At 73.4% G+C, this 53,322-nt stretch carries 47 protein-coding genes; 21 read left to right on the forward strand and 26 right to left on the reverse strand.

The genetic code is table 11. From position 1 onward, the window contains the following. Positions 1-760: hypothetical protein (locus tag AC07AL_RS19735; RefSeq protein WP_478317843.1), on the forward strand; the 760-nt coding region annotated here is incomplete at its 5' end. A gap of 88 nt (positions 761-848) precedes the next feature. Here the strand turns inward: AC07AL_RS19735 and AC07AL_RS19740 are convergent. Beyond that, positions 849-1,877: a transglycosylase SLT domain-containing protein gene (locus tag AC07AL_RS19740; RefSeq protein WP_363579549.1), complete on the reverse strand. Its 1,029-nt coding sequence runs from the start codon at positions 1,875-1,877 to the stop codon at positions 849-851. Between the two features lie 49 nt (positions 1,878-1,926). Further along, complete coding sequence (locus AC07AL_RS19745; protein WP_478317844.1) at positions 1,927-2,733, reverse strand: helical backbone metal receptor; 807 nt, start codon at positions 2,731-2,733, stop codon at positions 1,927-1,929. A 186-nt stretch (positions 2,734-2,919) separates the two neighbouring features. Here AC07AL_RS19745 and AC07AL_RS19750 point away from each other — a divergent pair, with 186 nt between their 5' ends. The 3 genes from AC07AL_RS19750 to AC07AL_RS19760 are packed head-to-tail and all read left to right on the forward strand — an operon-like array spanning position 2,920 to position 6,014. Further along, the gene (locus tag AC07AL_RS19750; RefSeq protein ID WP_400984204.1) at positions 2,920-4,032 is read left to right on the forward strand and encodes an ABC transporter substrate-binding protein; all 1,113 of its coding nucleotides are present in this window, start codon (positions 2,920-2,922) and stop codon (positions 4,030-4,032) included. A gap of 3 nt (positions 4,033-4,035) precedes the next feature. After that, the gene (locus AC07AL_RS19755) at positions 4,036-5,124 is read left to right on the forward strand and encodes a FecCD family ABC transporter permease (RefSeq protein ID WP_363579543.1); all 1,089 of its coding nucleotides are present in this window, start codon (positions 4,036-4,038) and stop codon (positions 5,122-5,124) included. After that, a complete protein-coding gene (locus AC07AL_RS19760; protein WP_363579542.1) occupies positions 5,121-6,014 on the forward strand; it encodes an ABC transporter ATP-binding protein in 894 nt (297 codons plus the stop codon). Before AC07AL_RS19755 ends, AC07AL_RS19760 begins: the two co-directional genes overlap by 4 nt. Here the strand turns inward: AC07AL_RS19760 and AC07AL_RS19765 are convergent. The 4 genes from AC07AL_RS19765 to AC07AL_RS19780 all read right to left on the reverse strand — a co-directional run bounded on the left by AC07AL_RS19765 (position 5,999) and on the right by AC07AL_RS19780 (position 10,775). Further along, positions 5,999-7,021, reverse strand: coding sequence for an L-tyrosine/L-tryptophan isonitrile synthase family protein (locus AC07AL_RS19765; RefSeq protein WP_478317845.1), 1,023 nt, complete (start codon positions 7,019-7,021; stop codon positions 5,999-6,001). The genes AC07AL_RS19760 and AC07AL_RS19765 overlap by 16 nt on opposite strands. Before the next feature lie 99 nt (positions 7,022-7,120). Further along, positions 7,121-8,491: a cytochrome P450 family protein gene (locus AC07AL_RS19770; RefSeq protein WP_478317846.1), complete on the reverse strand. Its 1,371-nt coding sequence runs from the start codon at positions 8,489-8,491 to the stop codon at positions 7,121-7,123. 103 nt (positions 8,492-8,594) lie between these two features. Beyond that, positions 8,595-9,968 carry an MFS transporter gene (locus AC07AL_RS19775; protein ID WP_478317847.1) on the reverse strand — a complete coding sequence of 458 codons (1,374 nt, stop codon included), beginning with the start codon at positions 9,966-9,968 and terminating at the stop codon, positions 8,595-8,597. Between the two features lie 243 nt (positions 9,969-10,211). Continuing rightward, a complete protein-coding gene (locus tag AC07AL_RS19780; protein WP_363579536.1) occupies positions 10,212-10,775 on the reverse strand; it encodes a sigma-70 family RNA polymerase sigma factor in 564 nt (187 codons plus the stop codon). A 55-nt stretch (positions 10,776-10,830) separates the two neighbouring features. Between AC07AL_RS19780 and AC07AL_RS19785 the strand changes: the two genes are divergently transcribed. Then, positions 10,831-11,115: a zf-HC2 domain-containing protein gene (locus AC07AL_RS19785; protein WP_478317848.1), complete on the forward strand. Its 285-nt coding sequence runs from the start codon at positions 10,831-10,833 to the stop codon at positions 11,113-11,115. A gap of 300 nt (positions 11,116-11,415) precedes the next feature. Here AC07AL_RS19785 and AC07AL_RS19790 read toward each other — a convergent pair whose 3' ends face one another. Beyond that, positions 11,416-12,336 carry a hypothetical protein gene (locus AC07AL_RS19790; protein ID WP_478317849.1) on the reverse strand — a complete coding sequence of 307 codons (921 nt, stop codon included), beginning with the start codon at positions 12,334-12,336 and terminating at the stop codon, positions 11,416-11,418. Positions 12,337-12,579: 243 nt separating this feature from the next. On the opposite strand from AC07AL_RS19790, the gene AC07AL_RS19795 reads away from it, so the two are divergent. Further along, complete coding sequence (locus AC07AL_RS19795; protein ID WP_478317850.1) at positions 12,580-13,830, forward strand: cytochrome P450; 1,251 nt, start codon at positions 12,580-12,582, stop codon at positions 13,828-13,830. Positions 13,831-13,941: 111 nt separating this feature from the next. Here the strand turns inward: AC07AL_RS19795 and AC07AL_RS19800 are convergent, their stop codons facing one another. Then, positions 13,942-14,400 (reverse strand): Lrp/AsnC family transcriptional regulator, encoded by a 459-nt coding sequence (locus AC07AL_RS19800; RefSeq protein ID WP_400843622.1) that lies wholly within the window; start codon positions 14,398-14,400, stop codon positions 13,942-13,944. Between the two features lie 167 nt (positions 14,401-14,567). On the opposite strand from AC07AL_RS19800, the gene AC07AL_RS19805 reads away from it, so the two are divergent. Genes AC07AL_RS19805 through AC07AL_RS19815 form a run of 3 tightly spaced genes read left to right on the forward strand, consistent with a single transcriptional unit; the run spans position 14,568 to position 17,427 of the window. Then, positions 14,568-15,197: a LysE family translocator gene (locus tag AC07AL_RS19805; RefSeq protein ID WP_363579528.1), complete on the forward strand. Its 630-nt coding sequence runs from the start codon at positions 14,568-14,570 to the stop codon at positions 15,195-15,197. Between the two features lie 22 nt (positions 15,198-15,219). After that, positions 15,220-16,731, forward strand: a complete 1,512-nt coding sequence (locus AC07AL_RS19810) for a CoA transferase (RefSeq protein WP_363579526.1) — start codon at positions 15,220-15,222, stop codon at positions 16,729-16,731. 60 nt (positions 16,732-16,791) lie between these two features. Further along, on the forward strand, positions 16,792-17,427 hold the full coding sequence (locus tag AC07AL_RS19815) for a DUF6461 domain-containing protein (protein WP_363579524.1): 636 nt from the start codon (positions 16,792-16,794) through the stop codon (positions 17,425-17,427). A gap of 63 nt (positions 17,428-17,490) precedes the next feature. On the opposite strand, the gene AC07AL_RS19820 is transcribed toward AC07AL_RS19815, so the two are convergent. Beyond that, positions 17,491-18,090: an HdeD family acid-resistance protein gene (locus AC07AL_RS19820; RefSeq protein WP_363579522.1), complete on the reverse strand. Its 600-nt coding sequence runs from the start codon at positions 18,088-18,090 to the stop codon at positions 17,491-17,493. Positions 18,091-18,344: 254 nt separating this feature from the next. Here AC07AL_RS19820 and AC07AL_RS19825 point away from each other — a divergent pair, with 254 nt between their 5' ends. Next, positions 18,345-20,177, forward strand: a complete 1,833-nt coding sequence (locus tag AC07AL_RS19825; RefSeq protein ID WP_400843616.1) for an NAD-binding protein — start codon at positions 18,345-18,347, stop codon at positions 20,175-20,177. 136 nt (positions 20,178-20,313) lie between these two features. Here the strand turns inward: AC07AL_RS19825 and AC07AL_RS19830 are convergent, their stop codons facing one another. From AC07AL_RS19830 to AC07AL_RS19850, 5 genes are all read right to left on the reverse strand, one after another. Beyond that, positions 20,314-21,099 carry an enoyl-CoA hydratase gene (locus tag AC07AL_RS19830; protein ID WP_371520303.1) on the reverse strand — a complete coding sequence of 262 codons (786 nt, stop codon included), beginning with the start codon at positions 21,097-21,099 and terminating at the stop codon, positions 20,314-20,316. A 171-nt stretch (positions 21,100-21,270) separates the two neighbouring features. Next, on the reverse strand, positions 21,271-23,997 hold the full coding sequence (aceE, locus tag AC07AL_RS19835; RefSeq protein WP_478317851.1) for a pyruvate dehydrogenase (acetyl-transferring), homodimeric type: 2,727 nt from the start codon (positions 23,995-23,997) through the stop codon (positions 21,271-21,273). A gap of 195 nt (positions 23,998-24,192) precedes the next feature. After that, positions 24,193-24,855 (reverse strand): GntR family transcriptional regulator, encoded by a 663-nt coding sequence (locus tag AC07AL_RS19840; protein ID WP_363579516.1) that lies wholly within the window; start codon positions 24,853-24,855, stop codon positions 24,193-24,195. Between the two features lie 74 nt (positions 24,856-24,929). Next, positions 24,930-25,976: an enoyl-CoA hydratase/isomerase family protein gene (locus tag AC07AL_RS19845; protein ID WP_478317852.1), complete on the reverse strand. Its 1,047-nt coding sequence runs from the start codon at positions 25,974-25,976 to the stop codon at positions 24,930-24,932. 148 nt (positions 25,977-26,124) lie between these two features. Then, entirely contained in the window at positions 26,125-26,736 is a 612-nt protein-coding gene (locus AC07AL_RS19850) for a TetR/AcrR family transcriptional regulator (RefSeq protein ID WP_400984225.1), read from the reverse strand. Between the two features lie 97 nt (positions 26,737-26,833). On the opposite strand from AC07AL_RS19850, the gene AC07AL_RS19855 reads away from it, so the two are divergent. After that, the gene (locus AC07AL_RS19855) at positions 26,834-27,607 is read left to right on the forward strand and encodes an SDR family oxidoreductase (RefSeq protein WP_363579510.1); all 774 of its coding nucleotides are present in this window, start codon (positions 26,834-26,836) and stop codon (positions 27,605-27,607) included. A gap of 137 nt (positions 27,608-27,744) precedes the next feature. On the opposite strand, the gene fahA is transcribed toward AC07AL_RS19855, so the two are convergent. From fahA to AC07AL_RS19890, 7 genes are all read right to left on the reverse strand, one after another. After that, positions 27,745-28,968, reverse strand: coding sequence for a fumarylacetoacetase (gene fahA / locus AC07AL_RS19860; RefSeq protein ID WP_363579508.1), 1,224 nt, complete (start codon positions 28,966-28,968; stop codon positions 27,745-27,747). After that, positions 28,965-29,846 carry a hypothetical protein gene (locus tag AC07AL_RS19865; RefSeq protein ID WP_400804771.1) on the reverse strand — a complete coding sequence of 294 codons (882 nt, stop codon included), beginning with the start codon at positions 29,844-29,846 and terminating at the stop codon, positions 28,965-28,967. The genes fahA and AC07AL_RS19865 overlap by 4 nt, the downstream gene beginning before the upstream one ends. Beyond that, a complete protein-coding gene (locus tag AC07AL_RS19870; RefSeq protein WP_478317853.1) occupies positions 29,843-31,057 on the reverse strand; it encodes a cupin domain-containing protein in 1,215 nt (404 codons plus the stop codon). The genes AC07AL_RS19865 and AC07AL_RS19870 overlap by 4 nt, the downstream gene beginning before the upstream one ends. A gap of 76 nt (positions 31,058-31,133) precedes the next feature. Next, positions 31,134-32,348 carry a 4-hydroxyphenylpyruvate dioxygenase gene (gene hppD / locus AC07AL_RS19875; RefSeq protein ID WP_363579502.1) on the reverse strand — a complete coding sequence of 405 codons (1,215 nt, stop codon included), beginning with the start codon at positions 32,346-32,348 and terminating at the stop codon, positions 31,134-31,136. A gap of 206 nt (positions 32,349-32,554) precedes the next feature. Continuing rightward, positions 32,555-33,901: a phosphoribosyltransferase family protein gene (locus AC07AL_RS19880; RefSeq protein WP_363579500.1), complete on the reverse strand. Its 1,347-nt coding sequence runs from the start codon at positions 33,899-33,901 to the stop codon at positions 32,555-32,557. Between the two features lie 156 nt (positions 33,902-34,057). After that, positions 34,058-35,758, reverse strand: coding sequence for an acyl-CoA dehydrogenase family protein (locus tag AC07AL_RS19885; RefSeq protein WP_400804775.1), 1,701 nt, complete (start codon positions 35,756-35,758; stop codon positions 34,058-34,060). Between the two features lie 127 nt (positions 35,759-35,885). Then, a complete protein-coding gene (locus tag AC07AL_RS19890) occupies positions 35,886-36,458 on the reverse strand; it encodes a PadR family transcriptional regulator (RefSeq protein WP_363579496.1) in 573 nt (190 codons plus the stop codon). Between the two features lie 186 nt (positions 36,459-36,644). Between AC07AL_RS19890 and AC07AL_RS19895 the strand changes: the two genes are divergently transcribed. Next, positions 36,645-37,115 (forward strand): SPW repeat protein, encoded by a 471-nt coding sequence (locus AC07AL_RS19895; RefSeq protein WP_063349890.1) that lies wholly within the window; start codon positions 36,645-36,647, stop codon positions 37,113-37,115. A gap of 104 nt (positions 37,116-37,219) precedes the next feature. Here AC07AL_RS19895 and AC07AL_RS19900 read toward each other — a convergent pair whose 3' ends face one another. Both AC07AL_RS19900 and AC07AL_RS19905 read right to left on the reverse strand, forming a co-directional pair. After that, a complete protein-coding gene (locus AC07AL_RS19900; protein WP_363579494.1) occupies positions 37,220-38,626 on the reverse strand; it encodes a class II fumarate hydratase in 1,407 nt (468 codons plus the stop codon). Between the two features lie 189 nt (positions 38,627-38,815). Beyond that, positions 38,816-39,559 carry a carbon-nitrogen hydrolase family protein gene (locus tag AC07AL_RS19905; protein WP_400984228.1) on the reverse strand — a complete coding sequence of 248 codons (744 nt, stop codon included), beginning with the start codon at positions 39,557-39,559 and terminating at the stop codon, positions 38,816-38,818. A 487-nt stretch (positions 39,560-40,046) separates the two neighbouring features. On the opposite strand from AC07AL_RS19905, the gene AC07AL_RS19910 reads away from it, so the two are divergent. After that, complete coding sequence (locus tag AC07AL_RS19910) at positions 40,047-41,858, forward strand: cholesterol oxidase substrate-binding domain-containing protein (protein ID WP_478317854.1); 1,812 nt, start codon at positions 40,047-40,049, stop codon at positions 41,856-41,858. Positions 41,859-41,879: 21 nt separating this feature from the next. On the opposite strand, the gene AC07AL_RS19915 is transcribed toward AC07AL_RS19910, so the two are convergent. After that, the gene (locus AC07AL_RS19915; RefSeq protein WP_363367331.1) at positions 41,880-42,461 is read right to left on the reverse strand and encodes a helix-turn-helix domain-containing protein; all 582 of its coding nucleotides are present in this window, start codon (positions 42,459-42,461) and stop codon (positions 41,880-41,882) included. Between the two features lie 164 nt (positions 42,462-42,625). Between AC07AL_RS19915 and AC07AL_RS19920 the strand changes: the two genes are divergently transcribed. Next, positions 42,626-43,474, forward strand: coding sequence for an AzlC family ABC transporter permease (locus AC07AL_RS19920; RefSeq protein ID WP_478317855.1), 849 nt, complete (start codon positions 42,626-42,628; stop codon positions 43,472-43,474). Continuing rightward, entirely contained in the window at positions 43,474-43,782 is a 309-nt protein-coding gene (locus AC07AL_RS19925; protein WP_400805274.1) for an AzlD domain-containing protein, read from the forward strand. The genes AC07AL_RS19920 and AC07AL_RS19925 overlap by 1 nt, the downstream gene beginning before the upstream one ends. An 11-nt stretch (positions 43,783-43,793) precedes the next feature. Here AC07AL_RS19925 and AC07AL_RS19930 read toward each other — a convergent pair whose 3' ends face one another. After that, the gene (locus tag AC07AL_RS19930) at positions 43,794-44,333 is read right to left on the reverse strand and encodes an N-acetyltransferase family protein (RefSeq protein ID WP_478317856.1); all 540 of its coding nucleotides are present in this window, start codon (positions 44,331-44,333) and stop codon (positions 43,794-43,796) included. 117 nt (positions 44,334-44,450) lie between these two features. Between AC07AL_RS19930 and AC07AL_RS19935 the strand changes: the two genes are divergently transcribed. The 6 genes from AC07AL_RS19935 (at position 44,451) to AC07AL_RS19960 (ending at position 50,481) form a co-directional block, all read left to right on the forward strand. After that, a complete protein-coding gene (locus AC07AL_RS19935) occupies positions 44,451-45,629 on the forward strand; it encodes an acyl-CoA dehydrogenase family protein (protein ID WP_363579482.1) in 1,179 nt (392 codons plus the stop codon). Positions 45,630-45,692: 63 nt separating this feature from the next. After that, the gene (locus AC07AL_RS19940) at positions 45,693-46,073 is read left to right on the forward strand and encodes an ADP-ribosylation/crystallin J1 (RefSeq protein WP_363579480.1); all 381 of its coding nucleotides are present in this window, start codon (positions 45,693-45,695) and stop codon (positions 46,071-46,073) included. Between the two features lie 101 nt (positions 46,074-46,174). Further along, complete coding sequence (locus AC07AL_RS19945) at positions 46,175-46,948, forward strand: ATP-grasp domain-containing protein (RefSeq protein WP_478317859.1); 774 nt, start codon at positions 46,175-46,177, stop codon at positions 46,946-46,948. 128 nt (positions 46,949-47,076) lie between these two features. Then, a complete protein-coding gene (locus AC07AL_RS19950) occupies positions 47,077-47,967 on the forward strand; it encodes an alkaline phosphatase family protein (protein WP_363616554.1) in 891 nt (296 codons plus the stop codon). Positions 47,968-48,387: 420 nt separating this feature from the next. Then, positions 48,388-48,870, forward strand: coding sequence for a hypothetical protein (locus tag AC07AL_RS19955; RefSeq protein WP_363579474.1), 483 nt, complete (start codon positions 48,388-48,390; stop codon positions 48,868-48,870). Between the two features lie 318 nt (positions 48,871-49,188). Then, a complete protein-coding gene (locus AC07AL_RS19960; protein ID WP_363579473.1) occupies positions 49,189-50,481 on the forward strand; it encodes a multidrug effflux MFS transporter in 1,293 nt (430 codons plus the stop codon). Positions 50,482-50,592: 111 nt separating this feature from the next. Here AC07AL_RS19960 and AC07AL_RS19965 read toward each other — a convergent pair whose 3' ends face one another. Continuing rightward, the gene (locus tag AC07AL_RS19965) at positions 50,593-52,650 is read right to left on the reverse strand and encodes a glycosyl hydrolase family 18 protein (RefSeq protein ID WP_478317857.1); all 2,058 of its coding nucleotides are present in this window, start codon (positions 52,648-52,650) and stop codon (positions 50,593-50,595) included. Between the last annotated feature and the right edge of the window lie 672 nt (positions 52,651-53,322).

The following is a 53,322-nucleotide window of genomic DNA, read 5'->3' on the forward strand; positions in this document are numbered from 1 at the left end:
CGTGGAGCCGGTGGTCGAGGTCGAGGCCGTCGAGGAGGCGCCCGCCGTCGCCGTTGCGGAGCTGGTGGTCGAGGTCGAGGAAGCTGCGGAGCCTGAGACGGTTGCCGAGGTCGACGCGGTCGAGGTTCCCGTGGCCGAGGTTGAGCTGATCGCTGAGCCCGCCGCTGTCGTGGAGCCGGTGGCCGAGGTCGAGCCGGTTGCTGAGCCTGCCGCTGTTGCGGAGCCGGTGGTCGAGGCTGAGGCCGTCGAGGAGGCGCCCGCCGCTGTCGTCGTGGAGTCGGTTGAAGCGACCGAGGCCATTGAGGACGTGCAGCCGGTGGCTGAGGCCGAGGCCGTCGAGGAGGCGCCTGCTGTCGCCGTCGCGGAGCCGGTGGCCGAGGTCGAGCCGGTTGCTGAGCCCGCCGCCGTTGCTGAGCCCGCCGCCGTTGCTGAGCCCGCCGCCGTTGCGGAGCCCGCCGCCGTTGCGGAGCCGGTGGCCGAGGTCGTCGAGCCCGCGCCCGCCGTCGAGTCCGCGCCCGCCGTCGAGTCCGCGCCCGTCGCGGCCGGCCGGCCCGAGAAGCCGGACTTCACGCCCGGCCGGCCCGTGACCGCCTACTCGGCCGACGAGCTGCTCGCCGTCGTCCGGTGGGTGGACGGTGACGGTGTGAAGCGTACGGAGGAGGAACTGCTGCGGGCGGCGATGAAGGAGCTGGGCTTCGCCCGCCTCGGGCCGCGGATCAAGGAGGCGCTGGGCGCCGCCGTCACTACCGCGCGGGGCTGACGTACCAGCGGGGAACAACGGCGAAGGGCCCGGGACGCGAGACCGCGTTCCGGGCCCTTCCGCCGTCCCGCGCGGGTTCGGGGGTTTGTCAGCCGGTCTTGGTCCACGGCTGGCCGGTCATCAACGCCTTGACGTTGGCCACGTATCCCGGGTTGGGGATGACCAGGCTGCCGACGACCTGGCCGGTGGCCGGGTCGGTGACGGTGTTGTAGTGCACGTTGCCCGCCCCGGCGTTGTACGCGGAGATGACGAGGTCGAGCAGCGGCGTCTTGCCGGTGGCCGGGTCGGGGGAGAGGTCGTACTTGCCGTCGAAGGAGGAGTCGCCGTAGTAGGCGACCAGCCAGTCGAGCAGCTGGGTGCCGAGCTGGACGTTCCCGGGGAGGGTCTTCGCATCGGAGGTGGTGCCGAACTTGCTGTTCATCCAGCTGATCGTGTTCGGCATGATCTGCATGGTGCCGATCCCGCCGTCGCAGGCGAGGATGCCGGACTGCCAGCCGCTCTCCTGCCAGGCGATCGCCTTGACCAGGTTGACGGGCAGCGGCGGGAGCTTGTCGGTGCCGCCGCTGCTGAGGTTGAGCGTGCGGGCCTGGCCGGCGGCGGTGGCGAGGGCCGCGCCGACGGCCTCCTTGGGCTCGTCGGGCTGGGGCTTGCTGGGCTGGCAGCTGCTCTGCAGCGGCGGGACGTGCGGGGTCGGCGGAGCGGGCGGCGGCGGGGGAGCGACCGGGCCGGGCTTGGCGACGGGCACGGGGGCCACGACGGCGGGCTTGGCGACCGGGGGCGGTGTGGTGGGAGCGGCGGGCGGGCTGCTCGGGGCGCCGGGCTTGGTGGCGGTCGGGGCCGGGGTGGTCGGGGCGGGCTTGCTGGACTTGCTCGCGGACGGGTTCGGGCTGTGGGAGGCACTGGCCGTCGGGGAGGCGGTCGGCGTCGGGGTGGCGGTCGCGGACGGGCTCGCGCTCGGCGTCTCGGTCGGCGTCCCGGTGGCGGCGACCGCCGTGGTGTCCGGCGCGCTGTTCTGGTGGTTGTCGGCGTGCTTGGTGCCGCAGCCGGCCAGGACGGCCGTCGAGACTGCTGCGGCCGACACCATGACCAGTGCTCTCCGGGATGCGCTGACTGCCACTGTGGTTCCCCCCACTCGTCACCGGCGGTCCCGGTGAGTGGCGGTCATCCTACGATGTGCCGTTCGAGCCCCGTACGAACGGGTGGTCCAACGCGTGCGCGAGGACCGTCGGCGCCGTCACCAGGGACGGTCCGTACCAGGTCAGGTGGCGTCCGCTGACCAGCGCCGACGGGACGCCGGGGAACGCCTCGGGGCCGTCCTGTGTCGTGAAGCGGTACGGCTCGTCCGGGAGGACCACCAACTCAGGGCGGCAGGCGAGCAGTTCGGGCAGCGGGATGGCGGGGTAGCGCTCGGCGTGCCCGGCGTGGACGAGCCGGAGGCCGAGGCGGCGCAGCAGGTCCCCGGCGAAGGTGTCGCGGCCCAGGACCATCCACGGGCGGCGCCAGACCGGAACGATCGCCCGCGGGCCGTCCGGCGGGCGCCGGACCGGGGACCACGCTGCCTCGGCCCGGTCCAGCCAGTCCGGGCGCGGGAGCGCACAGGCGGCGGTGAGCAGCCGGTCGAGCGAGCGGAACGCGTCGTCCAGGGTGCGGATGTCGGTGACCCAGACCGGCAGGCCGGCCGCCCGCAGCGCGTCCAGGTCGGGGCGCCGGTTCTCCTCGTCGTTGGCGAGGACGAGGTCCGGGGCGAGGGCGAGGATGCCCGGCACGTCCGGGTTCTTGGTGCCGCCGATCCTGGTGACCGCCAGGTCGGCCGGATGGCTGCACCAGTCGGTGGCGCCGACCAGCAGCCCGGGTGCGGTGGCGGCGACCGCCTCGGTCAGCGACGGCACCAACGACACCACCCGGCGCGGCGGGCGCGGGCCGAACCGGACGGGCAGGTCGAGATCGTCCCGCAGGACGGTGGGATCGGCCATCCGGTCACCCTACGCCGGGGGTTCGCGGATGGGCGGCGGTCGGGCGGCGAACGGGCAGCGGCCGGCGGGTGAACGGGAGCCGGGCGGTGCGGAAATCCCCGGGAACCCCCCGGACGGTCCGGCCGACTACCTGGTCCGGGTTCGCAGGACGGGCCCCGAGCACGATCACCGACCAGGAGAATTGTCATGCGCCCTCGCGTTGTCTGCGGAATCGCGGCCGCCGTCGCCCTGTTCGCCACGGCCTGCGGAAGCGGCGCCGGAAACGGCGTCGGAAACGGCGGCGGGGGAGGCGGAGAGCGCGGCGCGGCCGGCGCCGCCCAGACCGCCCCGGCCGGCGGCTATCCCGTCAAGGTGGCCGACTGCGCGGACCGCGAGTCCACCATCGCCAAGGCCCCCGCCAAGATCGTCACCAGCAACGCCGCCGCCCTGGAGATACTGCTCCAACTCGGCGCGGGCGACCGGGTGATCGGCACCGGCTTCCCGCCCGGCAAGGGCACTCTCCCGCCGGCCCTGGCCGAACAGGGCGCCAAGGTGCCGGTGCTCGGCGACAAGACCATCCCCAAGGAGAAGCTGCTCGGCTCCGGCGCCGACCTGTACGTCGACACCTTCGGCGCGATGCCGATGATGGGCGGTGGCGCCACCGGGCCCAGCGAGGAGGAGTTCGCGGCGGCCGGCATCCAGCACGTCTACCTCCTCTCGACCGCCTGCGCCGGCACCCCCAAGGCCGCCAAGGCGCCGCGCACCGACCTGTCCGGGGTCGAGAACGACATCCGCCGCCTCGGCGCGGTCACCGGCACGGCCGCCCGTGCGGAGGAACTCGTCACCGGGATGGAGAAGCAGATCGGCGAGGTGCGCACCGCCCTCGCCGGCGTTGCGGAGGCGCAGCGGCCCGGCTACTTCGTCTTCGACTTCGACGCCGGCACCAAGCAGCCGGTGGCGGTCTGCGGTCGGCAGGTCGCCAACGCGGTGATCACCCAGGCCGGCGCCCGCAACGTGTTCGCCGACTGCGACGCCGACTTCAAGCCCGGCTCCTGGGAGGACGTCGTCGCCAAGAACCCGGACTGGATCCAGCTCGCCGTCCGCAACCGGGGCAGTGAGGAGGCCACCCGCAAGGCCTTCGACGACGCCGAGGCGTTCCTGCGTGGCTTTCCCGCGACCCAGGGCCTGAAGGCCGTCCAGGAGGGCCACTTCGTGCGGCTCGGCTCCGAGGTCACCACCATCGCGGGCGTGCGCAACGCCGATGCCGTCCGGCAGATCGCCGCCACCGTCCACCCCGACCTCGTCAAGAACGGGCAGTAGCCGGTGACGTCGGCCGTCTCCGCCGAACGGCGCGACGAGCCCCGCCCGGCCCGCACCCTGCGGGCCGGGCCGCTGGCCGTCGCGCTGATCGCCGCCTTGGTACTCGCGCTGACCGCCGCCGTGTCGTTCGGCGCAGTGGACATCCCGCCCGGCGAGGTCTGGTCGGTGGTCGCCCACCACCTCACCGGGCGGGCCCCCGAACCCGGCACCCGCGACCTCATCGTCTGGCAGCTGCGCGTCCCGCGCGCCCTGCTGGCGGCGATGGTCGGGGCCGGGCTCGGCCTGGTCGGCACGGCCGTGCAGGCCCTGGTCCGCAACCCGCTCGCCGACCCCTACCTGCTCGGCATCTCCTCCGGCGCCTCCCTCGGGGCGGTCGCCGCGATCGTCCTCGGCACCTCGCTCGGCCTCGACCTCGCCTTCGGCAGCGCGCTCGGCCTCACCGTCTCCCTGGCGGCCTTCGCCGGCGCGCTCGCCGCGTTCTCCCTGGTCTGGCTGGCGGCCCGGCGCGGCGGCGGCTTCTCCCCGCTGCGCCTGGTCCTCGCGGGCATCGCCATCGCCCAGTTCCTCGGCGGCATCACCAGCTACCTCGTCCTGCAGACCCGCGACGAGCAGCAGACCCGTGGCGTGCTGTTCTGGCTGATGGGCAGTCTCGGCGGCGCCGTCTGGGCCCAACTCGCCGTCCCCGCCGTCGCGGTGGCGCTCGGATTGGCCCTGCTCCAGGCCCGTGCCCGCGGGCTCAACGCGATGCTCATGGGCGACGAGACGGCCGCCGGGCTCGGCGTGGACGTCACCCGGCTGCGCCGGGAGGTCTTCGTCGTCACCAGCGTGCTGACCGGCGTGCTGGTCGCGGTCTCCGGCGCGATCGGCTTCGTCGGACTGATGGTGCCGCACGTCTGCCGTCTGCTCGTCGGCGGCGACCACCGGCGCCTGCTGCCGCTGTCCGCGCTCACCGGCGCGCTGCTGCTGGTCGTGGTCGACACCGTGGCCCGCACCGCGCTGGACGGCCAGGAACTGCCGATCGGCGTGGTCACCGCCGTCCTCGGCGCCCCCACCCTGCTCTACCTGCTGGACCGACGACTGGAGCGCACGTGAGGATCGCCGTCGAGGACCTGAGCGTCACCCTGTCCGGGCGGGCGGTGGTGGCCGGCGTCCACCTGGTCGCCGAGGAGGGGGAGATCGCCGGCCTGGTCGGGCCCAACGGCAGCGGAAAGTCCAGCCTGCTGCGCACCGTCTACCGGCACCTGCGGCCGAGCGCCGGGCGGGTGCTGCTGGCCGGGCGCGACCTGGCCGGGCTGCGCCCCGCGCAGTCCGCCCGGCACATCGCTGCGTTGCCGCAGGAGCGGGGCGGGGACTTCGAGTTGAGCGTCCGCGAAGTGGTCGCGATGGGCCGCACCCCCTACAAGCGGTCGTTCGCCGCCGACGACGCCGAGGACCACCGGATCACCGCCGACGCGCTGGCACGCGTCGGCATGGCGGATGCCGCCGACCGCCGCTTCGCCCAACTGTCCGGGGGCGAACGGCAACGGGTGCTGCTGGCCCGCGCGCTCGCCCAGCAGCCTGACGTCCTGGTGCTGGACGAGCCGACCAACCACCTGGACGTCCGCCACCAGGTCGAACTCCTCGCCCTGCTGCGGGACCAGCGCCGCACCACCCTGGTCGCGCTGCACGACCTCAACGCCGCCGCCTCCGTCTGCGACCGGCTGCACGTCCTGCACCGCGGCGCCCTGGTGGCCTCCGGGGCGCCGCGCGAGGTGCTGACCGCGGAGCTGCTGGCCGAGGTTTTCGGCGTTCGGGCCGCGGTGGTCGAACACCCGCTCACCGGCGACCCGTTGATCGCCTTCGACCACCGCACGCCGGCCGTCCCGACCGCCCCGGCCCCGGCCCCGGTGGAGGGTGCCGGGGCCGGGGCGGACGCTGGTGGGGCGGGGGTCGAGGGGGTGCAGGCTGCCGAGGTGGGGCCCGCGCGTCAGAACGCCTCGTAGTGGCTCGGCCGGCCGTCGAGTTCGACCAGCCGGCCGCGCTGCGCGGCGTCCTCGCTGCGCAGCAACTCCCAGTCCCCGTCGGCACGGTGGAGTACCGATGAGTGCCAGGGCGTCATCCAGGCGTCGGCGGCCTCCAGCAGCCGGATGCCGAACTTCGGTGCGCCCGCCGGTTGCGGGTGGATGGAGAGCCGGACCGACCGGGGGTGCTGCTCGGCGATCAACTCGCCCCAGGCGCGGCTGCGCTGGATCACCCCGTACGCGCGGCGGCGGCAGTCGCGTTGCAGGGCGGAGCGGGTGCCGGTGAAGCCGACGGTGTCGTCGGTCAGGAAGCGGGTGATGCCGCGGTAGAGCCGCAGGGTCTCCTCGTCCGTCAGCACCAGCTCGCGCAACTCCTCGACGCTCGGCGCGTACTGGGCGTGCACCCGGGCGCGTTTGTCGTCGTACGGCAGGTCGCCGAGGACGTCCCGCAGGTCGAAGGTGGCGAGGTGGGAGAGGTCCTCGCGTGCGATCATCGCCGTCAACTCGTCGGAGTACTCGTCGATGTGGTCGTCGGGGACGTGGACGAGGTCGCCGAAGATGTGGCCGTCCGAGCAGATCAGGATCCGCGCGCCGGGCTCGTAGTACCCGCCGATCTCCGCGCAGAGCCCGTCGAGGAAGGTGAGCGACAGTCGCTCGCCCTCGTCGGGCAGGTGGCTGAGCACCTTCGCGGGATTCGGCGACTTGCAGGGGAAACCGGGCAGGGTGAACAGGATCGGGTCGCCGGCGGTGATGAAGTCCGTCAACTGGGCTATCTGGAACGGGAAATGCTCGGGCTTGGCGTCCAGCCCCGGGTCGGAGGCGCGGCGGTGCGGCAGCAGCAGGCCGAGGATCCGGGCGGCGAGCCGCGCGGCGGACTGCGGGTCGGACTGCGGGTCGGCGCCGCCCCCGGTGTTCGCGGGCTCGGGCGCGGGTGTGGGCCCGGGTGCGGTGCGGTGGTGGCGGGTGGAAACGGTGCCGGCGGGCGGCATGGTGGTCCTCCGTGGAAGGTGGTGCGGGCGTGGAGCGGACGCCGGGTAGACGTCGGCGGGCGGCCTCGGGGTGTTCGTGCGGTGGCCGAGGGCCCCGGCTCAGACCCGCCGGTCGTAGCCGACGGGCAGCCGGTTGACCCCGCGCGCCAGGACGGCGGGGATCCAGGCGAGGGAGTCCAGGCCCTCGCCGGCGGCTGCGGACGGGCGCAGCCCGGGCAGCCGGGTGAGCAGGGTGGCGATGGCGGTCTGGAGTTCGGCCCGGGCCAGGGCGGCGCCGGGGCAGTAGTGGATGCCGTGGCCGAAGGCGAGATGGGCGTTGGGCGTGCGGTCGAGGTCGAGGCGGTCCGCGTCCGGGAACCGCGTCTCGTCCCGGTTGGCGGCACACAGCGAGACGATCACCGAGTCGCCGGCCGGGACGGTGGTCCCGAACAGGTCTCCATCCTCGGCGAGGAAACGCCAGGTGGTGAGCTCGAACGCGGCGTCGTGGCGCAGCAGTTCCTCCACCGCGCGGGCCAGCAGGTCGGGGTCGTGGGCGGGCCCCTCGGAGAGGGAGCCGCGCAGCCGGGCGAGCTGGTCCGGGTGGCGCAGCAGGGTGATCAGCATGGTGGTGATCTGGTTGGTGACCGGCTCCTGGCCCGCGACCAGCAGCTGGAACACCATGGAGTCGAGCTCCTCGCGGCTCAACTCGCCCGCGTCGTGGGCGGCGACGAGCCGGCCCAGCAGGTCGGCGCCGGCCGTGGCCGGGTCGTGTCGGTCGTGATCATCGGCGGGGTTCCCGGCGCGCTTGTGGGCGACGACGTCGGCGATGTACGTCTGGAGGCCGCGCAGCCGCGCCTCGTACGCCGGGCGGCCCGGGTCGTGCGGGCCGACGGGCTGCACGACCTTGCCCCAGTCGCGGTCGAATCGCCTCGCCAACTCGGATGGCAGGCCGATCACTTCGGCGAGCACCCGGAACGGGAAGTGTGCCGCGAAGCCGGCCACCAGGTCGGCGCCGCCGGCCTCGGGCAGTTCGTCGACCAGTGCGTCGGCCAGCTCCTGGAAGCGCGGGCGCAACGACTCCACCCGACGCGGCGCGAAGGCGTCCAGGACGAGCCTGCGCATCGTGGTGTGCTTGGGCGGGTCCTGGTGCAGCAGGTGGACCTGCAACTGGGAGTGCTGCGGCTCCGGCATGATCGACGCCAGCTTGCGCCAGTCCTCGTTGCCCAGCGCGTGGTTCTTGCCGAACCGGGGGTCGTTGAGGGCCTCGTGGGCGGCTTGGTAGCCGGTCACCAGCCAGGCGTGGATGCCGCTCGGGAACTCCACCCGGTGTACCGGCCCGGCCTCGCGCATCCGCCGGTAGAGCGGGTACGGGTCGCTCTTGTACGCGGGGCCGTACAGCGGTACGGGGTCAGGGAGTTGGTCGTACCCGTACGGGCAGCGCGGCTCGTCCGCCGGGTGGGCCGGCGCCGGATCGTGGACGGTGTCGGTCATCTGCGGTGTTCCTCCGGTCGTGCGGGCATGACGGGGTGCGGGCTCTGGGGGCGCGGGCTCTGGGGGTGCGGGCGCGGGCGCGGGGAGACGCGGTCCGGCGGTCTCAGGTCCGTGGACGGCGGTGCAGGGCGAGCAGGACCACGGCCGTCGCCGCGACCAGGGCGGCCATGGCGATGCCCGCCCGGGTGCCGGTGGTGGCGCGGTCGCCGGCCAGCGCGGCGGCGCCGGCCAGGGCCGGGCCGAGGGCGAAGCCCAGGCTGCGGGCCAGTTGGACGGCGGAGCCCGCGGTGGCGAGCTTCCCGGGGGGCGAGGCGGTCATCACCAGGGCCTGGGTGGGGCCGCCGTTGAGGCCCATCCCGACACCGGCCAGGGCGAGCCGCCAGGCGACGTCGGCGGCGGACCAGCCGGTGTCCAGCGGGACGAGCAGCGCCAGGCCGAGGGTGGTGACGGTGGCGCCGGCGAGTGCGGTCGGGCGGGCGCCCCAGCGGTCGGCCAGCCGCCCGCCGGCCCGGCCGGCCAGCACCATGCCGAGCGGGAAGGCCAGCATGGTGAGCGCGGTGGCGGTGGCGCTCTCGCCACCCGGGCCGCGCAGGTGCTGGGCGAGCAGGTAGTGGCAGGCCGCGAAGCCGGCGGCGAGGGCCAGCACCGACGCGTTGACCCCGACGGTTCCGGCGGCCCGCAGCACCTCGGCGACCGGCCTGCCCCCGGGGCGGCGCAGCCAGACCAGCACCAGAGGGGCGGCGGGCAGCGCCAGCAGCAGCCACAGCGGCGCCTCCGGGGCCAGGGTCAGCGCGAGCAGCACGGCGGCGACGGCCGCGCCTATCAGGGCGGCGTCGCCGAGTGATGCCCGGTCGGGCGGGCGCAGGCGGCCCCGCCGCGGGGCGTACCGGCGCACGATCAGCACGGCGGCCAGACAGACCGGCAGCTTGATCAGGAAGACCGCCCGCCAGCCGAAGTGGTCCAGCAGCAGGCCGCCGATGACCGGCCCGGTGACGGCGCCGAGCGGGCCGAGCGTCGCCGGGACGCTCATCGCCCGTCCGCGGGACTCGGGGCGGACGGAGGTGGCGGCCAGCACAGGCATCAGGACGAACAGCACCGCGCCGAAGGCGCCCTGGAGCAGCCGGGCGGCGATCAGCCAGCCCGCCCAGGGGGCGAGGGAGGCCAGCACGCTGCACGCGGCGAAGCAGCTGACGGCGAGCAGCAGCGCCGAGCGGGTGCCCACCTGGTCCAGCCAGCGCCCGGCGGGCAGGAGGAGCGCCACCAGAGGGAGTTGGTAGCCGAGGGTGGCCCACTGGGCGACCCCGGCGGACACGTGCAGGCTGGCCGAGATATCGGTGAGGGCCAGGTTGACCACGTTCATGTCGAGCATCGCGACGAACGAGAGCAGCCCGGCGGCCACGACCAGGATCCACCGGTCCGCTGCATCGAATTGACGGTCCGTCAGTGTGGCGGCGGCCAGTGGCTGTTGCGCTGCCATGGAGTCCCTCCGTTGCCCGGCTGCTGTCCCGGACACCGCCTCGGCGGCGGGGTCCGGTACAGCAGTCGGAGGCGCGGGGGCTCCAGTTCCGAACATGTGGGGGAATTTTCGGATGGGCCGACGGATGGGCGGGCGGGGGTGGCGGGCGACGGACAGATGGCAACCGACAACTAACAGATAACAGATTTCGAAATCTGTTATCTGTTAGTTGTCATCTGTTGCCGCCACCTGCCGTCCGTCCGCTCAGCAGGCCGCTGCGAGTTCCCCGCCCTCGGCCGCGCGGAGCCGGGCTATCAGCTCCTCCCGGGCGCGGGCGACTCGGGAGCGTACGGTGCCGATCGGGCAACCGGCGACCTCGGCCGCTTCGGCGTAGCTCAGGCCGACCACCTGGGTGAGCACGAAGGCCTCCCGCCGCTGGGCGGGCACCCGGTCGAGCAGGTCCCCGAGCGCGACGCCGTCCTCGAACCCGGCCGCCGGTTCGGCCCCCTGTCGCTCCGCCGCCTCCTGCCAGTCCGGCAGCGCCGCGCAGCGCGGTCGGGCGGCGGCCGTCCGGTACCGGTCGATCACCGTGCGCCGGGCGATCGACAGCAGCCAGGTGCGGGCCGAGGAGCGGCCGGCGAACGCGGGCAAGCCGCGCAGCGCGCGCAGGAAGGTCTCCTGTGCGAGGTCGTCGGCGGACTGGACGTCGGTGAGGTGGGCGACGAACCGCCAGACGTCCCGCTGGGTGGCACGGACGAAGGCCTCGACGTCCGGGGCCCGGCCCGCGCGGGCGGTCAGCGCGAGCGCGGTGAGCTGCTCGTCATCCACGGCGGCCTCCCACCCGGCCGGTCCCACCGCGAGGGCAGTGCGGGACGATGGTCGTATGAGATGCGCGCAGTTCCGTACCGCCCTGTCGGCCCGGCTCGACGGCGAACCGACCGGACTGCCGGATGGCCGGCTGGACGGGCACGTCGCGCGCTGCGCCGGCTGCCGAGCGTGGCTGGAGCGGGCCGAGCAACTGCGCGGCCGCGTCCGGGTGAGCGCCGCCGCCGGTCCGTCGGAGGAGTGGTCGGCCCGCTTGCTGGACGGGCTCGGCGTGAGGGGGCTCGGCGTGAGGGGGCTCGGGGGCGGTCAGGCCCCGGACGGGCCGGAGGCCGTGGAGCGGTAGGACGGTGGCGCCGGCCCAAGCCGGTGCGCCGTCGTAGTCAGGCATGCGAAGGTCCTGAGGGGAGGGCTGGGAGCGGCGCCACCCGAGGCGGCGCCGCCGGCGGTCCATGGGACTTCCGCGCTGCCCACGGCGCCTCCACGGAGGAGACGGTGGGCGGGCGCGGGTCCGGGCCCTGGCGGCACGGCGGCGAAGGCACGGCCGAGCGGCAGGGCGACCTGCCCGTCGAGCGAACCCCGTGGGCCCTGCGGTCCCCGGCGGCGGTGGGCTGCCGGGGGCGGAGGAGTGGGGGCGGCGGGCGCGTCAGCAGGCGAGGGCGAGCGCCGGCGGGCCGCGCCGGACCACGGCATGGGTGAGCAGCACCGACCGGGATGGCCGGGTCCGGCCGCCGGTGGGCCGGGGCGCAGTCGGCGGGCGGTAGCCGAAGGGGCGCGCGAACAGCGCCAGCAGCGGGAGCACCAGCACTCCCGCGACCACGGTGCCGAGCGCGCCGAGCAGGTCGAAGAGCCGGACCAGCGCGGCGTCACCGCGCCACAGCAGCAGCGCGCAGGCCAGCGCGGCGAGCGCGTGGGCGGCGATCATCCCGAGGGACATCCCGTGCGCCATCCCGTGTGCCATGCCGTGTGTCGTCCCGGAGGGCATCCCTGCCATCCCGGCCACGTCCAGCGCCGTCCCATCAGCCGAAGCCGAAGCGGACGTGGAGACCGACACGGAGACCGACGCGGACGTGGGTACCGATACCGATACCGGGGCGGAAACCACACCCGCCGCCGCCGTCCCGTGGTGCATGCCCGCCATGGCGTGCAGGCCGTTGGCGGCGGGCGGGACGTCCGGGTCGAGGCCCGCCATCCGGGCCAGCTCGACGGGGGAGAGCCCGCCGGGGATCCGCTCGGGGTTGCAGAGCAGCAGCGAGGCCCAGTCCGTGGTGGCGAGCCGGCCGAGACCGCCGCCTCCCCGGCCGAGCGCCGCGGCCTGTTCGAACAGCAGGTGCAGCGCGCTCTGCGCCGCGACCATCCAGGCGCTGATCGCGCCGAGCCCGCGCCGCCTGCCGGCGAGCAGCCAGGTCAGACCGAGGACGGCCCCGAACGCGCCGGCCAGCACCGGCGGTGAGACCCCGGCTCCGGCCATGGCGACGTGCGCCGCGGCGGCCAGCGCCACGCACAGCGCGGCGAAGACCACGGCGCGCAGCAGGCGGATCCGGTCGGTCATCACGATGGCACTCATCGTCGCACCCGTCCCGCCCGGCCCGGACCGCACCCTCCGGTATTGGCCGGTTCCACCCCGTGAGACCATGCCCGGCCCCGTGCCGCCGCGCGTCGAGACACCCGGTCCGGCCGCCGCACCAACCCGTTCGTACGACCATCGACGCGGTTTGACATCGCCCTCCGCTTGCTCACTAAATGTGCACACCCCGGCACCGATGGTGGCCGCCGGGCGGACCCCGAACGCGAAGCAGGAGGCCCGGCCATGGAGACCTCGACCGGCTTGGCGGCCCCCGCCGCCGACCTCGCCGACCCCCGCTTCTGGCAGCTGCCCGCCCCCGCCCGCGCGGTCGCCTTCGCCGAACTGCGCCGACTCCCCGCGCCGGTGTTCTTCGGAGATCCCGCCACCGGTCGGGGCTTCCACGCGCTGGTCCGCCACGCCGACGTGGTCGAGGCCAGCCGCACCCCCGCGGTGTTCCTCAGCGGCCCCGGCGTCACCACCCCGGAACCGCCCCGCTGGGTCCGGCTGGTGTTCGGCGACTCGATGGTCAACCTCGACGACCCCCGGCACGCCCAGCTGCGCAGGATCGTCTCGCGAGCCTTCACCCCCCGGCTGCTCGGCCAGGTAGAGGAGGACATCCGCCGCGTCGCCACCCGCCTGGTCGACGACGTCGAGCGGCGGCGGCCGGAGGACTTCGTCACCTCCGTGGCCGCCGAGCTCCCCTTCCAGGTGATCTGCACCATGATGGGGATCCCGGAACACCCGCGCCGAATGATCCTGGACCAGGTCAACCACGCTTCCGAGAACATCGGCGTGGCCCGCCCGCTGCGCCGCCGGATCCGGATGCCCGGGCGCGGGCTGCTGGCACTGGCCCGCATGCAGGGCATGGTCGCCTCGATCGGCCGTGAGCGCCGCCGCAGGCCCACCGAGGACCTGATCTCCGCCCTGGTCACCGCCGACGTGGACGGCCGTCGGCTCACCGGACGCGAACTCGGCGCGTTCTTCTCCCTGCTGCTGGTGGCCGGCGTGGAGACCACCCGCAACGCGCTCGCCCACGGCCTGCACCTGCTGACCGCGCACCCGGAGCAGCGCGCCCTGCTGCTCGCGGACCTCGACGGGGGGCTCGGCGGTGCGGTCGACGAGATCATCCGCCACGCCACGCCGATCATCCACTTCCGCCGGACCCTCGCCGTCGACCACGAGCTCGGCGGCCCCGGGGGCCCGCTGCTGCACGCGGGAGAGAAGGTCGCACTGTTCTTCGGCTCGGCCAACCGGGACGAGACGGTCTTCCCCGACCCGGACGCGTTCGACATCACCCGCACGCCCAACCCCCACCTCGGCTTCGGCGGCGGAGGGCCGCACTACTGCATCGGGGCGCACCTGGCACGGCAGGAGATGAAGGTGCTGTTCCGCGAGCTGTTCGCCCGGCTGCCCGAGGTGCGGTCGGTCGGCGAGCCGGACATCGTTCCGTCCAACTTCGACCACCGGGTCCGGTCGCTGCGCTTCACGTTCTGAACCGTCCGAGCCCTCCGAGCCCTCCGAACCCTCCAGCCCTCCGAGCCCTCCGAACCCTCCAGCCCTCCGAGCCCTCCGAACCCTCCAGCCCTCCGAGCCCCCGTTCGCGCCCTACCCGCCGATCGGCAGCCCCCGGTCGGCCTTCACCTGCTTCATCGTCAGATGGGAGTTGACCTGCGCGATCCCCGGCAGGCCGGAGAGCACGTCGGTGATGAAGCGCTCGTACGAGGCGATGTCGGCCACCGCGATGCGCAGCAGGTAGTCGGGTTCCCCGAAGAGGCGGTGCGCCTCCACCACTTCCGGCAGCTCCGCCACCCGGCGTTCGAACTCGGCGACCGTCACCTGATCCTCGTGACGCATGGTGATCGTGACGAAGGGTTGGAAGCCGCGTCCGACCGCCGTGCCGTCCAGGAGCGCGCGGTAGCCGCGAATCACGCCGTCCTGCTCCAGTTGTCGGACCCGGCGCAGGCAGGGGGAGGGGGTGAGGTCCACCCGGGCGGCCAGGTCGGCGTTGGTCAGGCGGCCGTCCTGCTGGAGCTCGCGGAGGATTCTGCGGTCGATTCGGTCCATGGCGCAATATTCTGCCAAAACGCGGGCCGGGCGAGCAGGAAGTGGCCATCGTGTGCCAGGGCTATCCGGCTACCTTCAGTGACCGAACGCACCGGACAGGTGCCGCGAGGATCACCGGACCAACGGCCGGGACCCGCCCGAACGAGCACGACAGGTCACCGCCACCCATGGACACCCACGCCCTCCTCCTCTTCCTCGGAGTCGACCTGCTGCTGGTCTGCACACCGGGGCCCGACTGGCTCTACATCGCCGCCCGGGGCCTCGGCCAGGGCCGGCGCGCCGCCTTCACCGCGGTCGGCGGCGTCTGCGCCGGCTACGCCGTCCACACCCTGCTCTCCAGCGCCGGCCTGGCCGCCGCGCTGCGTGCCGTCCCCGCCGCCCTGCCCGTCCTGCGCCTCACCGGCGCCGCGTACCTGCTGGTGCTGGCCGTCACCATGCTGCTCGCGCTGCGCAAGGGCGGGGGCGCCACGGCCCTCACCGAGCCCAAGCCGCAGCCCACCGCGACCGTGCTGCGCCAGAGCATGCTGACCGCCCTGCTCAACCCCAAGGGGCTGCTGCTCTACCTCTCCCTGGTGCCGCAGTTCGTCGAGCCGGGCGCCGCGCTGCCGGTCGGCGGGCAGGTGCTCGCCCTCGGCTCGCTCAACGTGCTGGCCTGCGCCGTCGTGTACGGGCTGGTCGCGCACGCCAGCGGACGCCTGGGCGGACGGCTCGGCGGCACCCCGCGCGCGGCGCGCCGGATGACCCTCGTCTCGGCGGTGCTGCTGATGCTGGTGGCGGGCGTCACGGCGAGCGCCTGAGAACGGGAGCACAATGCCGGGCATGACAGAGCGTCCGACCTTCCCCGGCACCCGGCCCGCCGATCAGCCCGCCTCCACCGATCAGGCCGTGCCCGCCGATCAGCCCGCCTCCACCGATCAGGCCGTGCCCACCGAACAGCCCGCCCCCGGCGGGGAACCCACGGACCGGCCCACCGCCGAACTCTGGACCGCCCTCGGCGGATCGGCCGACCTGCTGGGGCGGGTCTCCTTCCACGGCCCCGGCGACGTCCTGCCCTCCGGCCTGCCGGTGCGCCGGCTCGCCCGGGCCACCGTGGCCGCCTGCTCGCTGGCCGCCGCCGAACTCGCCGCCCACCGCGCCGGCGGCCCGGTCCCCGCTGTCCGGGTGGACCAGGGCGCCGTCGCCACCGCCTTCGTCAGCGAACGCCACCTGACCGTCGACGGTCGCACGCCCGTCAGCTTCGCCCCGCACTCCGGCTTCTGGCGCACCGCCGACGGCTGGGTCCGCACCCACGCCAACTACCCGCACCACCGCACCCGACTGCTCGCCGCCCTCGACCTGCCCGCCGACGCCGGGCCCGAACAACTCGCCGAGCTGCTGGGCGGACTGCCGGCGGGGCAGGTCCAGGAGCGGGCGTTCGAAGCGGGGGCGCTCGCCGTCGCCGTCGCGCCGGCGAGTGCCACCATGCACCCCCTGGTGGAGAGCCGGGTGACCGGCACCGCGCCCGTCCGCCCGCTCGGCGACGCCGGCCCGGAGCGGCCCGCCGCCGGGATCCGCGTCCTCGACCTCACCCGGGTCATCGCCGGACCGGTCGCCACCCGCACCCTCGCCCTGCTGGGCGCCGACGTCCTGCGCGTCGACCCGCCCCAGCTCCCCGAGGCCGACGACGCCCACGCCGACACCGGCTTCGGCAAGCGCTCCACCCGCCTCGACCTCGCCGATCCCGCTGACCGAGCCGTCTTCGACGGCCTGCTCGCCACCGCCGACGTCCTCGTCACCGGCTACCGCCCCGGCGCCCTCGACGAGCACGGCCTCGCCCCCGACGCACTGTCGGCCCGCCACCCCGGCCTGATCGTCGCGCAGCTCTGCGCCTGGGGCTGGACCGGCCCCTGGGCCGGCCGGCGCGGCTTCGACAGCCTCGTCCAGGCCGGCGTCGGCATCGCCGCCCACGAGGCCGGCCCCGACGGCCGCCCCGGCGTACTGCCCGCCCAGGCCCTCGACCACGGCACCGGCTACCTCGTCGCCGCCGCCGTCCTGCGCGCCCTCACCGAGCAGCGCACCGGTCGGCCCGGCGGCCGCCACCTGCGGTTCTCCCTCGCCGGTACGGCCTCGTGGCTGCTGCACGGCATCCCGCCCGAGGCGCCCGCCCCTGCTACCCCGGCGGACGGCGCTCCGGACACCGGGGCGTACGACCCGGCCCGGTGGCTCGCCGAGACCGACTCCGCCTACGGACGGCTGCGCCACGCCCTGCCGCCCATCGCCTACACCGGCGCGCCCACCGACTGGTCCCGCCCGCCGGGGCGCTGGGGGACGGACGCGCCGGTCTGGCTCTGAGGACGCCGCGCAACCGCCGCCCCGGCCGGCGGTGTCACAGGCAGCTGGCAGCATCGGCGCATGACTGCACACGCCACCGACTACACCTGGTTCGAGCAGCGCTACCCCATCCCCGGGGCGGCCCACTGCCTGACGCTGGTCGAGGGGATCACCGCCGACGAACTGCTGCGCCGCTTCGGCGCCCTGCCCGGTCGGGAGGTCACCGGCCTGGACGCCGTGGTCGCCGCCTGGGAGACCTTCGACGACGGGGAGGACGAGGAGGCGGAGGCCCGGATCGAGCCGGAGGATGACCGGCTGCTCGTCGCCGTCACCGAACTCGACGGGTGGGCCGTCGTCGTCGAGGTCTTCGGCTACCTCGGCAGCCTGCCCGACGTCATCCGCCGCCTCGCCGACGGCACCCGGCTGGTCTCGCACTTCCGGAACGCCGTCGCGGTGGACCACTTCAACTGGTGGGAGCAGGGCAGCTGCCGGCTCCAGTTCGAGCCGCTGTTCCCCACCCAGCGGCACGGTTCGGACGCCGACGCCCCCGGTGTCCCCGCGCTGCTGACGGCCTGCGGCTTCCAGCTCGACGGGGAGGGTCATGACCTGCACACCGAGGCCGCGTTCGCGCTGGCCGAGCGGCTGACGGACGTCCGGCTCACGCCGGAACGGCTGGAGGCCGCCACGTTCCGGATCGGCTACGCGCCGATGCGCTAGCTGCGGAGTGAGGCCCGTGAAGTCAGGCCCGTGAAGTCAGGCCCGTGAAGTCAGGTCGTGAAGTCAGACCCCCGCCGGGATCTGCTTGGCCCGGCCTCGCATCTGGAGGGCCGTCACGATCTCGATCAGCCCGAGGATCAGTAGCCAGCAGCCGGCCAGGACGGTCAACGCGGCGATCGAACCGACCGGCCAGACCAGCAGCAGCACACCGGCCACCGTGTTGGCCGCTCCTGCGAAGGCCTGCCAGCCACGGGCCGGCATCTCCGGGTCGGAGACCGCGGCGGCGAGCTGAGTGATGCCCCGGAACAGCCAGCCGATGCCGATCCAGATCGCCAGCAGGACCAGCGACTGCGCCGCGCTGCGGAAGCAGAGCAGCCCCAGCAGGACGCAGATCGCCCCGCTGATGAAGGCCAGCACCCGCAGTGCGGTGGACGCGTGGGTGCCGAACGCGGCGACCAACTGCACGATGCCGATGACCAGCAGGTAGAGGCCGAACAGCACGCCCACCACCAGCAGGGTCTCCCTCGGCCAGACGAAGACGACGATTCCGAGGGCCAGCGAGACGATTCCGGCGAGCAGCAGGACCTGCCAGGCGGCCTTGGCGAGCTGGCCGAGCGGACCCTGGACCGGGGAACCGTCGGGGGTGATGATCGGGGAAACCACGGTGGTGTACTCCTCGGGGCCGGGGACGGGCAGGGGTCGAACCCCAGACTGGCCGGGCCACCGCCGACCGGCGCGTCGGGTACGGCCTTTCGGGGGACGGAGACAGGAGAGGGAGGAGAGGAGGCGGAGGGGGATGGAAGGGGGACGGGAGAGGGAGCACGGAGGAGACGAATGTTCGATGGAGCGGCTCCGGTGGCCTTCCGGTCGCCGGAACGACACCGTCCGGCCGCCTGCCGTCGATATCATCCGGCGGTATGACTTCTGAAGGGTGGGGGACCCGTTCGGTCGAGCCGGTCAGTCAGCACTACATCGTCTGCGGGGGCAACGCACTCGCCCACCGGCTGGTCCTGGAACTCGTCGAGCACTACGAGGTCCCGGTCGTCGTCCTGGTCGCCGATCGCACCCGCGACCACGCGCCGCAGATCGAGCAACTCCCCGGCGTCGCCGCCGTCGTCGAGTACGCCAGCATCACCGACGAGGCGCTGCGCGAGGTGTCGATCGACACCGCCCGCGGCCTCGCCCTCGTCGAGGGCAGCGACCAGGACAACATCCACGCCGCGCTCAGCGCCCAAGGCCACAACCCGGACATCCGGATCGTGCTCCGGATGTTCAACCAGCGCCTCGGCGAGAACATCGAACGGCTGCTCAGGAACGGTGCCGCGCTCTCCGGTTCCGCCACCGCCGCACCCGCCTTCGCCGCGGCGGCGCTCGGGCGGCCCAACTCGGTCGAGATCGGCGGACGCTTCCTGCACATCGCCTTCGACGACGCCATCACCTCCGACCGGATCTGCGTGGTCGCCGACCACATCGACCGCCAGGACCTCAGCAGGATCCGCCTGCTGCCCGAACAGCGCGGCGACTCGGCCGACTTCGTCCGGCTCGCCAGCGAGTTCGGCGACGACGGGCCGGTGCGCCCCGGTGGCGTCCGCCGCGACGCGGAACCGGAGCCGGTGCCCGAGGAGGAGCCGGTGCCCGAGGAGGAGCCGGGCGGCGTGGCCGCCCTCCAAGCGCTGCGCATCGAACCCAGGGAACCGATCAGCTGGGCGCGGCGGGCGCGCTGGCGGCTGCTCGACATGATGCGCTTCTTCACCAGCGCCCGGATGCGGCTGGTGCTGCTCACCGCCCTCGCCGCAGTGCTGATGGCCTTCGGCGTGCTCTGGTACCTGAACCGGAACTTCGGCTGGACCCTCTACATCTCGTTGCTCGACCTCGCGGGCGCCGCCCAGCCCGACCAACTCGCCGACATCGCCGCCGGGACCGGGACGGGCGGGCTGTGGCAGCGGGTGGCACAGGTGGTGATCACCATCTGCGGGATCACCTTCGCCCCGGTCGCCACCGCCATCGCGGTCGAGGTGCTCGGCTCCGGGCGGCGCGGGCAGCCCCGCAACCCCGGGGCCGGCACCCGGGACCACGTGATCGTCGTCGGCCTCGGCAACGTCGGCACCCGGGTCGCGGCCCAACTGCACGAACTGGGTGTGCCGGTGGTCTGCATGGAGCGCGACCCGCAGGCCCGGGGCATCGCCGCCGCCCGGGCGCTCGGCATCCCGGTGGTCCTGGGCGACGGCCCGTTCGAGGAGCAGTTGCGCCGCGCCCGGTTGAAGCACAGTCGGGCGCTGGTCGCGGTCAGCGGCGACGACGCCACCAACCTGGAGGCGGCCCTGGAGGCGCGCCACGGGAATCCCGAAGTCCGGGTGGTGGTGCGGCTGTTCGATGACAACTTCGCCGGGCACTTCTACGCGACGCTGGACAACGCGGCCTCGCGCTCGGTCTCGTACCTGGCCGCACCCGCCTTCGCCGCCGCCCTGATGGGGCGCGAGGTGCGCGGGATGCTGTCGGTGTTCCGGCACGTGCTGCTGATCGCCGAGTTGACGGTCGAGGACGGCAGCGGGCTGATCGGGATGAACCGGCACGACCTGGAGGACCCGGGCGGCGTCCGGGTGATCGCCGTCCGGTTCGCCCGCAGCGCGCAGTTGCAGTGGAACTTCCCCGACCGCACCCGGCGCCTCACCCCCGGCGACCAGATCGTGGTCGCCGCCACCCGTAGCGGGCTCGCCCGGCTCAACACCGCGTTGGTGGACGAGGTGTGATGGCGGCTGACGGGTAACAGCCGACAGATAACAGATAACAGATAACAGCTGACAGATTTCAGATGACGAAATCTGTCAGCTGTTATCTGTTGCTTGTCGGCTGTTACCCGTCAGCTGTCAGTCGTGAGCGGCCAGGTCACCGGTTGGTGAAGGACGGCGGGCGCTTCTCGGCGAACGCCGCCATGCCCTCCTTCTGGTCCGCCGTGGCGAACGCCGCGTGGAACAGCCGGCGCTCGAAACGGACGCCCTCGGCGAGGGTCGTCTCGAAGGCGCGGTTGACGCTTTCCTTCATCATGACCGCCGCCGGGGTGGACATCGCCGCGACGGTCTCGGCCACCGTCAGGGCCTCGGCCAGCAGCTGGTCCGCCGGGACGATCCGGGAGACCAGGCCGGCCCGCTCGGCCTCCTCGGCGCCCATCATCCGGCCGGTCAGGCACAGCTCCATCGCCTTCGCCTTGCCGACCGCCCGGGTCAGCCGCTGCGAGCCGCCGATGCCCGGGATCACGCCGAGCTTGATCTCCGGCTGCCCGAACTTCGCGGTGTCCGCCGCCAGCAGGATGTCGCACAGCATCGCCAGCTCGCAGCCGCCGCCCAGCGCGAACCCGGCCACCGCCGCCACCACCGGCTTGCGCAGCGCGCCGAGCCGGTCCCAGGGGCCCAGCCAGTCGTCCAGGTAGACGTCCGGGAACCGGTTGCCCTGCATCTCCTTGATGTCGGCGCCGGCCGCGAACGCCTTCTCCGAGCCGGTGATCACCAGACAGCCGATCTCCGGGTCCCGGTCGAAGGCGGTGGCGGCCGCGACCACCTCGTTCATCAGCTGGGTGTTCAGCGCGTTGAGCGCCTTCGGCCGGTTGAGCGTGATCAGCCCCACCCGGCCCTTGCGCTCGACCAGGATCGTCTCGTAGGTCTCGGTCTCGGTCATCGCCGTTGACTCCCATTCCGCTGCTCGGCGCCGCGCGGGCGCGCCCTGACCATCCAACGATCTACGACGCGCCCCGCCTCGCGCCAGTCTTGGCATGCGAGACGGTCGTCACGGGCCCGGCTCCCCGCTGCGGAGCCGGGGCCCAGGGCTCCGGACACGGGCCGCCAGGGGTCAGAAGCGGACCCCGTAGCGCTCGGCCGCCTGCCGGACGGTCTCCGCCTTGACCTCACCCCGGCGCGCCAGCGCGGCCAGCGCCGCCACCGCGACCGACTGGGCGTCCACGCCGAAGTGCCGGCGCGCCGCGTCCCGGCTGTCGGAGAGGCCGAAGCCGTCCGTGCCCAGCGACGTCCAGTCCTGCTCCACCCACGGGCGGATCTGGTCCGGCACCGCGCGCATCCAGTCGCTGACCGCCAGCACCGGCCCGGGCGCCCCTGCCAGTGCCCGCGTCACGTAGGGGACGCACGCCGCCGCGCCTGTACCGGCCGCAGCCTGTGTCAGGTTGGCCGCGTCGCAGTCCAGTGCCTCCCGGCGCAGCTCCGTCCAGGAGGGTGCCGACCAGACGTCCGCCGCCACGCCCCAGTCCTCGCCGAGCAGTTGCTGGGCGGCGAGTGCCCAGCGAACGGCGGTGCCCGAGGCGAGCAGTTGGAGCCGCGGCGCGTCGCCGTCCGGGGAGGGCTCCGCCGGGCGGTAGCGGTACAGCCCGCGCAGGATGCCGTCGGTGATGTCAGTGACATCGGTGACGTCGGTGACATCCGCGCCGGTCGGCAGCGGCGGCTGTGGCAGCGGCTCGTTGTAGACGGTCAGGTAGTAGAACACGTCCTCGCCGTACGGGTGTCGGGGGCTGCTGCCGTACATCCGGCGCAGGCCCTCGCGGACGATCACCGCGACCTCGTACCCGAAGGCGGGGTCGTAGGACAGTGCCGCCGGGTTGGTGGAGGCGATCAACTGCGAGTGACCGTCGGCATGTTGAAGGCCCTCGCCGGTCATCGTGGTGCGTCCGGCGGTGGCGCCGATCAGGAAGCCCCGGCCCAACTGGTCGGCCAGGGCCCACATCTGGTCGGCAGTGCGCTGCCAGCCGAACATCGAGTAGAAGATGTAGAACGGGATCACCGGCTCGCCGTGGGTGGCGTAAGCGGTCGCGGCGGCGGTCAGCGAGGCCATCGAACCGGCCTCCGTGATGCCCTCGTTGAGGATCTGGCCGGTCGCCGACTCCTTGTAGTGGAGCAGTTGGTCGCGGTCGACCGGGTCGTAGGTCTGCCCCAGCGGCGAGTAGATGCCGGCGCTCGGGAAGAGCGACTCCATGCCGAAGGTGCGTGCCTCGTCCGGGACGATCGGCACCCAGCGGTGGCCGGTGGCCTTGTCCCGCATCAGGTCCTTGACCAGTCGGACGAACGCCATGGTGGTCGCGATCTCCTGCGTGCCGGAGCCCTTGAGCAGCGTCTCGAAGGGCTTCGCGGGCAGCTCGGGCAGCGGGGTGAAGCGCACCCGGCGGGCGGGCGCGGGGCCGCCCAGCGCGGCGCGCCGCTCCCGGAGGTAGCGGGCCTCCGGGGAGTCCGGGCCCGGGTGCGCGTACGGGACCAGCTCGCCGGTCAAGGCGCTGTCCGGAATGGGGAGTTCGAGCAGGTCGCGCATCGCCCGGAACTCGGCCCCGGAGAGCTTCTTCATCTGGTGGTTGGCGTTGCGGGCCTCGAAGCCGGGGCCGAGCGTCCAGCCCTTGACCGTCTGCACCAGTACCACCGTGGGGGCGCCCCGGTGCTCCAGCGCCGCCCGGTAGGCGGCGTACACCTTGCGCGGTTCGTGTCCGGCCCGGGAGGTCGCGACGATCTCCAACAGCCGCTGGTCGTCCACGGTTTCGGCGATCGCCCGGAGTTCGGGCGCGGCCTGGAACAGGTGCTCGCGGACGTAGTGGGCGTCCGAGGCGGCGTAGGTCTGGAACTGTCCGTCCGGCACCGCGCCGAGCCGGCGCACCAGCGCGCCCGTGGTGTCGCGGGCCAGGAGGTCGTCCCAGGCCTCGCCCCACAGTGACTTGACGACGTTCCAGCCGGCGGCGCGGAACTGGCGCTCCAGCTCCTGGACGATCTTTCCGTTTCCGCGTACCGGTCCGTCCAGGCGCTGGAGGTTGCAGTTGACCACGAAGGTGAGGTTGTCCAGTCCCTCGCGGGCGGCCAGGGCGAGCGCGGCGGTCGACTCCGGCTCGTCCATCTCCCCGTCGCCGAGGAACGCCCACACGTGCGAGCCGGAGGTGTCCTTGATGCCGCGCGCGGTCAGGTACCGGTTGAACCGGGCCTGGTGGATGGCCGACAGCGGTCCGAGGCCCATGGACACGGTCGGGAACTCCCAGAACCACGGCAGCCGGCGCGGGTGCGGGTACGAGGGCAGGCCGTCGCCGCCGGCCTCCTGCCGGAAGCGGTCCAACTGGGCCTCGCCGATGCGCCCTTCGAGGAAGGCGCGGGCGTAGACGCCGGGCGCGGCGTGGCCCTGGACGTACAGCTGGTCGCCGGAGCCGTCGGCCTCCTTGCCGCGGAAGAAGTGCTGGAAGCCGACCTCGTACAGCCAGGCGGCGGACGCGTACGTGGCCATGTGCCCGCCGAGGCCGCCGCGGTGGTTGCCCCTGGTCACCATGGCGGCGGCGTTCCAGCGGTTCCAGGCGGTGATCCGGCGCTCCATCGCCTCGTCGCCGGGGAACTCGGGCTCGGCGCCGGTCGGGATGGTGTTGACGTACGGGGTGTCCAGGAGCGGCGGGACGTCGAGCCGGCGCAGTTCGGCGTGTTCGACGAGGCGGCGCAGCAGGTGGGCGGCGCGGTGCGCTCCGCCGAAGTCGCGGGCGGCGTCCAGGGAGGCGCGCCACTCCGCCACCTCTTCGGGGTCGTGGTCGGGAAGCTGGTCGAGCTGGGACACGGATGGTTCCCCTTTGCCGGTGCTTCAGAGTGCCGATTCCGGGATGCGGAATGACATTTCTCTCCATGGAAGGTCTCTATGGACGGTAGGGAGTGATCCGGCGGCGCGTCAACCGCTACTGGAGGGTAATGTGAGCGATGATCGATCATCTTTATGCGAACTATGATCCCGGGCCAGGACCCCGTCCGGATCCGCTCAGGCGGAGCGGTCGGCGTACTCCAGGACGTGTTCCGCCAGCAGCCGCCCGACCTCCGGATCCCGCCGCCGGAAGGCCTCGATCAGCGGAGCGTGGTCGGCCGCGTTCTCGTGCAGCTCCGGGCGGACCCGGTGCAGCGACAGCACCGTCCACACCTCCACGCCCAGCCCCTCCCAGGTCCGCAGCAGTGCCCCGTTGCCGGCGGCGGCCACGATCTCGCGGTGGAAGGCCACGCCGTGCCGGGCCTGCCCGAGCGCGTCACCCGCCCCGGCCGCCGCCGCCATCCGTTCCGCGTGCTGCTCCAGGGCGGCGGTGTCCCCGGCCAGGCGGATGACCGCCGACTCGGCGGCCAGCCGCTCCAGTGCGGCCCGCACCTGGTAGACCTCGCGCAGTTCGGCCGGGCTGATCTCGCGCACCCGCACGCCCCGGTTGGGCTCGGCGTCGAGCAGCCCGAGCGACTGCAGCGAGCGCAGCGCCTCGCGCACCGGCGCCTGGCTGACGTTCAACTCGGCGGCCAGGCGCCGTTCCACGATCCGGTCGCCGGGCTGCCAGCGCCCGTTCAGCAGGCCCTCCAGCAGTAGTCCGCGCACCTGCTCGCCGAGCGGCACCCGGGACAGCGGGTCGGCGTCCCCGGTAGGCGGCGGAGGGCTCGGGCGGGTCATGCGGGCTCCTTGATCGTGGTTCATGACGCGTGGTTCATGACGCGTGGCGGTGCGGGGCCGGCGCCGCCGCCCGGTCAGGCCAGGCCCAACTCGTCGCCCACGCGAGGGGCGAGGAAGCGGGCGACGTCCGCCTCCCCGACCTCGGCGAGCGTCGCCGGGGACCAGCGCGGGGTGCGGTCCTTGTCGATCACCTGGGCGCGGATGCCCTCGACCAGGTCATGCCCGCCCAGCGCGGCGCAGGAGACGCGGTACTCCTGGTCGAGCACGGCCTCCAGGGAGGGGAGCGTGCGGGCCCGGCGCAGCGCGGCGAGGGTCACCGTGACGGCCGTGGGGGAGTTGCCGAGGACCAGCTCCGCGGCCTCCTTCGCCTCCGCCACACCGGAGTTCAGCAGTCGTTCGACGATCTCCGCGACGCTGTCGGCCGCGTAGCAGGCGTCGATCCAGCCGCGCTGCTCCGCGAGCGGGGCCCCCGGCGCGGGCTCGGCGTGCGCGGCGACGACGGCGGCCGGGTCGGGGCTCTCGGCCAGGGCGTCGAGCAGCGCCGCGATCCGCGCCGAGGGGACGAAGTGGTCCGCGAACCCGCACAGCAGCGCGTCACCGGGGCCCATCGAGGCCGAGGTGAGGCCGAGGTGGGTGCCCAACTCGCCCGGGGCGAGCGCGAGCAGCCGACTGCCGCCGACGTCCGGGACCAGCCCGATCCGGGTCTCGGGCATGGCGACGGTGGAACGTTCGGTGACGATCCGGACCGCGCCGTGGGCGGACAGGCCGATGCCGCCGCCCATGGTGATGCCGTCCATCACCGCGACGTACGGCTTCGGGTAGTGGGCGATCAGCGCGTTCAGCCGGTACTCGTCGCGGAAGAAGGCCCGGGTGCCGGCCCCGCCGGCCTTGACGTCGTCGTGCAGTGCGCGGAGGTCGGCCCCGGCGCAGAGGCCGCGCTCGCCGGCGCCGGTCAGGACGACGGTGCGCACCCGGTCGTCCGCGGCCCACTCGGCCAGCGTCGCGTGGACGGTGGTGATCATGCCGTGGGTCGCCGAGTTGAGCGCCCGCGGTCGGTTCAGCACGATCCGTCCGACCCCGCTGTCCAGGGAGACCTGGACCTCCGCCACCTCTGCGCTCATCGGGTCTGTTCCCGTCGTTCGGTCGTTCCTCGGTCTTGACGACTCCTGTCGTCCACCGTACCGGGGCGGCGCGGAGCCGTGATCACCCGGCGGGCGGCGGGCCGTCCTCGCGGCCCGCCGGCCGGCCGCCCGGGCCCGGTTCGGGGCCCTACGGCCAGGCGCGCAGGGCGAGTTCGGCGGTCCGGGCCAGGTCGGCGGCGGTGGCGCCGTCCCGGGCCTGTTGCGACATGCCCTGGATGACCGTGCCGAAGTAGCCGGCCAGCGCGTGCGGGTCGGCGTCGGGCGGGAGTTCGCCGTCCGCCCGGGCCGTGCGCAGCCTGGTCTCGAAGGCGTGGAGGTTGCGGTTGCGCAGGTCGCGCAGGTGGGCCTGGACCTCGGCGTCCTGCGGGGAGACGTTGGTGGCGGCGCTGATCACCAGGCAGCCGGCCGGGTGGGAGGGGTCGGGGTAGATGGCCGCCGCCTCGCGCAGGATCCGGGCGAAGGCCGCGTACGCGGTGGTCTCCTCCTGTAGGGCGGCCTCCGCGAACGCGCCGACGGGGGAGTGCCCGTAGTGGCGGACGACCTCCTCGAAGAGCGAGCGCTTGTCGCCGAACGCGGCGTAGAGGCTGCCGGGCCGGATGCCCATGGCGGTGGTCAGGTCGGTGACGGAGGTGGCCTCGTAGCCGCGCTCCCAGAACAGCCGGGTCGCCGCCGTCAGCGCCACGCCCCGGTCGAAGGTCGGCGGTCGTCCGCGCCGGGGCCGCGTCGGGTTCTCGGTCATGCCGGAATTTTAGAACACCCGCTCAACAAGTGTGTTAGCTTCTTTCTTGAGCGACCACTCAACAAATAGGGTGGGCGAAGCGGGAAGGGGCTCAGTCATGGGCAGGCAGGCACTCAAGGGCAAGACCGCGCTGGTCACCGGGGGCAGCAGGGGGATCGGCCGGGCGATCGCCCGCAGGCTCGGCCGCGACGGCGCCACCGTCGCCGTCGGCTACGCCCGCGATCAGGAGGCGGCGGGTGAGGTCGTCGCGGGCATCCGCGCCGACGGCGGCCGAGCCTTCGCGCTGCACGCCGAACTCGGCCGGCACGGGGACGCGGCCGCGCTGTGGGAGGCGTTCGATGCCGGGATCGGCGCGCACGCGCCCGACGGCGGCGTCGACATCATCGTGAACAACGCCGGGATCGGGCGCAGTGCCGACCTCGCCGCGCTCACCGAGGAGGGCTTCGACGAGGTCTTCGCCGTCAACGTCCGTGCGCCGTTCTTCGTCGTCCAGCACGGACTGCACCGGCTGCGCGACGGCGGCCGGATCATCAACGTCTCCAGCGGCGCGGCCCGCCTCGCCATGCCGGAGATCATCGCTTACGGGGCGACCAAGGGGGCGCTCGACACCTTCACCCTCAACCTCGCCAAGCAGCTCGGCCCGCGCGGGATCACCGCCAACTCGGTCGCGCCGGGTGTCGTCGACACCGACGTCAACGCCGGCTGGCTGCGCGGCAATGCGGAGGCGGAGGCCCATGCGGCCTCGCTCGCGGCCCTCGGCCGGGTCGGGCAGCCGGAGGACGTCGCGGACATCGTCGCCTTCCTCGCCTCCGATGACGCTCGCTGGGTCACCGGCCGGGTCATCGACGCCACCGGTGGGGCGGGCCTGTAGGCGCGGTGGGTCCGGTGCGCGGGGGGAGTTCGAGGAGGGGGCGGGGGTAACAGATAACAGCTGACAGATGATGAAATCTGTCAGCTGTTATCTGTCATCTGTTCGCCGTCAGTTGTGGGCCAGCGGCTGTGGACCGGCTACGGCTGGACCCGCCCCGTCACCTCGCCGAACCCGATGACGGCGCCGTCCGCCCCCGGCGCGGTGGCCGTGATGGTGACCTCGTCGCCGTCCTCCAGGAACGTCCGGGTGGTGCCGTCCGGGAGCTTCAGCGGCTCCTCGCCGTTCCACGTCAGCTCGATCAGCGCGCCGCGGGTCTCCGGCTCCGGCCCGCTGACGGTGCCCGAGGCGAACAGGTCGCCGGTGCGCAGCGAGGCGCCGTTGACCGTCATGTGGGTGAGCTGCTGCTGTGCCGTCCAGTACATCGAGGCGAACGGCGGCCGGGACACCAGGTGCCCGTTCAGCCGGACTTCCAGCGCCAGGTCCAGTCCCCACGGTTCGCCGCCGCGGTCGTCCAGGTACGCCAGCGGCTCGACGTCGCGCTCGGGCGGCGCGACCCGGGCGTGCTGCAGGGCGTCCAGCGGGACGATCCACGGGGAGACGGAGGTGGTGAAGGACTTGCCGAGGAACGGGCCGAGCGGCACGTACTCCCAGGCCTGGATGTCGCGCGCGGACCAGTCGTTGACCAGGCAGACGCCGAACACGTGCTCGCGGAAGTCGTCCAGGACGACCGGTCGGCCCAGCTCGGACGGGGTGCCGACGACGAAGCCGACCTCCGCCTCGATGTCCAGCCGCCGGGTCGGCCCGAACGACGGCGCCGGGTCGGCGGGCGCCTTGCGCTGCCCGTGGGGCCGCACCACCGGGGTGCCGGAGACGACCACCGTGCCGGCCCGCCCGTGGTAACCGATGGGCAGGTGCTTCCAGTTGGGGGTGAGCGGCTCCGAGCCCGGGCGGAAGATCCGGCCCAGGTTGGTGGCGTGGTGCTCGGAGGCGTAGAAGTCGACGTAGTCGGCGACCTCGAACGGCAGGTGCAGCTGGACCTCGCCCGCCGGCAGCAGCGCAGGCGACAGCGCCTCGCGGTAGGACTCGTCCGTCAGCCACCGCGTGAGGTCGGCCCGGACCTGCGTCCAGGTCGAACGCCCCGCCGCCAGCAGCGGGTTGAGCGAGTCCGCGGCCAGCAGCACGGACGGCGCCCCGGCCGCCCGGGCGGCCGCCGCGGCGTCCAGCACGAAGTCCCCGACGCGCACGCCGATCCGGCGCCGGCCGGGCTGGTCGGCGGCGGTGAACACGCCGTACGGCAGGTTGTGCACGCCGAACGGCGAGTCCTGGGCGCTGGCGAGCCAGCTGCGGGGGGTGGTGCTCAACGGTCCTCCTGGGGCTGTGACGTGGACGACAGCAGGCCGAGCGCGGCCAGGTCGTCCAGGGGCTCGGCGATGCTGCACGTGCCGAACGCGGTGAACGAGTTCCGGATCACCGTGACCTGACGATCGGTCAGCGCTTGGACGGCCTTGGCCAGCACCGCGCCGTCGCGTTCCGCCAGCACCGCCGCTGCTGCGGCCCGGTCGGTCTCCTGCGCGGCCAGCAGCACGTTGAGGAAGCCGTGGTGCTCGAAGCCGGTGGTCGGGTCGGTGTGCCGGACGGCGTTGTGCAGTCCGGCGGTGCACTTGTACGGCAGTCCGCGCAGCGCGCAGCCGGTGAGGAAGGCGGCCAGCTCCTCCTCGTCCGGGAACGCCTCGGCCACCACCCCGCCGGTGCGGAACTTCGCCCGGTAGGGGCTGTCGACGAGCACGTCCAGCACTTCGCCCAGGCCGTCGCCGCGCAGGAGTTCGCGCGGCAGCTCGATGGCGGCCGGGACGTCCGGCGGCAGCAGCCGGTCCAGGGCGGCGACCGCCTCGGCGGCGTCCCGGACGGCGAGTTCGACGCCGGCCACCTCGAAGGGCGCGGCGGCGGCGAGCGCCGGGCCGAGTTCGGCACTGCCCCCCGGCAGTACGAGCCCGACCCCGAGCGGCGCACCGCCCGCCACCGCCGCGGCCAACTCGCCCAGCCGGCCGGCCCCGCACAGGAGCGGGCCGACCGCCTCGGCGTACCAGGCCGCGCGGTGCCCGCGGTGCGCGGGCACCGCCTCGGCGACCGGCAGGTTCCCCGGGGGGAACACCGCGGCGTCGTCGAAGAGCCCGTGGAACAGCTCGGGGATCGCCCCGGTGGCCGGTGAGTCGGGCGCGGCGGACGAGGCGGCGCTCATCGCCCGGGCCCCCGCCCGGCCCAGGTCCAGGCGTAGTTGCCGTCCTCGCCGGCCCGGCCGCCCTCGCCGAGCTCCAGCGGGCGGAACGTGTCCACCATGACGGCGAGTTCGTCGAAGAACTCGACGCCGATGCTGCGCTCGTACGCGCCGGGCTGCGGCCCGTGGGTGTGCCCGCCGGGGTGCAGCGAGATCGAGCCCTGGCCGATGCCCGAGCCCTTGCGGGCCGCGTAGTCGCCGCCGCAGTAGAACATGACCTCGTCGCTGTCCACGTTGGCGTGGTAGTACGGCACCGGGATCGACAGTGGGTGGTAATCCACCTTGCGGGGAACGAAGTTGCAGATCACGAAGCCGTTGCCCTCGAACACCTGGTGGGCCGGCGGCGGCTGGTGGACCCGGCCGGTGATCGGTTCGAAGTCCCGGATGTTGAAGGTGTACGGGTACAGGCAGCCGTCCCAGCCGACCACGTCGAAGGGGTGGTGCGGCACGGTGTAGCGGGTGCCCGAGACGCCGTTCGGGCCGCGGTGCTTGACCAGCACGTCGACGTCTCCGGCGGCGTCCCCGGTGGCGTCGACGACCAGCGGGCCGACCGGGCCGCGGAAGTCCCGCTCGCAGTACGGCGCGTGCTCCAGCAGCTGCCCGTACTTGGAGAGGTAGCGCTTGACCGGGGTGATGTGGCTGTTCGCCTCGATGCAGTACGCGCGCAGCGGTTCGTCCCCCGTCGGCACCCAGCGGTGGGTGGTGGCGCGCGGGATGATCACGTAGTCGCCCTGGCCGACCTCGATCGAGCCGAAGACCGTCTCGACCGTGCCGGAGCCGGACTCCACGTACACGCACTCGTCACCGAGTCCGTTGCGGTACAGCTCGCTCGGGGCCCCGGCGGCGACGTACGAGATCCGCACGTCGCCGTTGCCGAGGACCAGGCGGCGGCTGCCGACGACGTCCGCGGACTTCCACTCCTGGTCCGCGAACAGCTCGTGCAGCTTGAGGTGGCGGGGGAGCAGGGGGTGGTTGGGCACCGTGGACTGGTCCGGCAGCTCCCACGGCACCGCGTTCACCACGGCCGAGGGGATGCCCCGGTGGTAGAGCAGCGAGGAGTCCGACGAGAACCCCTCCTCGCCCATCAACTCCTCGTAGTACAGCCCGCCTTCGGGTGTGCGGTGCTGGGTGTGCCGCTTGGGCGGGATGCTGCCCAGCTGCCGGTAGTACGCCATCTCCCTGCTCCTCCTCGACCGTGCTCAGCCGACCGTCCTCACGGTACGCCCGACCGTGCTCAGAGTTCCCCAGCACTCACAGGTTGCCGCGGGCGTCCTGCTCGCGCTCGATCGCCTCGAACAGCGCCTTGAAGTTGCCCTTGCCGAAGCCCAGCGAACCGTGCCGCTCGATGAACTCGTAGAAGACGGTGGGGCGGTCGCCGATCGGCTTGGTGAAGATCTGCAGCAGGTAGCCGTCCTCGTCGCGGTCGACCAGGATGCCGCGCGACTTCAGCTCGTTGATGTCCACCCGCACCTTGCCGATCCGGGCGCGCAGCTCCGGGTCGTCGTAGTACGAGTCGGGGGTGTCGAGGAACTCCACGCCGCGCGAGCGCAGCACGTCGACGGTGGTGAGGATGTCGTTGGTGGCGAGCGCCATGTGCTGGCAGCCGGGGCCGGTGTAGAACTCCAGGTACTCGTCGATCTGCGACCGCTTCTTGGCGATGGCCGGCTCGTTGAGCGGGAACTTCACCCGGTGGTTGCCGCTGGCGACGACCTTGGACATCAGGGCGGAGTAGTCGGTGGCGATGTCGTCGCCGACGAACTCGGCCATGTTCACGAAGCCCATGACCCGGTTGTAGAACGACACCCACTCGTCCATCCGGCCCAGCTCGACGTTGCCGACGGCGTGGTCGAGGGCCTGGAACAGGCGCTTGGGCGAGCCCTCCGGGTGCTGGACCTTGCTCTGCGCGGTGATGTACCCCGGCAGGTAGGGGCCGTGGTAGCGGGAGCGGTCGATCAGGGTGTGGCGGGTCTCGCCGTAGGTGGCGATGGCCGCGCGGCGCACGGTGCCGTTCTCGTCGGAGACGTCGTTCGGCTCCTCCAGGACGGTGGCGCCGGTCGCGCGGGCGTGCGCGATGCACTTGTCGACGTCCGGGACCTCCAGGGCCAGGTCGACGACGCCGTCGCCGTGGCGGCGGTGGTGGTCCAGCAGCGGGCTGTCCGGCAGCACCCCGCCCTTGATCACGAAGCGGCAGGAGCCGGAGCGGAGCACGAAGGCCTTGCGGTCACGACGGCCGGTCTCCGGGCCGGAGTAGGCGACCAGCTCCATGCCGAACACGGCCTGGTAGAACTGGGCCGTCTGGGTGGCGTTGCCGACCACGAAGACGACCGCGTCCTGCGCGGTGACGGGGAACGGGTCGGTGGCCGGGTCGTGCTCGACGAGGCCGACGAGGCGGCGCAGCTGGTCGGCGTCGAGGCCGGCCTCGCGCTCCTCGGGGGTCAGCTCAAGGGCGTGGGACTGCGGGGTCATCGGTCGTTCCTCCACTTTTGGCCTCGGCTCTGAGGCGTCCGCTTGAGGCGGCCGCGCCGCGAACGGGTGGGCGGTGCGGCTGGCGGAGAGCTTGCTCCTGTCCGGGTGGCTGGGCAACAGGTCGGGATTTCACTGTTCAATGTGTACAAGCTGATCAGGAAATCCCGCATTCGGCTGCGCAAAATGTGCTGCCGATCGGGACCGGTTCACGGGGCCCGTGACACCGGGTCCTGGGCGGTCCCGAGCGGGGGGAGGTGGCGCAGGAACCAGGCCCCGGCGAGCTCGGCGACCTGGTCCAACGTGCCCGGCTCCTCGAACAGATGGCCCGCACCCGGCACCACCGCCAGTTCGCTCACGCAGTGCAGCCGGGCCCGGGCCCGCCGGTTCAGGTCGATCACGGTGGTGTCCAGGCCGCCGACCACGAGCAGCGTCGGGGCGCTCACCCGGCCCAGGACGTCGGGACCGGCGAGGTCGGGGCGCCCGCCGCGGGAGACCACCGCGCCGACGGCGGGCCCGAGCGCGGCGGCGGTGTGCAGGGCGGCCGCGGCGCCGGTGCTGGCGCCGAACAGGCCGAGCGGCAGGCCGCGGGTCTCCTCCAGCCGGCTCAGCTCCTCGGCGACGGCGGTCAGCCGGTCACCGAGCAGAGCGACGTCGAACACCTTGCGGCGGTCCGGCTCCTCGGCCTCGGTGAGCAGGTCGAACAGCAGCGTGGCCAGCCCGGAGCGGTTCAGGTACCGGGCGACGTGACGGTTGCGCGGGCTGCGCCGGCCGCTGCCGCTGCCGTGCGCGAAGAGCACGATGCCGCTCGGTGCGGCGGGGACGGTCAACCGGCCGGCGAGGCGCACACCGGCGGCGCGCAGGACCAGCTCGCGGTCCACGTCCACCGGCCCCGGCGCGCGCCGCCCGCCCGCGGCCTCGGCGAGCAGCCGCAGGACCTCCTCGTCGCCGGTCTGCGCGAAGTCCCCGTAGAACTCGCCGATCGCGAAGAACGGCGACGGTGTGCCGACGCAGACCAGCTCGTCGGCGACCTCGGACAGGCGCTCCGTCCAGTCCGCCGGGGCCACCGGGACGGCGAGCACCACCCGGGCCGCGCCCCGGGCCCGGACGATCCGGCAGGCGGCCCGGGCGGTGGAGCCGGTGGCGACGCCGTCGTCCACCACGATCACCGTGCGGCCGCGCAGGTCGGTGGGCGGGCGGCCGCCCCGGTAGCGGCGGGCCCGGCGCTCCAACTCGGTGCGCTCGCGCCGCTCCACGGCGGCCAGCTGGTCGTCGCCGACCCCGGCCAGCCGGATGACCTGCTCGTTCAGCACCCGGACGCCGTCCTCGCCGATCGCCCCCATGCCCAGCTCGGGCTGGTAGGGCACGCCGAGCTTGCGGATCACGCAGATGTCCAGCGGCGCGCCGAGCGCGGCCGCCACCTCGGCGGCCACCGGAACCCCGCCCCTGGGCAGCGCCACCACCACGGTGTCGGCGCCGCCCAAGTGGCCCACGCGGGCGGCCAGCCGCCGGCCCGCGTCGGTCCGGTCGGTGAAGTGGGTCCCGGTGCCGTGCATGACGCGCCCTCCGTGTTCCACGGTACGTCCGGGCGGCGTCGGGCGGGGCACCGAGGGGGCGGGGCCCCGGGGGCGTGGGCCGGAGGTGCGGACCGGGGGTTCAGGCCCGTGCCCCCGGTCCGCACCCCCGGGGTCGTTCCACGTTCCGCGCGGCGGCTACGGCCGCATCTCGTACGCGCCCGACAGCTCCTCGACCCGGGCCCACACGGCGGCGGCCCGCTCCGCGTTGGCGGCCGGCCGGCGCACGTTCGCCAGCGCCCAGGCGGCCTGCTCCGGGGTCGTCGAGGCCTTGCCGTGCAGCTCGGTCGCGTGCGCGGAGAAGTCGCGGACCAGCGCGTCGAAGATCTGGTCCAGGACGTCCTCGTCCAGGCCGGTCAGCTCCGCCTGCTCCAGCACCAGCTGGCCGTAGACGATCAGTGCGAACAGCTGGCCGATCTCCAGCAGGAAGTCCAGGTCCGCCTGCTGCTCCTTGCTCGGCGCGTGGCTGAGCAGCAGCTCGCAGAAGCCGTCGGCCTGTTCGCGGAAGCGGGCGACGTTCGGCAGCTGCGTGTGGCGGTCGTACGCGGTGCGCCAGTCGTGGAAACGGATCGCGCCGAGGCCGCGGGCCGCGCCCTGGCGGAACAGGAAGGCGTCATCGGCGGCGTCCAGCCGGGTCGGCACCGGAGCGTAGTCGCTCGGGGCGAACAGGTAGTTGCCCATGAACTTGAGGATCAGCGCCAGGTTGACGTGGACGGTGCCCTCCAGCTTCGGCAGGCCGCGGATGTCCTTCGCCGCCTTGTCGAAGTAGGTGTCCGCCTCGAAGCCCTTGGCGGCGATGACGTCCCACATCAGGTCGATGACCTTCTCGCCCTCGGTGGTGACCTTCATCTTGGTCATCGGGTTGAACAGCAGGTAGCGGCGGTCCTCGGGGGAGGCGGTGCGGAAGTAGTCCACGGCCCGCGCGCTGAACATCTTCATCGCCACCAGACGGGCGTACGCGTCGGTCAACTCCCGTCGCACGTGAGGGAAGTCGGTGACCTTCCGGCCGTACAGCACCCGGTTGTGGGCATGCGTGACGGCCTCGTACATCGCGTGCTCGCAGATGCCGACCGAGGCCGTGCAGAGGTTGAACTTGCCGACGTTGACGGTGTTCAGCGCGGCGTCGAAGGCGGCCTGCCCGGTGTGCAGCACGTCCTCGGCGCGCACCGGGTAGCCCTCCAGCCGGAACTCGCTGACGTACATCTGGGCGTTCACCACGTTCTTGACCAGGTGGTACGCGTCGTGGCGGCTGTCGGCGGCGAAGAAGACGTAGCCCTCGGGGCCCTCGACGTCGGAGCGGCGGCCGAACACCGAGACCAGGCCGGCCACGTTGCCGTTGCCGATGTAGTACTTGGAGCCGGTCGCGGTGAAACCGCCCTCGCCGTCCGGGGTGAGGATCATGTCGGTGGAGTAGATGTCGGCGCCGTGGGTGCGCTCGGAGAGGCCGAACGCCATGACGTGACCCTCCGTCAGGAGCTTTGCGGCGCGGGCCCGGACGGCCTCGTTCTTGCTCTGCCAGACCGGCCCGAGGCCGAGGATGGTGACCTGCCAGGTGTACCAGTAGCCGAGGCCGTAGAAGCCGAGGATCTCGTTCAGCTCGGCGATCCGGGAGGTGTCCCAGCGCTTGCCCGGGTCGGCCGCGGACGGGGTCAGGAACTCCGCGAACAGGCCCTCCTTGGCGGCGAATTCGAGGAAGTCGGCGTACCAGGTGCGGTCGACGTAGGTGTCGATCAGCGCCTTCTTGCCGCGGGACTCGAACCAGTCCACGGTCGCGCGCAGCAGCCGGCGGGTCGGCTCGTCGAACTGCGCGGGGTCGTACGTACGCGGGTTGAAGAGCATCACGGGCTCCCGGGGGTCGAGGGTGAGGGGTGGCGGGTGAGGCGGCGGCGGGTGGTGGCCGGCGGGTGACGGCGAACAGCGGACAGATGGCAACTGACAGATTTCAGATTTCAGCGTTCAGATTCTGTTATCTGTCACCCGTCATCTGTGACCTGTCATCCACGGCGAGGCGGTGCAGGGTGGCGAGCACGTCGTCGAGCCAGGCGAGGGTCATCCGCTCGTACTCGATGCCGCCGCGCAGCACCACGTGCTGGAGCTCCTGCTGGGTGTCGAGCGCGGTGAGGTCGGGGAAGTCGCGCTGCTCGCCGTGCAGGTAGCGGGCGAGCAGGGCGGCGTGGCTCTCGCGGTGCCGTTCGACCTCGGAGATCAGCGCGGCCGGGTCGTCGAAGGCGGCGGCGCGGATCTTGACCGCGAGCTCGTGTCGGACGGACTCCGGCTCGACCGGTTCGCGCAGCCAGCCGGCGAGCACGGCCCGTCCGGCGTCGGCCGCCGAGTAGACCTTCTTGTCCGGTCGGCCGTCCTGGGCGACCTCTTCGGCGGCGACCCAGCCGTCGGCCTCCATCCGCCGCAGCACCTTGTAGATCTGCTGGTGGGTGGCGGTCCAGAAGCGCCCGATGGAGCGGTCGAAGCGCCGGGCCAGTTCGTAGCCCGAGCCCGGCTGCTCCAGCAGTGAGACGAGGATCGCGTGCTCCAGTGCCATGTCCGGCATCCTGCTATGCAACGAATTGCATAGGCAATGGGGGGCCGGAGTGGTGAGACGCAGGTCACCGCCGTGATCGGATGGTTGTCGAGCATTTACGGCCAAAAGGCGCAAATCATCGGAGAAGCGCCAGAATGGGTACGGGGCAAGAGCCCTCCATGTTCCGAACCATAGGAGGTGGTATCGGTGTCTACCCAGATTCCGATGGGCATGGAGCATCACCCGGACATCGTCGAACTACGGGAGCACTACGAGCGGATCACCTCGACCCCGCGCGCCCAGGCCACGGAGGCCCTGGCCGTGCTGGCGGGCCTCTTCCTGGCGGCATCGCCATGGATCGTCGGCTTCACCGCCTTCAACACGCTGACCGTGACCTGCCTGATCGTCGGCCTGGCCTACTGCGTGCTGATGGCGGGATACGGGTCGGCCTACGAGCGCACCCACGCGAGGGCCTGGGCGGCCACCGTGCTCGGCGCGTGGACGATCGTCTCTCCCTGGCTCGTCTCCGGATCGGCCGCGCAGGGCAGGAACATCGTCACCTGCGTCATCGTCGGTGCCGTGATGTTCCTGCTCGGTCTCGCGGCGATCTCGATGGCCACGATCACGGCGAACGGAGCAGCGATGCGGCTCGGCCGCGCCGGCCGCGCCAAGGGCTGACGTCACTGACAGCCCGCGTCCGGGGCGTGGAGGGCCGAACCGTCCTCCGCGCCCCGGCGCACGTCGTCAGGGAGCCGCGGCCGTCACGGGCGGGTCGGTGGCCGTCACGGGCGGGTCATCCGCAGGACGTCGAGGGCTTCGTCGAGCTGCTCACGGGTGAGCTTGCCCTGTTCCACGTAGCCGTGCTCCAGCACGACCTGTCGGATCGTCTTCCGCTCGGCCAGCGCCCGCTTGGCGACCTTCGCCGCCTCCTCGTACCCGAGGTAGCGGTTCAGCGGGGTGACCACCGAGGGGGAGGACTCCGCGTACTCCCGGGCCCGTTCGACGTTGGCGGTGATGCCGTCCACCGTCCGGTCCGCCAGCAGGCGGGCGCTGTTGGCGAGCAGCCGCACCGACTCCAGCACGTTGCGGGCGAGTACCGGGAGCATCACGTTCAGCTCGAAGTTGCCGCTCGCGCCGGCCAGGGTGACCGTCGCGTCGTTGCCGACCACCTGGGCGGCGACCATCAGCACCACCTCGGGGAGCACCGGGTTCACCTTGCCCGGCATGATCGACGAACCGGGTTGCAGGTCCGGCAGGTTGATCTCGCCGAGGCCGGTGCGCGGGCCCGAGCCCATCCACCGCAGGTCATTCGCGATCTTCGTGAATCCGACGGCCACCGTGCGCAGTTGCCCGCTCAGCTCGACCAGGGAGTCGCGGGCGCCCTGCGCCTCGAAGTGGTCCCGCGCCTCGGTGAGCGGCAGGCCGGTGGTGCGGGCGACCTCCTCGATCACCGCCGCCGGGAAGCCCGGCGGGGTGTTGATCCCGGTGCCCACCGCCGTGCCGCCGAGGGGCAGTTCGGCGACCCTGGGGAGCGTCGCCAGCAGCCGCTCCCGCCCGTGCCGGACCTGGGCGGCGTAGCCGCCGAACTCCTGGCCGAGGGTGACCGGCGTGGCGTCCATCAGGTGCGTCCGGCCCGACTTGACCACCTGCGCGAACTCGGCGGCCTTGCGCTCCAGCGCCTCCGCCAGGTGCTCCAGCGCCGGGATCAGGTCGTGCGTGACGGCGGCGGTGGCGGCGATGTGGATCGAGGACGGGAAGACGTCGTTGGACGACTGGCTGGCGTTCACGTGGTCGTTCGGGTGGACCGGGCGGCCCAGCCGCTCGGCGGCCAGGGTGGCGATCACCTCGTTGGCGTTCATGTTGGACGAGGTGCCCGAACCGGTCTGGAACACGTCCACCGGGAACTCGTCGTCCCACCGCCCTTCGGCGACCTCCTCGGCCGCCGCCGCGATCGCCGCCGCCGTGTCCTCGTCCAGGACGCCGAGGCGGGCGTTCACCCGGGCCGCTGCGGCCTTGATCCCGGCCAGCGCGGCGATGTGCGCGCGCTCCAGCCGCTGGCCGGACACCGGGAAGTTCTCCACCGCCCGCTGCGTCTGCGCCTGCCACTTCGCGGCGGCCGGCACCCGGACCTCGCCCATCGAGTCGTGCTCGACGCGGTACTCCCGCTGGTTCTCCTGCTCGTCACCCATCACGCGCTGCACCTCCTGAACGGGCCGGTGGTCCGGCCCCGAGCGGTCTCCGATCACCACAGCCGCGCGTGGGCCCCGGGTATTTCCGCCCGGCCGCATCCGGTTGTCGCAGCCCGGCCACGCTCGCCGTTCCGGCCCGGTCGCGTCCACGGTGACGGTCGGGCCGCGTCCGCCGGGCCGCCTCCGTCGTTACCGCCGGGGCAGCTCGGCGCGGACGAGTTCGCCCGGCGCGGTGCCGGCCTGGGCGATCAGGGCGCCGCCCGGCGCCCAGAAGCCGGAGCCGCCCGAGGTCTGCGGCTGCTCGCCGCTCGCCCCGGCGGAAGTGGCCAGCACGGCCCACACCCCGTGGGCGGCGGCGCGGTCGCGGAGGTGCCCGTCGCGGCGGGCGGCCTGCGCGGGCCCCGCGCCGTACAGGGTGGAGGCGACATAGGCGTCGATGCCGAGCGCGGCGGTCTCCTCGGCGTGCGTGGGATCGGCGGCGTCGGCGCAGATCGCGAGGCCGAACCGCAGGCCGTCCAGCTCCAGGACGGCGGGCCCGTCGCCGGGGGTGAACCGGTCGTCCTCGGCGCCGTGCAGCCGCGTCTTCCGGCACACGACGACGGCGCCTTCGCCGGTGACGGCCAGGGTGGCGATGGACTCGCCCCCGCCGGGCTCGGTGACCGGCGCGCCGACCAGGGCGGTCGTGCCGGTCGCGGCGCAGGCGGCGACCAGCGGGGCGAGGCGCGGATCGGCCGGGCCGAGCGCGGGCGCGGCCAGGTCGTACCCGGTCAGGGACAGCTCGGGGAACACCACCAGGCGCGCGGCGGCCTCCCGTACCGCCTGCGCGTGCCGTTCGACGTTCACGGCCACGGTGTCCGGGCGGCCGGCGTCGGCGCAGGCGGGCTGGGCGACGGCCACGGTGACGGTGGCGGCGGCGATCAGGGGTGCGGGCATGGCGGTGCCTCCGGGCGCGAGGTGGAAAAGATCAACGTATGCGCAGGTCCGGGCGGTGGACAAGGGTTTCGCGTGGCAGCCGGGAGGGAGGCGGCCGGGGCGGACGCACGTACCGCTCTGCGCTGTGCCGGGAGCGGGCGCCGGCCCGGGGCATGATCACCCGAATGGATGAATAGCTGCGTGGAGTGCTTCAAACTGCCGTACGCCACTTCGTACGCTCCTGCCTGGGCCGGATTCACACCGGCCCCACCCTGATCGCCGCTGCTCGGCATCATCGCCGTGCGGCATCACCGCCGCTCGGCGCGGGTGACCGGCTAGTGGGGGCGGACTCATGACGACGACAGGGCGGGGCATGGCCGGGGGCACGGAAGACCGCAGGGGGACCGACCCGGGGGTGGAGTCGAGGACGGCCCCGGGCGCGGCTCCGCAGACGGGCCACGGGAAGCGCCGTGGAAACGCCAGGGGCGGCGGGCTCACCAGGCGGCAGATGCTCGGCGCCTCGGCCGCCCTGGGCGGCGCGGCCTGGCTGCTGCGCGGCACCATCGGCCCGGACAGCGCCGAGGCGGCCACCCCGGTGCCGCCCGGCCTGCCCGCCGGCACCGAGCTGTACCAGCGGGTCTTCCAGAACTGGTCCGGCGAGATCCGCACCGACCAGCTGTGGACCTGCGCGCCCCGCACACCGGAGGAGGTACCGGCGCTCGCCGACTGGGCGCACGCCAACGGCTGGCGCCTGCGCGCCACCGGCTACCGGCACACCTGGGCGCCGCTCACCGTCGCCAACGGGACCCCGGACAGCGCCCGCGTCCTGCTCGTGGACACCAGCCGCCACCTCACCGCGATGACCGCCGACTCGCCGACCACCGTCCGGGTCCAGACCGGCGCCACCATGGAGGACCTGCTCGCCCACCTGGCCGACCGGGGCCTCGGTCTGACCGCGTGCCCGGCACCCGGCGAACTGACCGTCGGCGGGGTGCTCGCCATCGGTGGCCACGGCACCGCCGTACCCGCCGCCCACGAACTCCGGCCGGAGGGGCACGGCTTCGGCTCGGTCAGCAACCAGGTCGTCCGGCTCACCGCCGTCGTCCTCGACCCGGCCACCGGCCGCTACACGCTGCGCACCTTCGAGCGCGCCGAGGCCGACAGCGCCGCCTTCCTCGTGCACCTGGGCCGCGCCTTCCTCACCGAAGTCGTGCTGCGGGCCGGCGCGGACCGGCCGCTGCGCTGCGTCAGCCGTCTCGACATCCCGGCCGCCGAACTGTTCGCCCGCCCCGGCACCGGAGGCGGCGGCGGTGGGCTCCTGGGTGGCCTGCTCGGCGGTGGCGGCCCGCGCACCCTCGCCGACTTCGTCGAGCGCGACGGTCGGGTCGAGGCGATCTGGTTCGCCTACACCGAGTACCCCTGGCTGAAGACCTGGAGCGTCGCCCCGGCCAAACCGCTGGGCTCCCTGCCCGTCGACCAGCCCTACAACTACCCCTTCTCGGACAGCATTCCGGAACCGGTCGCCCGGCTCGCCGGCCAGATCGTCGCCGGCGCCTGGGGATCGGCCCCGCTGTTCGGCCAACTCCAGTACCTGATCGCCAAGGTGGCGCTCACCGGCGACCTCACGGACGTCCTCCTCTCCGGCGGGCTGCTCCGCGACCTGCTCAGCGGCGACCTGATCACCCACCTGCTCGCCGGCGGCCTGCGCTCCGACCTCTGGGGCCCGTCGCGCAGCCTGCTGCAGTACGTCCGGCCCACCACCCTGCGGGTCACCGCCAACGGCTACGCGGTCCTCGCCAAGCGTGCCGACATCCAGTGGGTGGTCAGCGAATTCGCCGCCTACTACCGGAAGTTGCTCGCCGACTACCGGGCCCGAGGGGAGTTCCCGGTGAACGGCGCGGTGGAGATCCGGGTCACCGGCGTGGACGACCCGACCTCCTCCGGCGTCCCCGGCGCGCGGCCGCCGCTGCTGTCCGCGCTGCGTCCTCGGGCGGACCGTCCGGAGTGGGACACCGCGGTCTGGCTCGACGTCCTGGCCTTCCCCGGTACCCCGGGGCTGGAACGCTTCGCCCGCGACCTGGAGCAGTGGCTGCTGCACACCTTCGACGGCACCCGGGCGGGCCTGCGGGTCGAGTGGTCCAAGGGTTGGGCGTACACCGCCGAAGCGGCCTGGTCCGACCCGGACCTGATCGGTCGGGTCATCCCCGCGAGCCTGCGCGACGGCGGCGGGCCGGGCTGGGATGAGGCGGTCGCCGTCCTGGACCGGCACGACCCGCACCGGGTGTTCGGAAACCCCTTCCTGGACGGGCTGTTGAAGTAGTGGAGCACATCTGACGAGCCGTCAGATGTGTTCCATGACGATCACCGCGAGGGTGTCCGGCGCCAGCGCGCGGAAGACGTGCGGGGCGTCGCCCGGGTAGCTCACGTAGTCGCCCGGGCCCAGCTCGACCGGGGCCTCCGTCGGCCCGGCCAGCGCCCGGCCCGAGCCGACCAGCACGTGCTCGACGGTGCCGGGCATGTGCGGGTCGGAGGCCCGGGTCTCGCCCGGCTGCGCCTCGATCCGGTAGATGTCGCGCCGGGCGTTCGGCGGGCAGGAGGACAACACGGTCGCCGCGTAGTCGGCGCGCTCGGAGTGGGTCACCGGGCCCTCGCCGGCCCGGATCACCTTGACCGCCGGGCGCGGGGGGTCGACCAGGCGGCTGAATGGCACGTTCAGTGCGACGGCGAGGGCCCAGAGCGTCTCCACGCTCGGGTTGCCCGCGCCCGACTCCAGCTGGGAGAGCGTCGACTTGGCGATGCCCGCGCGCCGGGCCAGCTCCGCCATCGACAGCCCGCCGCGTTCGCGCTCGCGCCGGATGGAGACGGAGATCAGGCCGATCAGGTCCGCGCCGGAACCCGCGCTCGGGGTGGTCCGGTCACTCATGCTTGCCACTCACGCTCTCCTGGCTCCTTCTCCGGCTCCCGTGCGGCTGGTGCCGTTCATGCTGCCACTCGTGAGGGCGGCTGTCCGCATCCGCCTGCCGTTCGCCCTGTCGGTCCAATCGTTCGCCTTGACGAACGGCGGGCGTTGGGTTCAGGCTGTTGGACATGCGTTCGCCACTCCGAACACTGGAGCGTGCCACCCTTCGGGACATCGCTCTCGTCTGCCTCGCCGACGCGCTCGTCGGCGCCTCCTTCGGTGCGATCAGCGCCTCCGGCGGCCTGCCCCTGTGGGTGCCGGTCGCGCTCTCCGTCCTCGTCTTCGCGGGCGGCTCCCAGTTCGCGGCGGTCGGCGTGGTGCTGTCCGGCGGCGGTGCGCTCGCCGCCGTCGCCACCGGACTGGTGCTCAACGCCCGGCTGCTGCCCTTCGGCTTCGCCGTGGCCGACGTGCTCGACGGCCCGTGGTGGCGGCGGGTGTTCGGCGCGCAGCTGATCACCGACGAGACCGCCGCGTTCGTCCTGCGGCAGGACGACGGGCGACGGCGACGGGCCGCTTTCTGGCTCTGCGGACTGGCGTTGTTCGTGGTGTGGAACGTCTCGGTGGTCCTCGGGGCCCTGGCCGGCGGGCTGATCGGGGACACGGACGCGCTGGGCCTCGACGCGGCCTTCCCCGCCGTGCTGCTCGCGCTCGTGCTGCCCTCGCTCGCGGACCGCCGCGTCCGTACCGCCGCCGTGGCAGGCGCCGTCGTCGCGGTCGCGGCCACGCCGTTCGTCCCGGCGGGGCTGCCCGTCCTGCTCGCCCTCGTCGGGCTGTTGTTCGCCGGGCGGCCCGGAACGCGCGAGGGTCGCGAGGGCCGTGACGGTCGTGAGGTGCGGGAGGGTCGTGAGGTGCGGGAGCCGCAGAACTCGCAGAACTCGCAGAACTCGCAGAACTCGCGGGAGTCGCGGGAGTCGCGGAAGGGGGCGTCGGTCGAGGAGCCGGGCGTCCCGGTGATCGAGCGGGAGGAAGCCCGATGATGCCGTTGTACGCCGTGCTGCTGCTGGCCGTCGGGACGTACGCCTTCCGCCTCGCCGGGCCGCTCCTCGGCCACCGGCTCGCCCTCTCGGAGCGCGTGCGGCACCTGCTCGCCGTCGCCGCGGCCGTACTGCTGGTCGCCCTGGTCGCCACCGGCGCCCTCACTCAGGGCCAGGGCTTCGCCGGTTGGGCCCGCCCGGCGGGCGTCCTGGTCGCCGGTGTGCTCGCGCTGCGGCGGGCGCCGTTTCCGGCGGTGGTGGTCGCGGGCGCGGCGGCGACGGCGCTGCTGCGGCTGTGCGGGGTGGGGTGAAGGGCGGTCCGTCAGCCGCCCAGCGCCTTGAAGAAGATCGTCGTCGGGTGCGCGCGCCCCGAGGGGTCGGTCGCGTAGTCCGGCACCGAACCGACCCGCGTCCACCCGGCCGCCTCGTACAGCCGCTCGGCCGGGCTGTCCGTCTCGGTGTCCAGCACCAGCAGCCGAAGCCCCAGCTCGGCCGCCCGCTCCTCCAGCACCGCCAGCAGCCGCCCGGCCAGCCGCTGCCCCCGGTCCGCCGGGTGCACCATCAGCTTGGCGACCTCGCCCCGGTGCCGCCCGTTCGCGGGCACCGCCGGGCGCAGCTGGATCGTCCCGGCGAGCCGCCCGTCGGCCTCCGCCCGGACCGTCCACAGCAGCAGCCGCTCCGCCGCGACCTCCGGGGCGATCGCCCGCCACCACGCGACGGCCTCGGCCCGCCCCAGCGGTGCGAGGAAGCCGAGCGACCCGCCATCGTGGACGGTGTCGACCAGCAGCCCGGCCAGTTCCTCCGCCGCGCCGTCCAACTCCTCCGCCGTCACCTGACCGACCGCGTACGCCTCGCCCGCCATGTCGTCTTCCTCACTCGCTCGCGCCCGCCCACCGTCCGGGCGGTTGCGCCATACTCGCCGGTACCGCGCCGAGACCGGGATCCCGTCGATATCCCGCCGACACTACAAGGAGCTTCGATGACGAAGCCGACCCGGATCGACCCGTCCGACCTGCTCGCCGTCGGCGACCTGCTCTCCGACGAGGAGCGGCTGATCCGTGACACCGTCCGGAGGTTCACCGAGGAGCGGATCCGCCCGCACATCGGCGACTGGTTCGAGCGCGGCGTCTTCCCGGCCCGCGAACTCGCCCCCGAACTCGGCGCCCTCGGCGTGCTCGGCATGCACCTCGACGGCTACGGCTGCGCGGGCGCCGGCGCGGTGGCGTACGGGGTCGCCTGCATGGAGCTGGAGGCGGCCGACTCCGGGCTGCGCAGCTTCGTCTCGGTGCAGGGCTCGCTCGCGATGCGCTCGATCCACGCCTTCGGTTCCGAGGAGCAGAAGCAGCGTTGGCTGCCCGGCATGGCCGCGGGTGAGCTGATCGGCTGCTTCGCCCTCACCGAGCCGGACTTCGGCTCCGACCCGGCGAACATGCGGACCCGCGCGGTGCGCAAGGGCGGCGACTGGGTGCTCTCCGGCAGCAAGATGTGGATCACCAACGGCAGCATCGCCGACGTCGCCGTCGTCTGGGCGCAGACCGAGGAGGGCGTGCGTGGCTTCCTGGTCGAGCGCGGAGCGCGCGGCCTGACCGCCACCGACGTGCACGGCAAGCTCTCCCTGCGCGCCTCCGTCACGAGCGAACTCGCCTTCGACGAGGTGGTCCTGCCCGCCGACGCCGTCCTGCCGGGCGTCACAGGCCTGCGCGGACCGCTCTCCTCCCTCAACGAGGCCCGCTACGGCATCCTCTGGGGCACCGTCGGCGCCGCCCGCGACTGTTACACCGCCGCCCTCGACTACGCGAAGAGCCGGATCCAGTTCGGCCGCCCGATCGCCGGATTCCAGCTCACCCAGCACAAGCTCGTCGAGATGATGCTGGAGGTGGAGAAGGCCTACCTGGTCGCCCTGCGGATCGGCCGGCTCAAGGAGGAGGGCGCGGCCCGCCCGCCGCACGTCAGCTTCGGCAAGCTCAACAACGTCCGCACGGCGCTGGAGATCGCCCGCAGCGCCCGGACCGTCCTCGGGGCCAACGGCATCACCACCGAGTACCCGGTGCTGCGGCACGCCAACAACCTGGAGTCGGTGCTCACCTACGAGGGCACCAGCGAGATCCACACCCTGATCCTGGGCGAGGCCATCACCGGCGAGTCCGCCTACCACTGACGGGCCGTCCACCTCGGGAATTCCGGTGGCCGGGGCCGTCGCGGCCCGGCTACCGTGCCCACCGTGAACAGCAAGCCCACCACGCCCGGCACCGCCCCGACCACCACCCTCTGGCGCCCCACCGGCCCCGAGGAACTGGCCCTGGTCGAGGCGTCCGGCCGGCGCGCCTGGCCGCCCCGGCTGCCCGAGCAGCCGATCTTCTACCCCGTCCTCAACGAGGACTACGCGATCCGCATCGCCCGCGACTGGAACGTCCCCGCCTCCGGCGTCGGCTACGTCACCCGCTTCGAGGTCGACACCGCCTTCCTCGCCCGCTATCCGGTGCAGCGGGCGGGCGGCCGTACGATCCTCGAACTCTGGGTCCCGGCCGAGGAGTTGCCGGAGTTCAACCGGAACATCGTCGGCCGCATCGAGGTCGTCCACGAGTTCCGCCCCCAGCCGTGACGCGCCCCGCCGCGCCGGGCCCGGGTGAGGTGCGCCCGGGCGGGGCGCCCGCAACCGTGCCCCACTCGGCAGCGACGGCGCGCGAGGTGCGCTCGGACCACGTGCTGCTCAGCTCCGCCCAGCGGACCAGCACCACCGCGCTGCTCACCCAGGCCGCCGCCCGGCGCGGCCTCGACACCGCCGTCCTGAACGGCCCGGCCACGGTCGAGCGCCTCGCGGGGCGGCCCGTCCACTGGTACGGCGGCCCGCTCTCTGCGGCCCGGATCGCCGGACCGCTCGGCCTCGCCCTGCTCGAACCCGACGACGACTGGCTCACCCGCCTGCCCGAGGAGTTCACCCGGCGCCGGATCGAGCTCACCACCCTCGCCGAGGCGTGGACGCTGCGCCGCCCGGCGTTCGTCAAGCCACCCGCCGACAAGTCGCTCCCGCCCGCGGTCTACCCGGACGGCACCCGCCTGCCGCGCACCGGCGACCGGATCGGCCCCGACACGCCCGTCCTGGTCAGCGAGCCGGTGACCTTCGCCGCCGAGTACCGGCTGTTCGTCCGCGACGGCGAGGTGCTCACCGGTAGCCGCTACGCCCGCTTCGGCCGGCTCGACCCGGCGCCGCTGACCGCCGAGGCCGGCGCCTTCGCCCGGCTCCTGCTCGCGGCAGTCGGCGACACCCTGCCCAGCGCCGTCGCCCTGGACGTCGGCCCGATCGCGGACCCCTACGACCCGGTCGAGCACTGGGCCGTCGTCGAGGCGAACCTGCCGTGGTTCGCGCACTGCTACGCCGCCGACCCGGACCGCGTCCTGGACGTCGTGCTGCGCGCCGCCGGACCGGTCTCCCAACTCGGCCGGGCCGACCGCCGGTTCGTCCGTACGGCCGCCTGACACCCGGCGGACACCCCGCGTTCGGCGGGTGGATGCCGGACGGTACGGCGCGCGGTGGAGCATGGCGCGGTCGGCGGCGCCCTCGGCGGGCGCGGCCGGGTGTGCACGACCGAAAGGAACCCCCCGCCATGTCCGCTGCCCAGTGGCCCCGCCCCCGGGTGCTCGTCGTCGGGATCGACGGCGTCCGCCACGACTACCTGGAGCACGTGCCGATGCCGCGCCTCCAGGAGCTCGCCGAGGCCGGGTTCCTGGTGCCGGTGACCGTGGCGGACACCACGCCCACCATGTCCGGGCCGTGCTGGGCCACCATCGTCACCGGCGTCGAGCCCGCCAAGCACGGTGTCTGGGGCAACCACCTCGGCGGCAACCGGCTCGACGTGTTCCCCGACTTCGCCACCCGGCTCGCCCGCGGCGACCGCCGCCGCACCTTCGTCGCGGCGGGCTGGGACCCGCTGATGATCAACGAGTCCGGCGGCCCGCTGTTCCGCGCCCCCGGCCGGCTCTCGTACATCGCCCCGGCCGAGGACACCCCCGAAGCCTGGGAGGCCGTCGACGAGGAGGTCACCCGCGAGGCCGTCCACGTCCTGGGCACCGCCGACCCGGAGGCCTCCTTCGTCTACCTCGGCGCCGTCGACGAGACCGCCCACTTCCTCGGCTGCGGCGACGAGTACCGGGCGGCCATGCGCACCGCCGACGAACGCCTCGGCCGACTGCTCGACGCCGTCCGCGGCCGCGCCGACCACGCCGACGAGCAGTGGACCGTCATCGTCGTCACCGACCACGGCCACGTCGACGCCGGCGGCCACGGCGGCCGCACCGTCGAGGAGCGCACGGCCTGGGTCGCCTGCGCCGGGCACGGCATCCCGGCCGGCCCGCCCACCGGGGAGATCCGCCACCCGGACGTCGCCGCCCAGGTGTACGCCTCGCTGCTGCGCCCCATCGACCCGCACTGGACCCTCGACGGCCGACCCTTCCCGGTCGCCCGGCCGGTGCCGGAGACGGTGTCGGCGCCGATCTGACCGGTGCTCTGACCGGTGCTCTGATCGGCGGTCCGGCCTGTGCTCTGACCAACGATCCGACCAGCGATCCGACCCGGGGCCGGCACCGTCGCCGGCCCCGGGCCCGACGACGCCTCAGGGGCGCGCTGATGCATCCGGGTGCAGCAGGCCGGGCTGCGCCGGAGGCCGGCTTGAGTGACGCTCGATCGAGGCCCGGGCGGCACTTGAAGACGGTGTGCCAGCCTGGGCGCCCCACCGCGTAACCCCGAGACCGGGCCGCTGGACATACCTCTGAAGGTGGAGACGGTACCCCGTGGGATGGAGACAAGATCGCGACCTCGTGGTGACGCTCCGGAGGGACGGCAAGGGCCACGATGGATACACCCGGGCGGCAGACCTCGCCGACCGGACCGGAACCGGAGACGGAGAGGACAGGCGGGCATGAAGGGCATCGTGAGCAAGGTCGCACTGGGAGTCGCGGGCACCGGCATGGCCGTCGCCGTGGCGGCCGTGGCAATCGGCCCGAGGGTGTCCGAGTGGTACGACGGACGCCACCAGGAGCAGGCCACCTACGACACCGGCAGCCAGGCCAAGGCCGAGCGCCGTTCGATGCCGACCTGGCTGCCCGACAACGCCTCTTCGGTGAAGTACCTGATGTCCACCACCGGCGACGACCGCCTGCTGCGCGCCACCCTCCCGGAAGGCCGGCTGCCCGTCGGCTGCAGCACCGGCCTGCCCGGCAAGTCCGCGCACTCGGTGCCGCTGTCGCTCAAGGCCGGCTGGTTCCCCGAGGGCGTCGCGGCCAAGGCCAGTGGCACCTGCGGGCACTACAACGTGACGCTCACCGGCAACCAGCTCTACGCGTGGCAGGACGGCGCGGCGGTGCAGGCGGCCCTGCGCGCGGAGCGGCCCACCAAGCACTGAGCCGGGTTCCGTGCGCTGAGCCGGGCACCCTGCACTGAGCCGGGCACCAAGCGCTGCGCCGGGTTCCGTGTACCGCGCCGGGTGCCCGCACCGAGCAAGCCGTGAGGCTCCGAGTACGCCGTCAGGCTCCGACCGGCCCGCCGGGCACCGACAGGTGCGGGCGGGCCGTCGTCGTGCGCGGGTGCCGCCGGTGTGGCCGACGGTGGACCAGCGGGAGGACCCCCGCTGTCGGAAACGGCCGGGGCTGCGATAGGACGGAGCGTGGACAAACCCGTCCCGCCCCCGTCCCGTCCCGTTCCCCGTTCCGTGAGGAGCCCCATGCCCGGCCCGACCGTCGGCCCTGCCGGCGACACGTCGACCGCTCCCTCCGCCGCCCCCACCACCGGCCAGTCCCGCCCCGGCCGGGCCACCATCGCCGTCCTGGGCGGTCTCGTGGCGCTCGGCCCGCTCACCACCGACCTCTACCTGCCCGGGCTGCCCGAGATCGCCGACGACCTGGTCGCCGAACCGGCCGCCGTCCAGCTCACCCTCACCTTCTCCATGTTCGGGGTCGCGGCCGGGCAGTTGCTCTTCGGACCGCTCAGCGACCGCTACGGCCGCCGCCCGCCGCTGCTCGCGGGGCTCGTCCTCTACACCCTGGCCAGCGTCGTGTGCGTGATCGCGCCGAGCCTGACGGTGCTGATCATCGCCCGCTTCATCCAGGGCGCGGCCGGATCCGCCGGGCTGGTCATCGGCCGGGCCGTCGCCCGGGACCGCTTCCAGGGCGTCGCGATGCTGCGGTTCCTGGCCTCCATCGCGCTGATATCCGGGCTGGCGCCGATCCTCGCCCCGATCCTCGGCGCGCAACTGATGCGGTTCACCTCGTGGCGCGGCACCTTCGGCGCGCTGACCGCGCTCGGGCTGCTCCTGACCCTGGCCGCCTTCGGGGCGCTGCGCGAGACCCTGCCGACGCAGAACCGGGGCACCGGCGGGGTGGGCGCGGCGCTGCGCACGATGGGGCGGTTGCTGCGCAACCTGCCGTTCCTCGGGCTGGCGCTGACCAGCGCCTTCGCCTTCGGTGCGCTGTTCGGCTACATCAGCGGGTCGTCCACGGTGCTTCAGCACGTGTACCAGGTCTCGCCGCAGACCTACAGCCTGCTGTTCGGGGCGAACTCGCTGGCCATCGTCGTCATGACGCAGTTGAACGGACGGGTGCTCGCGCGCCGCTTCGCCCCGCGGGGGCTGATGCTGGCCGGGCTGGCGACGGCGGTGGTCGCCGGGGTGGCGCTGGTGCTGCTGACGGCGGTCTGGGACTTCGGGCTGGTCGGGTTCTGCCCGCCGTTGTTCGTGATGATGGGCAGCATGGGTGTGGTCCTGCCGAACACGGCCGCGCAGGCGCTCAGCCTGGTCGAGCCGCGGGCGGCCGGGACGGCGTCGGCACTGCTCGGCACCGGCAACTTCCTGTGCGGGGCGGTGGTCGCACCGCTGAGCAGCCTCGGCGGCCGGCCGTCGTCGGTGCTGCTGGCGGTGGTCGTCCTGGCGAGCGGGGTGCTGGCGATGGTGGCGTACGTGACGCTGTGTCGGCCCGGGCGGATGAGAACGGCGGAGGTCGAGGTGGTGGCCGGGAGCTGACGGCCACCGACCGGCGACGAACAACAAACAGAAAACAGATAACAGCTGACAGATGATGAAATCTGTCAGCTGTTATCTGTCAGCCGTCAGTCGTCAGCCGTCGGGCGCAGCTCAGGCGATCGAGAAGTCGTCGCCGAAGACGTTGCCCTGGCCGTACCAGCCGTGCAGGTACACGGTGACGGTGCCGGAGGCGCCGGTGGTGAAGGGGACGGTCAGCTTGGTCCAGCCGGAGGCGTTGGTCCAGGAGCTGGCGGTGGCGTCACCGCTGACGCCGAGGTACGCGTAGTTGCCCTGCACCCAACCACTCAGCGTGTAGCTGGTGTTGGCCTTCAGCGTGACGGTCTGCGAGCACTCGCCGGTCTGGCCGGCGGTCGCCGCCGCCTGGAGCGCGTAGGAGCCGGAGTGGACCGGGGTGGAGACCACGGCGCCGCCGCTCTGGCAGGTCCACGGGGCGAGGCTGCCGGTCTCCAGACCGCCGTTGACCAGACCGGTCGGCGGCGGGGTCGTCCCGGTGACGGTCAGCGCGTACGTGGCGGTGTGGGTGCCGGACGGCCCGGTGGCGGTCACGGTGAGCGGGTAGCTGCCCGCCGTGGTGGCCGAGGTGGTGGCGATGTTGAGGGTGGCGCCGGTGCCGGCGGTGACGCTGCCGGGGGTGACGGTGGCGGTGACGCCGGCCGGGGCGCCGCTGACCGACAGGTTGAGGTTCTGCGCCGAGCCCGCCGTCACTGCCGTGGCGATGGCCGCGGACGTGGACGAACCAGCGGCCAGGGTGCCGGAGTTCGGGTTCACCGCGACCGAGAAGTCGTTGCCGGGCTGGGTGCCCGTGACGTTCAGGGTGAAGACGCCGGTGTGACTGCCGGAGGCCGCGCTGCCGGTGACCGTCAGCTGGTAACTCCCGGGCGCCACCGCCGAGGTGGTGGTGACGTTGAGGGTGGCGCCGGTGCCGGCGGTGACGCTGCCGGGGGTGACGGTGGCGGTGACGCCGGCCGGGGCGCCGCTGACCGACAGGTTGAGGCTCTGCGCCGAGCCCGCCGTCACTGCCGTGGCGATGGCCGCCGATGTGGACGAACCAGCGGTGACCGTAGCGGAGTTGGGGTTGACGGCCACGGAGAAGTCGTTGGTCACCGTCGAGCCGCTGGTGAACGGCGCGAAGATGTGGGTGAAGTCCCAGGTGTTCTGGCTGATGCCGGAGCAGGAGTCGTCCCCCGCCTTGCCCGGGCAGCCGCCGTTGTCGCGCTGGAGCGCCCAGAAGGACAGTGTGTTGATGCCCTTCGACACCGCCCAGTTGTAGACGGTGGTGGCGTTGGCCACGGTGAAGGTCTCGGCCGCGCCGTAGTCGTCGATGCCGGGCATCTCGGTGATCCCGATCGAACCCCACAGCTGGGCGGGGGTCTTGGACGGGTAGAGCTTGGCGAGCTGGTTGTAGAGGCCCTGCGCGGAGGTCTGGGTGTCGGCCGCCATGTCGTGGGTGGCGCCGTCGTAGTAGTCGAAGGTCATCATGTTGACGACGTCGATCCGGGCGTTGTTGCTGACCGCGTTCTTCAGCACGGCGAGACCGCTGGAGGCGAGCCCGGTGGTGGTGGTCGGCAGCGTGTAGGAGAACTGGACGTTCCGCCCGTTGGTGGCGGCCCAGTCCTGCACGATCTTGATCGCCTTGTTGCGGCGGTCGATTCCGGCCGTGTTGGTCAGCGAGTTGTCCTCGATGTCGAGGTCGATCCGGCTGACGTCGTAGGTGGTGACGAGGTTCTCGAAGGCTGCTGCGATCTGGTTGACGTCGGTGCAGCTGTCGGCCAGTTCGGTGCCGGTGTTGTCGGCGGTGTAGCCGCCGAAGGAGGGGATCACGTCCCCGCCGTTGGCCCGGATGGTGGCGATGTCGGCGCCGAAGGTCGAGGAGGAGACCGGCTTGGAGGTGTCGCCGTTCCAGTACGGGGTGCAGGAGCCCTTGGTGGCGGCCTGGAGGAACGCCATCGTCAGGTGCTTGGCCCCGGACTGGGCGGCCAGGGCGGCGGGGCTCTGCCCGGTCCAGGACTCGAAGTAGGGGGCGAAGACCCGGCTGGGGAGCGGGGTCGCGGCCTGGGCGGAGCCCGTCCCGGCGGCGACCAGGCCGGCCGAGGCGGCCAGCGTGGCACAGGCTGTCAGGGCCGCCTGGATGGTTCTGCGTAGACGCATGGATTCTCCAACATACGTGGTGGGGCGGGACGTTGGGGATGCGCGCATGATCGGGGCGCGACGGCCGTGTGGGGTCGGCTGCGCGGGCCCGGACGTGCGGACGTGTGGGTGTGCGGACGTGCGGGTGTGCGGACGTGCGGGACTGCTGGGTGTCCGGATGTGCGGGCGCGCGGAAGCCCACCGACTCGCGCGGAGGCGGGTGGCGGGTACGCGTGTGCGCACGCCGTACGGAGCGGGGGTGGTGCGGGACAGGCAGGGCAGGGCAGTGCCTCAGCCGCCGGTGGTCACACCCCCACAGTGCATCCCGGTCGGATCGACATGCTTATGGTTGGACTAGACCACTGGTCTGTCAAGAGACCTAACAGTTCGTCAACATACCGCCCTCGTGGCCGAAGGGCCGTCCGATCGGCCGGGTGTGCGCGGTGCGGCCGGGGCTGTGGAGGTGGGCGGTGCGGCGGAGGTGGCCGGTGGGGCGGGGTGGCCGCGCTGCCGAAGGGCGGATGCGCCGAAGGATGGATCCGGCGAAGAGCGAAGGTGCCGAAGAGCGAAGGTGCCGTGGGGGGGGGGGGGGGCGGGGGGGGGGGGGGGGGGGGGGGCGGGGGGTCGGGCCACGGGAGGGGGGGGGGGGGAGCTGGTGTGACGGACGAGGAGGGGGAGAGGGGGGGCGCAGGG

The sequence above is a fragment of the Kitasatospora sp. NPDC043949 genome, from assembly GCF_056435365.1.

Bases quoted from the DNA above. Each gene is read 5' to 3' on its own strand.
- AC07AL_RS19870 (WP_478317853.1), bottom strand. From the start codon at position 31,057: ATGGCGTACTACCGGCAGCTGGGCAGCATCCCGCCCAAGCGGCACACC.
- hppD (WP_363579502.1), bottom strand. From the start codon at position 32,348: ATGACCCCGCAGTCCCACGCCCTTGAGCTGACCCCCGAGGAGCGCGAG.
- AC07AL_RS19960 (WP_363579473.1), top strand. From the start codon at position 49,189: ATGCCCGGCCCGACCGTCGGCCCTGCCGGCGACACGTCGACCGCTCCC.
- AC07AL_RS19800 (WP_400843622.1), bottom strand. From the start codon at position 14,400: ATGGACCGAATCGACCGCAGAATCCTCCGCGAGCTCCAGCAGGACGGC.
- AC07AL_RS19930 (WP_478317856.1), bottom strand. From the start codon at position 44,333: ATGGCGGGCGAGGCGTACGCGGTCGGTCAGGTGACGGCGGAGGAGTTG.
- AC07AL_RS19770 (WP_478317846.1), bottom strand. From the start codon at position 8,491: ATGACCGACACCGTCCACGATCCGGCGCCGGCCCACCCGGCGGACGAG.
- AC07AL_RS19765 (WP_478317845.1), bottom strand. From the start codon at position 7,021: ATGCCGCCCGCCGGCACCGTTTCCACCCGCCACCACCGCACCGCACCC.
- AC07AL_RS19885 (WP_400804775.1), bottom strand. From the start codon at position 35,758: ATGCTCTTCAACCCGCGTACGTACGACCCCGCGCAGTTCGACGAGCCG.
- AC07AL_RS19775 (WP_478317847.1), bottom strand. From the start codon at position 9,968: ATGGCAGCGCAACAGCCACTGGCCGCCGCCACACTGACGGACCGTCAA.
- AC07AL_RS19790 (WP_478317849.1), bottom strand. From the start codon at position 12,336: ATGAGTGCCATCGTGATGACCGACCGGATCCGCCTGCTGCGCGCCGTG.
- AC07AL_RS19910 (WP_478317854.1), top strand. From the start codon at position 40,047: ATGCTCGGCGCCTCGGCCGCCCTGGGCGGCGCGGCCTGGCTGCTGCGC.
- AC07AL_RS19805 (WP_363579528.1), top strand. From the start codon at position 14,568: ATGGACACCCACGCCCTCCTCCTCTTCCTCGGAGTCGACCTGCTGCTG.
- AC07AL_RS19795 (WP_478317850.1), top strand. From the start codon at position 12,580: ATGGAGACCTCGACCGGCTTGGCGGCCCCCGCCGCCGACCTCGCCGAC.
- AC07AL_RS19965 (WP_478317857.1), bottom strand. From the start codon at position 52,650: ATGCGTCTACGCAGAACCATCCAGGCGGCCCTGACAGCCTGTGCCACG.
- AC07AL_RS19905 (WP_400984228.1), bottom strand. From the start codon at position 39,559: ATGCCCGCACCCCTGATCGCCGCCGCCACCGTCACCGTGGCCGTCGCC.
- AC07AL_RS19830 (WP_371520303.1), bottom strand. From the start codon at position 21,099: ATGACCGAGACCGAGACCTACGAGACGATCCTGGTCGAGCGCAAGGGC.
- AC07AL_RS19925 (WP_400805274.1), top strand. From the start codon at position 43,474: ATGCCGTTGTACGCCGTGCTGCTGCTGGCCGTCGGGACGTACGCCTTC.
- AC07AL_RS19840 (WP_363579516.1), bottom strand. From the start codon at position 24,855: ATGACCCGCCCGAGCCCTCCGCCGCCTACCGGGGACGCCGACCCGCTG.
- AC07AL_RS19890 (WP_363579496.1), bottom strand. From the start codon at position 36,458: ATGGCACTGGAGCACGCGATCCTCGTCTCACTGCTGGAGCAGCCGGGC.
- AC07AL_RS19880 (WP_363579500.1), bottom strand. From the start codon at position 33,901: ATGCACGGCACCGGGACCCACTTCACCGACCGGACCGACGCGGGCCGG.
- AC07AL_RS19850 (WP_400984225.1), bottom strand. From the start codon at position 26,736: ATGACCGAGAACCCGACGCGGCCCCGGCGCGGACGACCGCCGACCTTC.
- AC07AL_RS19785 (WP_478317848.1), top strand. From the start codon at position 10,831: ATGAGATGCGCGCAGTTCCGTACCGCCCTGTCGGCCCGGCTCGACGGC.
- AC07AL_RS19950 (WP_363616554.1), top strand. From the start codon at position 47,077: ATGTCCGCTGCCCAGTGGCCCCGCCCCCGGGTGCTCGTCGTCGGGATC.
- AC07AL_RS19900 (WP_363579494.1), bottom strand. From the start codon at position 38,626: ATGGGTGACGAGCAGGAGAACCAGCGGGAGTACCGCGTCGAGCACGAC.
- AC07AL_RS19955 (WP_363579474.1), top strand. From the start codon at position 48,388: ATGAAGGGCATCGTGAGCAAGGTCGCACTGGGAGTCGCGGGCACCGGC.
- AC07AL_RS19815 (WP_363579524.1), top strand. From the start codon at position 16,792: ATGACTGCACACGCCACCGACTACACCTGGTTCGAGCAGCGCTACCCC.
- AC07AL_RS19745 (WP_478317844.1), bottom strand. From the start codon at position 2,733: ATGGCCGATCCCACCGTCCTGCGGGACGATCTCGACCTGCCCGTCCGG.
- AC07AL_RS19920 (WP_478317855.1), top strand. From the start codon at position 42,626: ATGCGTTCGCCACTCCGAACACTGGAGCGTGCCACCCTTCGGGACATC.
- AC07AL_RS19935 (WP_363579482.1), top strand. From the start codon at position 44,451: ATGACGAAGCCGACCCGGATCGACCCGTCCGACCTGCTCGCCGTCGGC.
- AC07AL_RS19865 (WP_400804771.1), bottom strand. From the start codon at position 29,846: ATGAGCGCCGCCTCGTCCGCCGCGCCCGACTCACCGGCCACCGGGGCG.
- AC07AL_RS19810 (WP_363579526.1), top strand. From the start codon at position 15,220: ATGACAGAGCGTCCGACCTTCCCCGGCACCCGGCCCGCCGATCAGCCC.
- AC07AL_RS19845 (WP_478317852.1), bottom strand. From the start codon at position 25,976: ATGAGCGCAGAGGTGGCGGAGGTCCAGGTCTCCCTGGACAGCGGGGTC.
- AC07AL_RS19750 (WP_400984204.1), top strand. From the start codon at position 2,920: ATGCGCCCTCGCGTTGTCTGCGGAATCGCGGCCGCCGTCGCCCTGTTC.
- AC07AL_RS19915 (WP_363367331.1), bottom strand. From the start codon at position 42,461: ATGAGTGACCGGACCACCCCGAGCGCGGGTTCCGGCGCGGACCTGATC.
- AC07AL_RS19855 (WP_363579510.1), top strand. From the start codon at position 26,834: ATGGGCAGGCAGGCACTCAAGGGCAAGACCGCGCTGGTCACCGGGGGC.
- AC07AL_RS19825 (WP_400843616.1), top strand. From the start codon at position 18,345: ATGACTTCTGAAGGGTGGGGGACCCGTTCGGTCGAGCCGGTCAGTCAG.